Source organism: Comamonas odontotermitis, assembly GCF_014207855.1.
In the GTDB taxonomy this organism is placed as follows: Bacteria; Pseudomonadota; Gammaproteobacteria; order Burkholderiales; family Burkholderiaceae_C; genus Comamonas; species Comamonas odontotermitis_A.
Genome location: NZ_JACHKZ010000008.1, coordinates 1 through 56,299 on the forward strand (window position 1 = coordinate 1; position 56,299 = coordinate 56,299).

53 protein-coding genes and 1 pseudogene (1 of these 54 cut by a window edge) are annotated in these 56,299 nt (G+C 61.5%); 25 read left to right on the forward strand and 29 right to left on the reverse strand.

What is annotated here, in order from left to right:
* The 4 genes and pseudogenes from HNP33_RS08125 to HNP33_RS08140 all read left to right on the forward strand — a co-directional run.
* A pseudogene (locus HNP33_RS08125) lies at positions 1-162 on the forward strand (electron transfer flavoprotein subunit alpha/FixB family protein); the annotation flags it as partial.
* An 82-nt stretch (positions 163-244) separates the two neighbouring features.
* Positions 245-2,038, forward strand: a complete 1,794-nt coding sequence (locus tag HNP33_RS08130; RefSeq protein WP_184707182.1) for an acyl-CoA dehydrogenase — start codon at positions 245-247, stop codon at positions 2,036-2,038.
* 172 nt (positions 2,039-2,210) lie between these two features.
* Entirely contained in the window at positions 2,211-3,212 is a 1,002-nt protein-coding gene (locus tag HNP33_RS08135) for an NAD(P)H-dependent flavin oxidoreductase (protein WP_184707184.1), read from the forward strand.
* Positions 3,213-3,413: 201 nt separating this feature from the next.
* Positions 3,414-3,968 (forward strand): DUF1439 domain-containing protein, encoded by a 555-nt coding sequence (locus HNP33_RS08140; RefSeq protein WP_184707186.1) that lies wholly within the window; start codon positions 3,414-3,416, stop codon positions 3,966-3,968.
* 161 nt (positions 3,969-4,129) lie between these two features.
* Here HNP33_RS08140 and HNP33_RS08145 read toward each other — a convergent pair whose 3' ends face one another.
* Positions 4,130-4,714: a GbsR/MarR family transcriptional regulator gene (locus tag HNP33_RS08145; protein ID WP_184707188.1), complete on the reverse strand. Its 585-nt coding sequence runs from the start codon at positions 4,712-4,714 to the stop codon at positions 4,130-4,132.
* A 287-nt stretch (positions 4,715-5,001) separates the two neighbouring features.
* Between HNP33_RS08145 and HNP33_RS08150 the strand changes: the two genes are divergently transcribed.
* Entirely contained in the window at positions 5,002-6,150 is a 1,149-nt protein-coding gene (locus tag HNP33_RS08150; protein WP_184707190.1) for an acyltransferase family protein, read from the forward strand.
* 104 nt (positions 6,151-6,254) lie between these two features.
* Here the strand turns inward: HNP33_RS08150 and rnk are convergent, their stop codons facing one another.
* Positions 6,255-6,668 (reverse strand): nucleoside diphosphate kinase regulator, encoded by a 414-nt coding sequence (rnk, locus tag HNP33_RS08155; RefSeq protein WP_184707192.1) that lies wholly within the window; start codon positions 6,666-6,668, stop codon positions 6,255-6,257.
* Between the two features lie 237 nt (positions 6,669-6,905).
* Here rnk and HNP33_RS08160 point away from each other — a divergent pair, with 237 nt between their 5' ends.
* Positions 6,906-8,087 (forward strand): PA0069 family radical SAM protein, encoded by a 1,182-nt coding sequence (locus tag HNP33_RS08160; RefSeq protein WP_184707451.1) that lies wholly within the window; start codon positions 6,906-6,908, stop codon positions 8,085-8,087.
* A gap of 50 nt (positions 8,088-8,137) precedes the next feature.
* Here the strand turns inward: HNP33_RS08160 and HNP33_RS08165 are convergent, their stop codons facing one another.
* The 8 genes from HNP33_RS08165 to HNP33_RS08200 all read right to left on the reverse strand — a co-directional run bounded on the left by HNP33_RS08165 (position 8,138) and on the right by HNP33_RS08200 (position 16,199).
* Positions 8,138-9,946 carry a phosphoethanolamine transferase gene (locus tag HNP33_RS08165; protein WP_184707453.1) on the reverse strand — a complete coding sequence of 603 codons (1,809 nt, stop codon included), beginning with the start codon at positions 9,944-9,946 and terminating at the stop codon, positions 8,138-8,140.
* Between the two features lie 278 nt (positions 9,947-10,224).
* Complete coding sequence (locus HNP33_RS08170) at positions 10,225-11,535, reverse strand: citrate synthase (RefSeq protein WP_184707194.1); 1,311 nt, start codon at positions 11,533-11,535, stop codon at positions 10,225-10,227.
* A gap of 18 nt (positions 11,536-11,553) precedes the next feature.
* On the reverse strand, positions 11,554-11,844 hold the full coding sequence (locus tag HNP33_RS08175; protein WP_184707196.1) for a succinate dehydrogenase assembly factor 2: 291 nt from the start codon (positions 11,842-11,844) through the stop codon (positions 11,554-11,556).
* Between the two features lie 18 nt (positions 11,845-11,862).
* Positions 11,863-12,567, reverse strand: coding sequence for a succinate dehydrogenase iron-sulfur subunit (locus HNP33_RS08180; RefSeq protein WP_184707198.1), 705 nt, complete (start codon positions 12,565-12,567; stop codon positions 11,863-11,865).
* A 29-nt stretch (positions 12,568-12,596) separates the two neighbouring features.
* On the reverse strand, positions 12,597-14,402 hold the full coding sequence (sdhA, locus tag HNP33_RS08185) for a succinate dehydrogenase flavoprotein subunit (RefSeq protein ID WP_184707200.1): 1,806 nt from the start codon (positions 14,400-14,402) through the stop codon (positions 12,597-12,599).
* 22 nt (positions 14,403-14,424) lie between these two features.
* On the reverse strand, positions 14,425-14,790 hold the full coding sequence (sdhD, locus tag HNP33_RS08190) for a succinate dehydrogenase, hydrophobic membrane anchor protein (protein ID WP_184707202.1): 366 nt from the start codon (positions 14,788-14,790) through the stop codon (positions 14,425-14,427).
* Between the two features lie 42 nt (positions 14,791-14,832).
* Positions 14,833-15,267: a succinate dehydrogenase, cytochrome b556 subunit gene (gene sdhC, locus HNP33_RS08195; protein ID WP_184707204.1), complete on the reverse strand. Its 435-nt coding sequence runs from the start codon at positions 15,265-15,267 to the stop codon at positions 14,833-14,835.
* A gap of 137 nt (positions 15,268-15,404) precedes the next feature.
* A complete protein-coding gene (locus HNP33_RS08200) occupies positions 15,405-16,199 on the reverse strand; it encodes a GntR family transcriptional regulator (protein WP_184707206.1) in 795 nt (264 codons plus the stop codon).
* A gap of 272 nt (positions 16,200-16,471) precedes the next feature.
* On the opposite strand from HNP33_RS08200, the gene HNP33_RS08205 reads away from it, so the two are divergent.
* From HNP33_RS08205 to acnB, 5 genes are all read left to right on the forward strand, one after another.
* Positions 16,472-17,458, forward strand: coding sequence for a malate dehydrogenase (locus HNP33_RS08205; protein WP_184707208.1), 987 nt, complete (start codon positions 16,472-16,474; stop codon positions 17,456-17,458).
* An 18-nt stretch (positions 17,459-17,476) separates the two neighbouring features.
* Positions 17,477-18,265, forward strand: coding sequence for a trans-aconitate 2-methyltransferase (tam, locus tag HNP33_RS08210; RefSeq protein ID WP_184707210.1), 789 nt, complete (start codon positions 17,477-17,479; stop codon positions 18,263-18,265).
* Positions 18,266-18,273: 8 nt separating this feature from the next.
* Positions 18,274-19,260, forward strand: a complete 987-nt coding sequence (locus HNP33_RS08215; RefSeq protein ID WP_184707212.1) for an HpcH/HpaI aldolase/citrate lyase family protein — start codon at positions 18,274-18,276, stop codon at positions 19,258-19,260.
* A gap of 60 nt (positions 19,261-19,320) precedes the next feature.
* The gene (locus tag HNP33_RS08220) at positions 19,321-19,914 is read left to right on the forward strand and encodes a hypothetical protein (RefSeq protein ID WP_184707213.1); all 594 of its coding nucleotides are present in this window, start codon (positions 19,321-19,323) and stop codon (positions 19,912-19,914) included.
* A gap of 71 nt (positions 19,915-19,985) precedes the next feature.
* The gene (acnB, locus tag HNP33_RS08225; RefSeq protein WP_184707215.1) at positions 19,986-22,571 is read left to right on the forward strand and encodes a bifunctional aconitate hydratase 2/2-methylisocitrate dehydratase; all 2,586 of its coding nucleotides are present in this window, start codon (positions 19,986-19,988) and stop codon (positions 22,569-22,571) included.
* 1,416 nt (positions 22,572-23,987) lie between these two features.
* Here the strand turns inward: acnB and HNP33_RS08235 are convergent.
* Positions 23,988-24,845 (reverse strand): helix-turn-helix domain-containing protein, encoded by an 858-nt coding sequence (locus tag HNP33_RS08235; protein WP_184707219.1) that lies wholly within the window; start codon positions 24,843-24,845, stop codon positions 23,988-23,990.
* 140 nt (positions 24,846-24,985) lie between these two features.
* Between HNP33_RS08235 and HNP33_RS08240 the strand changes: the two genes are divergently transcribed.
* Entirely contained in the window at positions 24,986-25,408 is a 423-nt protein-coding gene (locus HNP33_RS08240) for a hypothetical protein (RefSeq protein ID WP_184707455.1), read from the forward strand.
* Between the two features lie 127 nt (positions 25,409-25,535).
* On the opposite strand, the gene HNP33_RS08245 is transcribed toward HNP33_RS08240, so the two are convergent.
* Positions 25,536-25,832, reverse strand: coding sequence for a hypothetical protein (locus HNP33_RS08245; RefSeq protein WP_184707221.1), 297 nt, complete (start codon positions 25,830-25,832; stop codon positions 25,536-25,538).
* A 150-nt stretch (positions 25,833-25,982) separates the two neighbouring features.
* Positions 25,983-26,894: a LysR family transcriptional regulator gene (locus tag HNP33_RS08250; protein WP_184707223.1), complete on the reverse strand. Its 912-nt coding sequence runs from the start codon at positions 26,892-26,894 to the stop codon at positions 25,983-25,985.
* Between the two features lie 205 nt (positions 26,895-27,099).
* Here HNP33_RS08250 and HNP33_RS08255 point away from each other — a divergent pair, with 205 nt between their 5' ends.
* From HNP33_RS08255 to HNP33_RS08265, 3 genes are all read left to right on the forward strand, one after another.
* The gene (locus HNP33_RS08255) at positions 27,100-28,803 is read left to right on the forward strand and encodes an acyl-CoA dehydrogenase family protein (protein ID WP_184707225.1); all 1,704 of its coding nucleotides are present in this window, start codon (positions 27,100-27,102) and stop codon (positions 28,801-28,803) included.
* 153 nt (positions 28,804-28,956) lie between these two features.
* Positions 28,957-29,946 (forward strand): tripartite tricarboxylate transporter substrate binding protein, encoded by a 990-nt coding sequence (locus HNP33_RS08260; RefSeq protein ID WP_184707227.1) that lies wholly within the window; start codon positions 28,957-28,959, stop codon positions 29,944-29,946.
* 35 nt (positions 29,947-29,981) lie between these two features.
* Complete coding sequence (locus HNP33_RS08265) at positions 29,982-31,130, forward strand: CaiB/BaiF CoA transferase family protein (protein ID WP_184707229.1); 1,149 nt, start codon at positions 29,982-29,984, stop codon at positions 31,128-31,130.
* A 97-nt stretch (positions 31,131-31,227) separates the two neighbouring features.
* On the opposite strand, the gene HNP33_RS08270 is transcribed toward HNP33_RS08265, so the two are convergent.
* Together HNP33_RS08270 and HNP33_RS08275 are read right to left on the reverse strand one after the other, a co-directional pair.
* Positions 31,228-31,941: a DNA/RNA non-specific endonuclease gene (locus HNP33_RS08270; protein WP_184707231.1), complete on the reverse strand. Its 714-nt coding sequence runs from the start codon at positions 31,939-31,941 to the stop codon at positions 31,228-31,230.
* Positions 31,942-32,013: 72 nt separating this feature from the next.
* Entirely contained in the window at positions 32,014-32,919 is a 906-nt protein-coding gene (locus tag HNP33_RS08275; RefSeq protein ID WP_184707233.1) for a LysR family transcriptional regulator, read from the reverse strand.
* A 256-nt stretch (positions 32,920-33,175) separates the two neighbouring features.
* Between HNP33_RS08275 and HNP33_RS08280 the strand changes: the two genes are divergently transcribed.
* The 3 genes from HNP33_RS08280 (at position 33,176) to HNP33_RS08290 (ending at position 34,846) form a co-directional block, all read left to right on the forward strand.
* Positions 33,176-33,937, forward strand: coding sequence for a sulfite exporter TauE/SafE family protein (locus HNP33_RS08280; RefSeq protein WP_184707235.1), 762 nt, complete (start codon positions 33,176-33,178; stop codon positions 33,935-33,937).
* Between the two features lie 168 nt (positions 33,938-34,105).
* Positions 34,106-34,405, forward strand: coding sequence for a hypothetical protein (locus tag HNP33_RS08285; RefSeq protein ID WP_184707238.1), 300 nt, complete (start codon positions 34,106-34,108; stop codon positions 34,403-34,405).
* A 96-nt stretch (positions 34,406-34,501) separates the two neighbouring features.
* Complete coding sequence (locus HNP33_RS08290; protein WP_184707240.1) at positions 34,502-34,846, forward strand: hypothetical protein; 345 nt, start codon at positions 34,502-34,504, stop codon at positions 34,844-34,846.
* Between the two features lie 125 nt (positions 34,847-34,971).
* Here the strand turns inward: HNP33_RS08290 and tolA are convergent, their stop codons facing one another.
* From tolA to HNP33_RS08335, 9 genes are all read right to left on the reverse strand, one after another.
* On the reverse strand, positions 34,972-36,126 hold the full coding sequence (tolA, locus tag HNP33_RS08295; RefSeq protein ID WP_184707241.1) for a cell envelope integrity protein TolA: 1,155 nt from the start codon (positions 36,124-36,126) through the stop codon (positions 34,972-34,974).
* 21 nt (positions 36,127-36,147) lie between these two features.
* Positions 36,148-36,582 (reverse strand): biopolymer transporter ExbD, encoded by a 435-nt coding sequence (locus HNP33_RS08300; protein WP_184707244.1) that lies wholly within the window; start codon positions 36,580-36,582, stop codon positions 36,148-36,150.
* A gap of 21 nt (positions 36,583-36,603) precedes the next feature.
* Positions 36,604-37,302 (reverse strand): protein TolQ, encoded by a 699-nt coding sequence (gene tolQ, locus HNP33_RS08305; RefSeq protein ID WP_184707246.1) that lies wholly within the window; start codon positions 37,300-37,302, stop codon positions 36,604-36,606.
* Positions 37,299-37,727 (reverse strand): tol-pal system-associated acyl-CoA thioesterase, encoded by a 429-nt coding sequence (ybgC, locus tag HNP33_RS08310; protein WP_184707248.1) that lies wholly within the window; start codon positions 37,725-37,727, stop codon positions 37,299-37,301. Before ybgC ends, tolQ begins: the two co-directional genes overlap by 4 nt.
* An 11-nt stretch (positions 37,728-37,738) precedes the next feature.
* Positions 37,739-38,935 carry a pyridoxal phosphate-dependent aminotransferase gene (locus HNP33_RS08315; RefSeq protein WP_184707250.1) on the reverse strand — a complete coding sequence of 399 codons (1,197 nt, stop codon included), beginning with the start codon at positions 38,933-38,935 and terminating at the stop codon, positions 37,739-37,741.
* A 159-nt stretch (positions 38,936-39,094) separates the two neighbouring features.
* On the reverse strand, positions 39,095-39,631 hold the full coding sequence (gene nusB / locus HNP33_RS08320; RefSeq protein ID WP_184707252.1) for a transcription antitermination factor NusB: 537 nt from the start codon (positions 39,629-39,631) through the stop codon (positions 39,095-39,097).
* Positions 39,628-40,089, reverse strand: coding sequence for a 6,7-dimethyl-8-ribityllumazine synthase (gene ribH / locus HNP33_RS08325; RefSeq protein WP_184707254.1), 462 nt, complete (start codon positions 40,087-40,089; stop codon positions 39,628-39,630). The genes nusB and ribH overlap by 4 nt, the downstream gene beginning before the upstream one ends.
* 3 nt (positions 40,090-40,092) lie before the next feature.
* A complete protein-coding gene (gene ribBA, locus HNP33_RS08330) occupies positions 40,093-41,214 on the reverse strand; it encodes a bifunctional 3,4-dihydroxy-2-butanone-4-phosphate synthase/GTP cyclohydrolase II (protein WP_184707256.1) in 1,122 nt (373 codons plus the stop codon).
* Positions 41,215-41,402: 188 nt separating this feature from the next.
* Complete coding sequence (locus HNP33_RS08335) at positions 41,403-41,693, reverse strand: 2Fe-2S iron-sulfur cluster-binding protein (protein WP_184707258.1); 291 nt, start codon at positions 41,691-41,693, stop codon at positions 41,403-41,405.
* Positions 41,694-42,117: 424 nt separating this feature from the next.
* Between HNP33_RS08335 and HNP33_RS08340 the strand changes: the two genes are divergently transcribed.
* The 3 genes from HNP33_RS08340 (at position 42,118) to HNP33_RS08350 (ending at position 47,415) form a co-directional block, all read left to right on the forward strand.
* On the forward strand, positions 42,118-43,035 hold the full coding sequence (locus tag HNP33_RS08340) for an SDR family NAD(P)-dependent oxidoreductase (RefSeq protein WP_184707260.1): 918 nt from the start codon (positions 42,118-42,120) through the stop codon (positions 43,033-43,035).
* Between the two features lie 291 nt (positions 43,036-43,326).
* Positions 43,327-44,856: a glutamate--cysteine ligase gene (gene gshA / locus HNP33_RS08345; RefSeq protein ID WP_184707262.1), complete on the forward strand. Its 1,530-nt coding sequence runs from the start codon at positions 43,327-43,329 to the stop codon at positions 44,854-44,856.
* Between the two features lie 207 nt (positions 44,857-45,063).
* Positions 45,064-47,415 carry an FUSC family protein gene (locus HNP33_RS08350; protein ID WP_184707264.1) on the forward strand — a complete coding sequence of 784 codons (2,352 nt, stop codon included), beginning with the start codon at positions 45,064-45,066 and terminating at the stop codon, positions 47,413-47,415.
* On the opposite strand, the gene HNP33_RS08355 is transcribed toward HNP33_RS08350, so the two are convergent.
* Positions 47,416-47,679: an oxidoreductase-like domain-containing protein gene (locus tag HNP33_RS08355; protein WP_184707266.1), complete on the reverse strand. Its 264-nt coding sequence runs from the start codon at positions 47,677-47,679 to the stop codon at positions 47,416-47,418.
* A complete protein-coding gene (locus HNP33_RS08360) occupies positions 47,676-47,927 on the reverse strand; it encodes a hypothetical protein (RefSeq protein WP_184707268.1) in 252 nt (83 codons plus the stop codon). The genes HNP33_RS08355 and HNP33_RS08360 overlap by 4 nt, the downstream gene beginning before the upstream one ends.
* A 66-nt stretch (positions 47,928-47,993) precedes the next feature.
* On the opposite strand from HNP33_RS08360, the gene ylqF reads away from it, so the two are divergent.
* The 3 genes from ylqF to HNP33_RS08375 all read left to right on the forward strand — a co-directional run bounded on the left by ylqF (position 47,994) and on the right by HNP33_RS08375 (position 51,718).
* Positions 47,994-48,938: a ribosome biogenesis GTPase YlqF gene (gene ylqF / locus HNP33_RS08365; RefSeq protein ID WP_184707270.1), complete on the forward strand. Its 945-nt coding sequence runs from the start codon at positions 47,994-47,996 to the stop codon at positions 48,936-48,938.
* A 460-nt stretch (positions 48,939-49,398) separates the two neighbouring features.
* Complete coding sequence (locus tag HNP33_RS08370; protein ID WP_184707272.1) at positions 49,399-49,644, forward strand: hypothetical protein; 246 nt, start codon at positions 49,399-49,401, stop codon at positions 49,642-49,644.
* Positions 49,645-49,735: 91 nt separating this feature from the next.
* Positions 49,736-51,718, forward strand: a complete 1,983-nt coding sequence (locus HNP33_RS08375; RefSeq protein ID WP_184707274.1) for an AAA family ATPase — start codon at positions 49,736-49,738, stop codon at positions 51,716-51,718.
* A gap of 142 nt (positions 51,719-51,860) precedes the next feature.
* Here the strand turns inward: HNP33_RS08375 and HNP33_RS08380 are convergent, their stop codons facing one another.
* The 3 genes from HNP33_RS08380 to HNP33_RS08390 form a co-directional block, all read right to left on the reverse strand.
* Positions 51,861-52,871 carry a TraB/GumN family protein gene (locus HNP33_RS08380; RefSeq protein ID WP_184707276.1) on the reverse strand — a complete coding sequence of 337 codons (1,011 nt, stop codon included), beginning with the start codon at positions 52,869-52,871 and terminating at the stop codon, positions 51,861-51,863.
* 201 nt (positions 52,872-53,072) lie between these two features.
* On the reverse strand, positions 53,073-54,065 hold the full coding sequence (locus HNP33_RS08385; RefSeq protein ID WP_184707278.1) for a Bug family tripartite tricarboxylate transporter substrate binding protein: 993 nt from the start codon (positions 54,063-54,065) through the stop codon (positions 53,073-53,075).
* A gap of 24 nt (positions 54,066-54,089) precedes the next feature.
* Positions 54,090-55,286, reverse strand: a complete 1,197-nt coding sequence (locus HNP33_RS08390) for a M20 aminoacylase family protein (protein ID WP_184707281.1) — start codon at positions 55,284-55,286, stop codon at positions 54,090-54,092.
* A 295-nt stretch (positions 55,287-55,581) separates the two neighbouring features.
* Between HNP33_RS08390 and HNP33_RS08395 the strand changes: the two genes are divergently transcribed.
* A protein-coding gene (locus tag HNP33_RS08395) for a hypothetical protein (protein ID WP_184707282.1) crosses the window boundary here: on the forward strand, positions 55,582-56,299 show its 5' portion. 911 nt of this gene lie beyond the right edge of the window; only the first 718 of its 1,629 coding nucleotides appear in the window; its start codon is at positions 55,582-55,584; the stop codon falls past the right edge of the window.

Below are 56,299 nucleotides of genomic sequence, written 5' to 3' on the forward strand. Positions count from 1 at the left end.
GCGGGCATCTCGGGTGCGATCCAGCACTTGGCGGGCATGAAGGACTCGAAGGTGATCGTGGCGATCAACAAGGACGAGGAGGCACCGATCTTCAGTGTGGCCGACTATGGCCTGGTGGCCGATCTGTTCGAGGCGGTGCCCGAGATGGTGGGCAAGCTGTAAAAGAGCGCACACAAAAGGCATCCGGCGTGATGCCTTTTTCTTTGAGAGATACACGATTAATTAGATGGTTGGAGACAAGACAATGAGCTACAAGGCGCCCGTAAAAGACATGCTGTTTGCGATCGAGCATCTGGCCAGGATCGACCAGGTGGCGCAGATCCCGGGCTTTGAAGATGCCGGTCTGGATACCGCACAGGCTGTGCTGGAAGAGTGCGCGCGCTTCAATGAAGAAGTGGTGGCGCCGCTCAATGTGCCGGGAGATTTACACCCCTCCACCTGGAAGGACGGCACGGTCACCACAACCGCCGGCTTCAAGGATGCCTTCAGGCAGTATGTGGAAGGCGGCTGGCAGGGCTTGCAGCACCCCGTGGATGCAGGTGGCCAGGGCTTGCCCAAGACGATTGGCGCGGCCTGTGTCGAAATGCTCAACAGCGCCAACATGAGCTTTGCACTGTGCCCGTTGCTGACCGATGGCGCCATCGAGGCACTGCTGACTGCGGGCAGCGATGCGCTCAAGAATATCTACCTCGAAAAGCTGGTCTCCGGCCAGTGGACGGGAACGATGAACCTGACCGAGCCGCAGGCTGGTTCGGACCTGGCCCTGGTGCGCACACGTGCCGACAAACAGGCCGATGGCAGCTACAAGCTCTTTGGCACCAAAATCTTCATCACCTATGGTGAGCACGATATGGCAGAGAACATCGTGCACCTGGTACTGGCCCGTGCGGCTGGTGCGCCAGAGGGTGTCAAGGGTATCAGCCTGTTTGTCTGCCCCAAGTTCCTGGTGAATGGTGACGGCTCTCTCGGCGCACGCAATGATGTGCACTGCGTCAGCATTGAGCACAAGCTGGGCATCAAGGCATCGCCTACCTGTGTGCTGCAGTATGGCGACAACGGCGGTGCAGTGGGTTATCTGGTGGGCGAGGAGAACCGCGGCCTCGAATACATGTTCATCATGATGAACGCCGCACGTTACGCCGTGGGCATGGAAGGCGTGGCCATTGCCGAGCGCGCCTACCAGCATGCAGTGGCCTATGCCAAGGAACGTGTGCAGAGCCGTCCGGTGGATGGCAGCGTGGCGGGCAGCGCCACCATCATTCACCACCCGGATATCCGTCGCATGTTGATGACCATGCGTGCATACACCGAGGCATGTCGCGCGATGGCGCTGACGGGAGCTGCATCGTTTGATGCTGCGCACCAGCACCCCGATGCCGAGGTTCGCAAGGTCAACCAGGCCTTTTATGAGTTTCTGGTGCCGCTGATCAAGGGCTACAGCACCGAGATGAGCCAGGAGGTGACCAGCCTGGGCGTGCAGGTGCATGGCGGCATGGGTTTCATCGAGGAAACCGGAGCAGCCCAGTACTACCGGGATTCCAAAATTCTGACTATCTACGAAGGCACCACGGCCATCCAGGCCAACGATTTGGTGGGCCGCAAGACGGCGCGCGATGGCGGACAGGTGGCCAAGGGCGTTGCCAGCCAGATCGAGGCGACCGAGAAGGCGCTCATTGCCAGCGGTAGCGAGGGTGCAAGATCGCTGGCCATCAATTTGGAAAAAGCCCGCAAGGCATTTTTGGATGTGGTGGATTTTGTTGTCGACACCAGCAAGTCGGCTCCCAACGATGTATTTGCCGGCAGCGTGCCGTATCTCATGCTGGCGGGCAATCTGGTGGCGGGTTGGCAGATGGGCCGCGCCTTGCTGGCAGCGCAGGAGTTGCTCACAACTGGCAGCGGCGACAAGGCTTTCCTCGAAGCCAAGGTGACAACCGCTCGTTTCTATGGCGAGCATATTTTGGTAAAAACTTCGGCATTGCGTGATGAGATTCTGCACGGTGGCGCATCGGTGATGGCCTTGCCGCTCGATAGCTTCTGATGGCAGGGCAGGCGGTCAGTGATCACCGCCTGGATTGCAATGAAGCAAAGGGCTGCTTGCACAAACATGGTGGGCGTGAGCAGCTTTTTTACACCGATTACCCATGACACGCGGCCGTTTGCAAGAACGGCTGCTGGCTGGCCCCAAGGCCTATTGAATCGAAGGAGATCCCATGTCCCAACTTCCTGGCGCATTGAAACACGTGCCGTTTCCGGTGATCGGTTCGCCGCTTTTCATCATCAGCAATCCCAAGTTGGTGATTGCGCAGTGCAAGGCGGGCATTGTGGGTTCCATGCCTGCGCTCAATGCCCGGCCGGCCGAGCAGCTGGAAGACTGGTTGGCCGAAATTACCGAAGAGCTGGCTGCGCACAACCAGGCCCACCCCGACAGCCCCGCAGCGCCGTTTGCCATCAACCAGATCGTGCACCGTACCAACGAGCGGCTGGAGCACGACATGGCGCTGTGCGAGAAGTACAAGGTGCCCATCCTCATCACCTCGCTGGGAGCGCGCGAAGACGTGTTCCAGGCAGCGCACAGCTGGGGCGGCGTGGTGCTGCACGACATCATCAACAATACCTTTGCGCACAAGGCCATCGACAAGGGGGCGGATGGCCTGATTGCCGTTGCAGCAGGTGCGGGTGGGCACGCGGGCATCAAGAGCCCGTTTGCACTGGTGCAGGAAATCCGTGAATGGTTTGATGGCCCGCTGGCGCTGTCGGGCAGCATTGCCAGTGGACGTGCAGTGCTGGCAGCGCAGGCCATGGGTGCGGACTTTGCCTATATCGGTTCGGCCTTCATTGCGACCGATGAAGCACGCGCGGTGGAAGAGTACAAGCAGATGATCGTCAATTCCAATTCGGATGACATCATCTACAGCAACCTGTTCACCGGTGTGCATGGCAACTACCTGAGCCCGTCGATTCGTGCAGCAGGGATGGACCCGGACAATTTGCCGGTCTCCGATCCAAGCTCGATGAGCTTTGGCAAGGAGCGCAAGGCCTGGAAAGACATCTGGGGCAGTGGCCAGGGTATTGGCGCCATCAAACAGGTGGTGCCAGCCGCCGAATTGGTCGCGCGGCTCAAGCGTGAGTACTTTGCTGCCCGGGATGGATTGGTGGAGCGTGCTACCGCTGCCGAGCGTCTGGCTGCAGCGGGTGAGACGGCGGTGGTCTGAACCACCACGCTGGCATGCCTACCCCCAGGGCTGCCAGCTTCCTCTGAGATAGCGGTACACCTGATTACAGAACTTTTGGCTGCTGGCGCGCTCCAATGGCGTGCCGTCTGCTATAAGTTTTATATGTTTCAGCGATGCGGGTTACCCGCCTTTCCAATATCCCGCCGTGCCTGTGTTGGCGCGCTCCTGGCGTGTTCGACCTTGCCAGGCTTTGCTACAGGCACGCAACTGTCCGCACTGTCTGCCCTGCCGCAGGGTGCGCGCAGCATCAGCATTACCCAGTCTCAGCTGCAAAGCGCTGTGGCGGCCAAGTTTCCGCTGGCGCGGTCGTGGCAGGGCATGGTGGTGATTCAGCTGCAAAAGCCCTCCGTGCAGTTGCTGGCCAGCAGCAACAGCCTGCGCACCATGCTGGATATCTGGGTGACTGAAAAGCTGATGAACACCGAGTATCCCGGCCAGATAGCGTTGGATTTTGGCCTGTACTACAACGACGCTGACAGCACCATCCGTATGCAGCATGTCCGCGTAGAGCAGCTTCACATGCAAGGCGTGCCGCCGCAGTACCAGCCCATGTTCCAGACCTATGCGCCGCGCCTGGCGGAGCAGGTGTTGAACGGCCTTGCCGTGTATGAGCTTCCCGCCAGCCAGCGCATGCTGCTCAAAGGCCTGGGCTATACGGTGCACAGCATGGAAGTGCAGGCGGACAAGCTGCGCATCGTTCTTGCGCCCAAGCTGCTAGGCACTGAGCAGTCTTAGAGCCGCGAACACAACCCTTGTACGTCGTTGCCTCGTCGGGGGCGCCTAGTCGGGGCACCCAGCCTTGTCGTACGTCTGTACTGCCTGCGGCTTCGCCTGACGCGGCCCGGCTCCTCGTTTCAACCGCAAATCTGCGATTTGCTGGGTTGTGCTAGTGGCTCTTAGTCGTTGTTTTCTTTTTTGCCTGCGGACTTACCAGTCAGGCGATCCTTGAGGCTCAGTACGCGGGTGACGGCGCTGCCCATGCCCATGAGCTGCATGGCGGTTTCTGGGTTCAGGCGCTGTACATCGTCAAACCAGGTCATCAGGCGGTCGATCAGGTCGTACATCTCCTGCATGCGTTGCTGGGCGTATTTTTCGTCGTCCGAGTGGGTTTCCTGTAGCAGGGCGGAGCGCAGCATCGATTGCGTAGGTTCGATCTCGCGGCGGCGGCGCTCTTCAGCCAGCGTGCGAAATATCTCCCACACATCGCTGGGCGATTCAAAATACTCACGGCGGTCACCAGGCAGGTGGCGCATATGCACCAGGCGCCAGGATTGCAGCTCTTTCAGTCCCATGCTGACATTGGAGCGCGAGAACGACAGGCCTTCGGCGATCTCATCGGCATTGATCGGGCGCGGTGACAGAAAGATCAATGCATAGATCTGCCCCACGGTCCGGTTGATGCCCCAGCGGCTGCCCATTTCACCGAAATGCGAAACAAACTGGCGGGTGAGTTCGGGCAGTGGGGCTTCGGGTGTTTTCATGGCTGGATTATCGGTCTTTTCAGAAAATGCTGAATCCCTCGCGGCAACCTGGTGAAAACCCTTCTATGTAAAGAACGCGAATTTGCACGTTGCAGCGTCAACCAGCCTGCGCGGCAAGGCGTTAGACCTTGAGCAGCGCTGTTTGTGCAGCGCTGCTGCTGTGTTTGACCACTGCCGGTCTCCATTGCTGGAGTGCTTGTCGGGCGTACCCATCCAATCCATGTTTGCGGCGATTGAATGGGGCTGGCCGGTCTTGCCCCTTGCGGTGCGCCGCCGGCCTGACGACCTTGTCTTCTACAACAACGCATAACAATCGCAATCTGTGGCTGGACGTCATCAAAGGAGCGTGCTGCGCGGCCATCGTGTGGCATCACCTGGCCTTCTATGGCCCGATGTCGGACGTTGCTCGCCAGGTCACCCCGGGTGTGATTGATTGGCTGGCCGACTACGCCCGTATCGCCGTGCAGATATTCCTGGTCATGGGCGGCTACCTGGCCGCAGCGAGCCTGGTGCCCCAAGGCGTTGCTCGGTTTGACCAGCCCTTGGAAAAAATTGGTAAACGTGCGCTGCGGCTGCTGGCGCCATATTCCGTTGCCCTGCTGTTTGCCGTGCTGATTGCAGCCGTGGTACGCCCCTGGTTTGCGCATGAATCCGTACCTGGCGAGCCCAGCTGGCACCAGCTGATTGCCAATGCCCTGATGCTGCAGGACATCACGGGCGAAGACGCGCTATCGGCCGGTGTCTGGTATGTGGCCATCGATTTTCAGCTGTTTGCCGCAGTGACCCTGCTGTTTGCTGCCACGCGAGGCTGGTCGTGGCGTTGGATGGGGCTGTCGATTGGGCAGTACCTGGTGATTGGCTTGTCTGCACTATCGCTGTGGGTGCTCAACCGCAACAGCGATCTGGACATGTGGTTTGTTTACTTCATCGGTGCCTATGGCATGGGCATGCTCGCTTATTGGGGCAAGGCGAGTAGCCGGCCCTGGGCATGGACGGCGCTGCTCCTCTTGCTGGGGGTTGTCTCTTTCGAGGTCGAATTCCGCTTGCGCATTGCAGTGGCCTTGGCCAGTGCCGTGGCTTTGCTGTGGCTGATGCGTGTGCCTTCCGATGGCAAGACGGGGTGCTGGCTGGCGAGCCATGTGGCGCCGCTGCGCTGGTTGCAGTCGCTGGGGCAGTTTTCGTATTCGGTGTTTCTCGTGCACTTTTCCATCGTGGTGCTGTGCAATGCCGTGGCTTCGCAGGTGATTGCGACACAACCCTGGCTCAACTGGCTGGGCATGTGTGCGGCCTTCGGGCTGTCACTGCTGGCCGGGCGTGTGCTTTACCACTTTGTCGAGACACGCACGCCGAGCCTCAAAGGCGTGGCGCGTTGGGAGCTGGGCTTTATCGGCGCTGGCCTTGCCGTCAGCCTGTTGAGCACCCGTTTCGCGCTGTAAGCGCTTTTCGACATGAAAACGAAAGCACGCCATGGCGTGCTTTTTTCATGAGGTCGCCATTGGCCTGCAAGTGGCATCACCAGCCAATCGCAATCAACAGATGATCAGCGGTGCAGTTCGCCTGCGCGCTCTGGTTGGTAGACGATACCGGTCACGCGCACGGTCATGATCTTGCCGCCCACCGACGGCCATGACAGTTCGTCTCCTACCGACAGGCCCAGCAGTGCGCTGCCTACGGGCGCGAAGACCGAAACCTTTTCAGTGCTGCCATCCAGATCCTTGGGGTAGACCAGCGTGAGCTGGAATTGTTTGCCCGATTCAGCCATGTCGAAGGTGACCGTCGAGTTCATGGTCACTACATCGGGTGGGATATCCTTGGGCTCGACGATATCGGCACGCGCAATTTCTGCTTCCAGATCGGCTTTTCCGGGGAAAGCCGCAGCAGACATTTGAGTCAGCAATGCCTCCAGGCGATCCACGTCCAGCGACGACAAGATGAGATGGGGCTTGCGAGACATCAAAACTTCCTCTGGATGATGAAAAGTTGAACTGTAGGCGATCCGTAATCTCGCACCATATTGGTGCGAATAGGAGGTGGTCAATCCTTTCTGTTGGCATGCTTGGATTGTCTTTGTATACTGTATAAATATACAGTTTATCAGGGCAGTATCGTGCCAAAAAGTAAGCATTCCTCTCATTTTCCGAGCATCTCCTGCGATGAGGAATGGCTGCGCACGAGCGAAGATGCGGAGCCGGTGCCGGAGGGGGCTCCGCCCGTTCGCATTGCCCTGAAAGGGCGAGGGGCTGTCTCGGCACCCCTGCACCGGTTTGCCAAGGAGCAGCGGGAATGGTTGGATGATGGCTGGAGTGGCTCCATGGCTCAGGGCGCGGGTACTGATGCGCAAGACCAGGAGGTTTCGCACGACGAGGCGATATGGTGGCAACAGGCTGCACAGGCGCCAAGCACCCAGGTACACGAGGAGCGGGCCCGCAGTGCGATCCAGAAGAACGATTCGCCAGACATCTTCTTCGATCATTCGGTCAACCCCTACCGCGGCTGCGAGCATGGCTGCATCTATTGCTATGCACGGCCGTATCACAGCTACCTCAATCTGTCACCGGGACTGGATTTCGAGACGCAGCTGTTTGCCAAAACCAATATTGCAGAGGTGCTGCGGCGTGAGATCGGCCATCCCCGCTACCGGCCAGCATCACTCAACATTGGCTCTGCCACCGACTGCTACCAGCCGATTGAACGGGATTGGCGACTGACGCGGCAGGTGATCGAGGTTCTGCACGAAGCCTGCCACCCGTTCTCGGTGATCACCAAAAGCAGTGGCGTGGAGCGCGATATTGATTTGATAGCAAGGGCTGCAAGCTGCAAGCGTTCTGCGGTCTATATCACCATCACCACCCTGGATGGACGGCTGGCAAGGTTATTGGAGCCTCGCGCTGCTGCGCCGCATCGAAGACTGCAGACCATACGCCGCCTGGCAGAAGCTGGGATTCCTGTGGGCGTCAGTGTTGCACCGCACATCCCCTTTTTGAACGACGACATGGAGCAGGTACTGGAGGCGGCGCGTGAAGCAGGTGCAACTACCGCTTTCTACACAGTGCTGCGCCTGCCCTGGGAGCTGAACGGCGTGTTTCAGCAATGGCTGCAGGCACACTACCCGCAGAGAGCCGCGCGAGTGATGGAGCGTGTGCGCGATCTGCACCAGATCAGCGACGAGGAACGTGCGCGCGGCAAAAGCTACAGCAGTGACTATCTCACCCGCATGAAAGGCCAGGGCCTGTGGGCGCAATTGGTTCGCCAGCGCTTTGCGCGCAGTTGCGAGCAGCTAGGTTACGGGCGGGAGCGGGAGCCACTGGATTGGGCTCCCTTTGCCGCATGGCAGCAAGGCCAGCGCGGGCCGCAGCAAAGCAGCCTGTTTTAGCCCGGGTTGGGTGCGTTCAGCGTTGTCACCCGTGCCGCTCGGGCAGATATTCAGGCAGCGGCGCCGGTATGGGCTGCCATGGCCGCCACACCTGGATGTGATTGGCTGCTGCCAGGGGTAGTGCAGTTGGAAAAAATATCCAGCTTGGGGTCGTGCAGGCTGGTTTGCACATCTGTCAGGCCCAGCACCGAGTGAAAGTAGTTGTCGTGGCTGATTCTGCTGCTGCCCACGGATTGCTGCAGGCAGGCAGTGCTTACGCCCATGCGTTGCTGCATCAGCGGCGACAGCCAGGTGATCCAGGGCACATGCTTTTGCACGTCGGGTGCGACGGAGTAGGGCAGGCCATGCAGATAGAGGTTGTTCTCGCCCAGCGATTCGCCGTGGTCGGCCACATACATCATGGCGGTGGGCTGGCGCTGGCCTTTTTGCTCCAGCCAGCCGATCAGGCCGCCCAGCATCCGGTCGGTCGCGACAATGCTGTTGTCATAGGCATTGACCAGCGATTCACGGTCGCACGACTGCAGCGCGACATTGGTGCACTCAGGGGAAAATTTCTTGTCCTGGGAAAGCGAGCGCTTGAAGTATGCCGGTCCATGGCTGCCCATCTGGTGCAGCACCAGCACTACGCCGCGTGTACGTTGCTCTGCAGGCAGTGCATTGATGCGATTGTCCAGATCATCCAGCAGCGCCATGTCAACGCACTCGCCATCCTTGCAAAGGGCGGCCTGTTCCTGTGCGGTCAGGGCAATGGTTTTGCCTGCATCGGTTTTTTCCGGAGCGGATGGCTCATTGCTGGCGGGCAGGGTTGCGGCACTGTGTACGCGCGCGCATACGCCTTTGCAACCAGACTGGTTGTCTACCCACAGCACTGCCAGGCCAGCGCGTTGCAGCACATCCAGCAGGTTTTCATAGGATTTGCTACTGGTCTGGCCATCTCGCCCCAGGTGCGAGAACATGCATGGCAGCGATACCGCAGTGCTGGTTCCGCAGGACCAGGCATCCTTGGCCACGGCCAGATCATTGCGGGCCGAGAGCTGGGGCGTGGTGGCACGATCATAGCCATAGATGCCAAAGTTGCCCGCGCGGCCGGTTTCTCCCACCACTAGTACATAGATGGGGAATTGCGATTGGCCGATATAGCTGGCGCCCAGCTTGGCATCCTGACCAATGGGGTAAAGCGTGGTGTCGCGGCGATGGAATTGCTGCACGCCAAGGCTGCCCGCGGCATACAGCGTCGAGAGCGGGTTCATCATGTAGCGCAACTGAGTGTGGTTGCGCATGGTGGATGAGATGGGACGAAACCCCGCCAGAACCACCAGCACCATCGCCACCACGGCCACAAGCATGAAGCCCAGCTGGCGCAGCAGTGGGCGCCAACTGGTGTTGGGCTGCAGGTTTTGGCGCAGCAACCACCAGGTAGGTGGTATGGCAATGGCGCCTACGGTGACAAAGAGACTCCAGTGCAGCAGATCGCTTGCCTCGCGTGCATCGGTCTGCAGCACGTTGACCAGCATGGACGCATCGATGGCAATGCCGTAGTTGAGCATGAAGTACGCGGCAAACGCCGTCATCCAGCACAGAAGCACCATCACAGGTTTGGATGCCCGGCCCCAACTGAGCAGGTTCAGGATCGCCCAGCAGGCCATGGCAATGGCCAGGCCGAGGGCCAGCCCCAGTACCCACTGCTGGGTACCCCCTTGCTCAGAGATTGCTGCAACAGCCTTCCACAAGGCAAGGTTTCCGATGCTGGCGAGCCACAAGCTGATGATCAGCGCGACCGTCCATACAGGGCGGGCCTGTACCAGGCCTTGGTTGGAGGGCAATGACAACTCGCCCAGAGTGGGCAGATTGCCAGCCATGGAAGGCGGAACTGCAGCACTTGCGGAGGGGACAATGGATTTACCAGCGAGGGAGAGCAGCCGGGCGAGAAACTTCATCCGCGCATGGTCGCGGGGGCAGCTTAAAGCGGCATTAATGTGTCACAGAGATGAAAGTGGCCCTTGACGTTGGAGCAGACCATTGCCCGGTAAAAGGGCCGCCAGAGGCTTTCCGCGTGGTGTAGGCAAAGAAAAACCCGCCAGAGGCGGGTTGGATCTGCATTGGCGCCTCGCTAAGAAGAGGCACCTGCGGACATGGCTCAGCGCTGTGCGATAGGCTTGACGTCGCGCACCACCGAGCCGGTGTACAGCTGGCGAGGGCGACCGATCTTGTACTCAGGATCAGCCATCTGCTCGTTGAGCTGAGCGATCCAGCCCACGGTGCGGGCCAGTGCAAAGATACCGGTGAACAGCTTGACAGGGATGCCGATGGCGCGCTGCACGATGCCGGAGTAGAAGTCTACATTCGGGTACAGCTTGCGCGACACGAAGTAGTCGTCTTCCAGCGCGATCTTTTCCAATTGCTTGGCCAGCGCGAACAGTGGATCGTTTTCCAGACCCAGTTCTGCCAGGATTTCGTTGCAGGTTTCCTGCATCAGCTTGGCGCGTGGGTCGTAGTTCTTGTAGACGCGATGGCCAAAGCCCATCAGCTTGACGCCGCTGTTCTTGTCCTTCACTTGTTCCATGAACTCGCCCACCTTGGCGATACCGCCATTGGCCTGGATGTGCTCCAGCATGTTCAGGCAGGCTTCGTTGGCGCCACCGTGGGCAGGGCCCCACAGGCAGGCCACGCCAGCGGAAATGGCGGCAAACGGGTTGGTGCCCGACGAACCGCACAGACGCACGGTGGAGGTCGATGCATTCTGCTCGTGGTCTGCATGCAGGATGAAGATGCGGTCCAGCGCGCGTTCCACCACGGGGTTGACCTGGTATTCCTCGCAAGGGTTGCCGAACATCATGCGCATGAAATTGCCTGCGTACGACAGATCGTTCTTGGGATACATGTAAGGCTGGCCAACGCCATACTTGTAAGCCATGGCAACCAGGGTCGGCATCTTGGCGATCAGACGGATCGCAGCGATGTTGCGGTGCTCTGGGTTGTTGATGTCGGTGCTGTCATGGTAGAAGGCCGACATGCCGCCCACCAGGCCGGTCAGCACAGCCATGGGGTGTGCGTCACGGCGGAAGCCGCGCAGGAAGAACTGCATCTGCTCGTTGACCATCGTGTGCTGGGTCACGGTGTTCTCAAAGTCTGCCTTTTGCTTTTCGTTGGGCAGTTCGCCGTACAGCAGCAGATAGCAGGTTTCGAGGTAATTGCAGTTCTTGGCCAGCTGTTCAATGGGGTAGCCACGGTACAGCAGTTCACCCTTGTCGCCATCGATATAGGTAATGGCGGACTGACAGGCAGCCGTCGAGAGGAAACCTGGGTCATAGGTGAACATGCCGGTTTGGGCGTACAGCTTGCGGATGTCGATCACATCCGGGCCGATGCTGCCCTGGTAGACCGGCAGGTCCACGCTTGCTGCGCCATTGCTAAACGATAGCGTGGCTTTGTTGTCTGCTAGTTTCATAACTGGTTCCTTCTCGAGTTAGTCCGCTAGGGATGCGCGGTGTTTTCGGCTGCGCAGCATTCCCAGCACTTCATGAACATCAGGTTTGTCGAGGTCGCTTGTTGGTTCCTTGCGGTTGAGCAGCAAGTCCAACAGATCGTTGTCCGACAGATTCATCAAAGCGGTCAGCCCTTGTGCCTGGCGGACATTCAGGCTTGCTCCATAAGTGTGGAAGAACTGCTCGATGAAGATGTCGTTCTCCACCAGGCCGCGTCGGCTGCGCCAGCGCAGCAGATCACGGGCACGTTCATCCAGCAGTTCGTTTTCCATTTTTGCTCTACCTGGTTCTTAGACGGCGCGACGAACCATCAGTTCCTTGATCTTGCCAATCGCCTTCGTGGGGTTGAGGTGCTTGGGGCACACGTCCACGCAGTTCATGATGGTGTGGCAACGGAACAGACGGTAGGGGTCTTCCAGGTTGTCCAGGCGCTCGCTGGTGTGGTCATCGCGGCTGTCCGCGATGAAGCGGTAGGCCTGCAGCAGACCGGCTGGGCCCACGAACTTGTCGGGGTTCCACCAGAATGATGGGCAGCTGGTCGAGCAGCTGGCGCACAGAATGCATTCATACAGGCCATTGAGCTCTTCGCGCTCTTCGGGCGACTGCAGACGCTCCTTGTCGTTGGCGACAAAGCTGTCAGCCATCAGGTAGGGCTTGATCGAGTGGTACTGCTTGAAGAACTGGGTCATGTCCACGATCAGGTCGCGGATCACGGGCAGGCCAGGCAGCGGCTTGAGCACAATCTCACCCTTGAGGGTGTTCATGTTGGTCAGGCACGCCAGGCCGTTCTTGCCGTTGATGTTCATGGCGTCCGAGCCGCACACGCCTTCACGGCAGGAGCGGCGGAACGAGATGGATGGATCCATCGCCTTGAGCTTGACCAGGGCGTCCAGCAGCATGCGCTCATGACCGTCGAGTTCGACCTCAACCGTCTGCATGTAGGGCTTGGCGTCTTTATCGGGATCGTAACGGTAGATTTTGAAAGTACGCTTCATTTGGGATGTTCTTTCGTGGGCTGCGTGGATTAGAACGTACGAACCTTGGGAGGCACGGATGGCACGGTCAGCGGCTTGAGCTGGACCGGCTTGTAATCCAGGCTGTTGGAATCGCTGTACCACAGGGTGTGCTTGAGCCAGTCGATGTCATTGCGGCCCAGTGGATACTTTGGATCATCGGCAGGGTGCTCGTAGTCGTCCACAGTATGGGCGCCACGGCACTCGGTACGGGCAGCGGCAGAAACCATGGTGGCCTGCGCCACTTCGATCAGGTTGGCCACTTCCAGTGCTTCCATGCGGGCCGTGTTCCAGACCTTGGACTTGTCCTTGAGGGTCACGCCGCCCACGCGAGCGCGGATGTCGGCAATCTTCTTGACGCCTTCGTCCATGCTCTTTTGCGTGCGGAACACACCTGCGTGCTGCTGCATGCAATTGCGGATGTCGTTGGCCACATCCTGCGCATACTCACCGCTGCTCGACTCGTCGAGCTTGTTGAGGCGAGAGAGCGAGAAGTCGGAAGCGTTTTCAGGCATGTCCTTGAATTCGCCATAGCTATTGACGTAGTTGACGATGTGCTTGCCGGCCGACTTGCCGAACACCAGCAGATCCAGCAGCGAGTTGGTGCCCAGGCGATTGGCGCCGTGCACCGACACGCAGGAGCATTCGCCAACAGCGTACAGTCCGTTGACCACATTGTTCTTCTCGCCATCCCACACCACGACCTGGCCATTGATGTTGGTGGGAATGCCGCCCATCTGGTAGTGGATGGTCGGCACCACAGGGATTGGCTCCTTGGTGATGTCCACGTTGGCAAAGTTGTGGCCGATTTCTTCCACCGACGGCAGGCGCTTGTGGATGGTCTCGGCGCCCAGGTGGGTCATGTCCAGCAGGATGTAGTCCTTGTTGGGTCCGCAGCCTCGGCCTTCCTTGATTTCCTGGTCCATCGAGCGCGAAACGAAGTCGCGGGGGGCCAGATCCTTGAGCGTAGGTGCATAGCGTTCCATGAAGCGCTCGCCTTCGCTGTTGCGCAGAATGGCGCCTTCACCGCGGCAGCCTTCGGTCAGCAGCACGCCCGCGCCGGCCACGCCGGTGGGGTGGAACTGCCAGAACTCCATGTCTTGCAGCGGAATGCCAGCGCGTGCCGCCATGCCCAGGCCGTCGCCTGTGTTGATGAACGCATTGGTCGATGCCTGGAAGATGCGGCCGGCACCGCCTGTGGCCAGCAGCACGGCCTTGGCGTGCAGTTCGTACAGATCGCCGGTTTCCAACTCCAGCGCTGTCACACCGATGACATCGCCCGATTCGTCACGAATCAGATCCAGCGCCATCCACTCCACGAAGAAGTTGGTCTTGGACTTGACGTTCTGCTGGTAGAGCGTGTGCAGCATGGCGTGACCGGTGCGGTCGGCTGCAGCGCAGGCGCGTTGCACTGGCTTTTCGCCGTGGTTGGCTGTGTGGCCGCCAAATGGACGTTGGTAGATCGTGCCATCGGGGTTGCGGTCAAAAGGCATGCCGAAGTGTTCAAGTTCGTACACCACCTTTGGTGCCTCACGGCACATGAACTCGATGGCATCCTGGTCGCCCAGCCAGTCGGAGCCCTTGATGGTGTCGTAGAAGTGCCATTCCCAGTTGTCCGGCGACATGTTGCCCAGCGAGGCAGACACGCCGCCTTGCGCTGCAACGGTGTGCGAGCGGGTGGGGAACACCTTGGAGAGTGCAGCAACGGACAGGCCGGCCTTGGACAGTTCCAGGGCAGCGCGCAAGCCAGACCCGCCTGCGCCAACGATGACCACGTCAAACTTGCGTTTGGTGATGTTCTCTTTTGTATAGCTCATTGTTTTCTTTCAATCGCAGGGATCACAGACGCCACAGAACCTGGAGACCCCAGCCGAGGCAGCCAACCAACCACACCAGCACAAACACCTGCAGCACAATGCGCAGGCCCGCAGGCTGGACGTAGTCCATGAAGATTTCACGCATACCCACCCAGGCGTGGTAGGCGAGGGCGACCAGGGTGCCAACGGTGATGAACTTCATCCACTGATGGGCAAAGATGCCAGCCCATTGCTCGTAGCCGATGGGGCCTTTGATCAGCAGTACCTGTACCAGCAGGGCAACGGTGAACAGCGCCATCAGGAGGCCGGTCACGCGCTGGGCCAGCCAGTCGCGCAAGCCGTAGTGGGCACCTGTCACGACACGCTTGGAGCCGTAATTGACGGACATGGGGAGTTCCTTTCTATTCTTGGGTAATGCAGTCGCAGGCAATCAATACAGGCCAAACAGCTTGGCGCCCAGAACCACGGTGAGGATCAGGCTGATCGCAAAGCAGGTGAGGGCGGAAGAGCGTCCAAATTCCTTGGTGACCGACTTGTGCGAAACATCCATCCAGATGTGACGCAGACCGGCGCAGAAGTGGTGAAGGTAGGCCCAGATCAGAGCCAGCACCACCAGCTTGATGAACCAGCCAGCAAAAATGCCGGCGCCCGTGTTGAAGGCGGCGGCAAATCGGGCGTAGGAGTATTCCGAGGAAATGGAGGTGTCGAGCAGCCAGATTACGAATGGCAGCAGCAGGAACATGATCAGACCGCTGGCGCGGTGCAGGATCGACAGCTTGGCGGCCGCAGGCAGGCGGTAGGTCGTGAGGTCCGATAGAGGATTGATATTTCGGAACTCTGGCCGCTGTTTCGTGGTATCTGTCATAGTGAATGTATCTTTCGTGGATGTAACTGCTATGTAATCGGGTTGCTCAAACCGGGAAAATTCTATTGCAATGCAGCGCGAAGGTCTAAGGGTTTCTCATTAAACCCCGTGGTGATCGCTGTAGCTTGACCGGCGCACTAGCTCAGAGTATTGCTGTAGTGGTGGGTGTCCGTGCGATAAAGGCCTCGTCGTAATTCCATGGGAACATCGTTATAGGTGTAGGCCACACGCTCAACACTGAGGAGCGGCGTGGCCTGGTCTATGTGCAGGAGCTGGGCTTGTGCCTCATCCGGCAGCACGGCGCGCAGTTTTTCTTCAGCGCGGACCATGCGCACGCCGTATTCCACCTCAAACATGGCATAGGTGGCGCCAGGATAGTCGCGCATCTGCTCTGCCGACAGGCCTTTGAAGCTGCTGCTGGGCAGCCAGAGGTCTTCCAAAATGGTGGGGGTGGATGCCAGGATCAGCACGCGCCGCACGTGGATCAGACACTCTCCCGTAGGAACCTGCAGCAGCTTGCAGATGTCGCTCAGGCCCTTGATGGTTCGGCACGAGATGATGTTGCGCTGTGTCGGGCCTTCCTCGTTGCGGTCGCCGGTATCGGGCAACAGACGCAGAAAGCGGTATTGCACATTGCGCTCTGCATGGGTGGCCACAAAGGTGCCTTTGCCCTGGCGCCGCAGCAGCAGGTTGTCGGCGGCCAGCTCGTCGATGGCCTTGCGCACGGTTCCCTGGCTGACGCGGTACCGGGCAGCGAGCTCCATTTCGCTGGGGATCATTTCGCCTGGCTTCCAGGCACCGGCCTGCAGGCTTTGCAGGATCAGGCTCTTGATCTGCTGGTAGAGTGGGCTGAAAGCCGGAGCGCCGCCGCCCACGCTGTCGCCCGCAGCCGTGCTGCTGGTGTCGTTTGCGTTGGGGGTGAAGGATGTCATGCGCTTGTCTCTTGAGAGGCTTAACCTCTCGTGCGCCGCGGGTGGGGCGGCGTCAGTCAGTTCTTCGGATCTCGGATGCATATATTGTAGCAACCGAAGCTGCAATCATATCTTATATAAGACATAAGACAAATTGACTGAGTGATCCGTTCAAGAGTACACTTGCACGTTGTTTACAGGCCTGTAACTGGGATGCTGCCAGCCGTAAAGCGACATGTTTTACCGGTAATGGCCTGGATGGACACCTCTCATCTATTTTCTGGAGTTTTCCCATGAGCAAGAAGCCCGTACGTGTCGCTGTTACCGGCGCCGCTGGTCAAATCGGTTACGCCCTGCTGTTCCGCATCGCTTCCGGCGAAATGCTGGGCAAGGACCAGCCTGTCATCCTGCAATTGCTGGAAATCCCGGACGAAAAGGCCCAGAACGCGCTCAAGGGCGTGATCATGGAGCTGGAAGACTGTGCATTCCCGCTGCTGGCTGGTATCGAAGCCCACAGCGATCCCATGCAGGCTTTCAAGGATACCGACTACGCGCTGCTCGTGGGCGCACGCCCTCGCGGCCCAGGCATGGAGCGTGCCGACCTGCTGGCTGCCAACGCACAGATCTTCACGGCCCAGGGCAAGGCATTGAACGCTGTTGCTTCGCGCAACGTGAAGGTGCTCGTCGTGGGCAACCCTGCCAACACCAACGCCTACATTGCCATGAAGTCGGCGCCTGACCTGCCAGCAAAGAACTTCACCGCCATGCTGCGTCTGGACCACAACCGTGCTGCATCGCAACTGGCGGCCAAGGGTGGTTTCAAGGTGGGCGATATCCGCAAGCTGACCGTCTGGGGCAACCACTCGCCCACAATGTACGCCGACTACCGCTTCGCCACCGTCGACGGCAAATCGGTGAAGGAAGCCATCAACGACCAAGAGTGGAACAAGGACGTGTTCCTGCCTACCGTAGGCAAGCGTGGTGCCGCCATCATCGCTGCTCGTGGCCTGTCGTCGGCAGCCTCTGCCGCCAATGCCGCTATCGATCACATGCGCGACTGGGCTCTGGGCTCCAAGGGCGAGTGGGTCACCATGGGTGTGCCTTCCAACGGTGAATATGGCATCCCTGCCGGCATCGTTTTCGGCTTCCCTGTGACCACCGAAAACGGTGAGTACAAGATCGTGACCGGCCTGGAAATCGATGCCTTCTCGCAAGAATGCATCAACAAGACCCTGGCCGAGCTGCAAGGCGAGCAGGACGGCGTCAAGCACCTGCTGTAATCCGGTGAGGCAATAGACATGGTTCAGTGGAATGCCCAACTCTACAGCCGCTTTGAGGACGAGCGTACGCGCCCGGCCGCCGAGCTGCTGGCGCGCGTGCCCCTGGCTGATGATGCGGCGTATGTCGTAGACATTGGCTGCGGCCCGGGCAATTCCACCGAACTTTTGGCCCGGCGCTTTGTGCATGCACAGGTGCTGGGTGTCGATAATTCGCAGGAGATGCTTACGGCTGCGCGTGCGCGCCTTGCGAATGCCCGTTTCGATCTGGCAGATATCGCCAGTTGGCAGCCTCAAACGATCAATGGCCGTTTGCCCGACCTGATCTTTGCCAATGCAGCACTGCAATGGGTGCCGGATCATGGACAGCTTTTCCCGCGCCTGCTCAATATGCTTGCGCCTGGCGGCGTGCTGGCCATCCAGATGCCGGACAACCGCGAAGAGCCTACGCACCGCCTGATGCGTGCGGTGGCTGCTGAGCAACCATGGGCAGACAGCATCGGTGATCCGCATGCGGTTCGCACCGATCTGCTCGGATTGAATGACTACTACGATTTGTTGGCCCGTGACGCACAGGTGGATGTGTGGCGCACGGCGTACCAGCACCCAATGGACAGTGCCGAGGCCATTGTCCAATGGGTCCGTGGCACCGGACTGCGTCCGTTCCTGGAGCCTTTGAATCCCGAGCTGCAAGCCAGCTTTCTGAGTGAATACACCAGCCGTATCGACGCGGCCTACGACAAGCGCAGCGATGGCAAGCGCCTGCTGGCTTTCCCTCGCTTGTTTTTGGTGGCTCGCCGCCCCAACTAATGTCTGACATGAGCGTTTCTGCCATCCATCCCGCACAGGTTCTGCTTGGCGCCCAGGGCGGGGCCCTGAGCCTGCCGGTATGCGACCACTACAGTGGCGTGGAAGAACGCATGCGCAAGAGCCTGGCCTTGCAGGCAGAGATGATGGCCGAGTTTGGCCGCTGCGTGTTCGATGTGACGCTGGACTGCGAAGATGGTGCTGCTGTCGGGCAGGAGGCAGCGCATGCCCGGCTGGTGGTATCCCTGGTCAACGGTGCAGTACCGGGTGCACGGGTGGCAGCGCGCGTGCATGCGGTGGATCATCCGTCATTCGCGGATGACATCGCCATGATCGCAGGCGAAGCGGGGCACAGGCTCTGCCACATCATGCTGCCCAAGGTGGAATCCGTGGACGACGTGGTGCAGGCAGAAAAGCTGCTCCAGCGTGCAACCGGTGCGGATGTGCCGCTGCATGTTCTGATCGAATCGCCGCAGGCCGTGCACCGCGCTTTTGAGATTGCGGCGCACCCGCGCGTGCAAAGCATCAGCTTTGGGTTGATGGATTTCGTCTCGGCCCACGGTGGCGCGATTCCTTCCAGCGCCATGGGCGTGCAAGGGCAGTTTGCGCATCCGTTGGTCGTGCGGGCCAAGCTTGAAATTGCCGCTGCCTGTCATGCCTATGGCAAGGTGCCGTCGCATTGTGTGGTAACAGAGTTTAAAAATCCTGACGCGATGCAGCAGGCTGCGCATCGAGCGGCCAGTGAGTTTGGCTATACCCGCATGTGGAGCATTCACCCGGCGCAGATCCGCCCCATCCTGCAGGCATTTGCCCCGGCTGAGGCGGAAGTGACACTGGCAGCGCGCATTGTGCGGGCTGCGGCAGATGCGCAATGGGCCCCGATCAGTGTGGATGGCGTGTTGCACGACCGCGCCAGTTATCGTTACTTTTGGCAAGTTTTGGAGCGTGCTGCGCAAACGGGTTGCCCGTTGCCGGGTACAGTGCGGGAGTGGCTGTAGCCAAGTTCGGCCGGCCTATTCTCAATCTGTTTCTTGCGTTGTATTGCGGGAGTTGTAGTTATGAAAAATCGCGTGATTTCGTTGTTGGTGCTGGCCCCTGCGCTGGCCTTGGTTCAAGTGGGCGCGCACGCCGCTGAAAAGAAGCCTGCCAAACCTGCAGCCACCACTGCCAAGAAGGCCGCAGCCCCTGCCAAGAAGACAACTGCCAAAAAATCCACCGCCAAGAAGGGCGCTGCCGTGGCCGCTGGCGCAGGTGCCGTGGCGGTTGGCTCTGCCGCCGCCATCCCCACACAGCAGACGCTCACGCCTGCCGAGCTGGCCATTGCCGAGCAGGTCTACCAGGGCCGCATCAGCTGCGAGTTGGGCGCGTCGGTCAGCATTGCCAAGGACTCGGTCAACCCAGGCTACTTCTTTGTGGAAGGCAAGGGCTTCAAGTACCACATGTCGCCCGTTTCCACCTCCACCGGCACGGTGCGCCTGGAAGATGCCAAGGCGGGCGCCATGTGGTTGCAAGTGGCCAACAAATCCATGCTCATCAACCGCAAGCTCGGCCAGCGCATGGCTGATGAGTGCATGAGCCCAGAACAGAACCAAGTGGCCGAAGCCATCAAGAAAAACCCCCCCGCCGCCTTGTTTGAAGGCAACGGCCGCTGATCCTTGTCAGCGGCGCGGATGCAGCAGGCACGGCGCGCGCCCCACCATTGAAACAGAGAACCGGAGTAAGTATGTTGAAAGCCTACCGCGACCATGTGGCTGAACGCGCCGCACTGGGCATTCCCCCGCTGCCATTGGATGCCAAGCAGGTTGCCGAGCTGATCGAGCTGATCAAGAACCCTCCCGCCGGTGAAGACGCTTTCCTGCTGGATTTGCTCACCCACCGTGTGCCGCCAGGCGTGGACGATGCTGCCAAGGTCAAGGCGTCTTTCCTGGCTGCCGTTGCGCATGGCGACATCAAGGTCGCTCTGATCTCCAAGGCCAAGGCGACCGAGCTGCTGGGAACCATGGTGGGCGGCTACAACGTGCAGCCGCTGATCGAATTGCTGGACGACGCTGAAGTTGCCGCCGTGGCTGCCGATGCGCTCAAGAAGACCTTGTTGATGTTTGATTACTTCAACGACGTCGCCACCAAGGCCAAGGCTGGCAATGCCAAGGCCAAGGAAGTGATGCAGAGCTGGGCCGATGCCGAATGGTTCACCTCGCGCCCCAAGGTCGAAGAAAAGATCACGGTCACCGTGTTCAAGGTGCCTGGCGAAACCAACACCGACGATTTGTCGCCTGCACCCGATGCCTGGAGCCGTCCCGACATTCCGCTGCACTACCTGGCGATGCTGAAGAACACCCGTCCCGATGCGGCCTTCAAGCCCGAGGAAGATGGCAAGCGCGGCCCGATGCAGTTCATTGACGACCTGAAGAAGAAGGGCCACCTCGTCGCCTATGTGGGCGATGTGGTTGGCACCGGCTCTTCGCGCAAGTCGGCCACCAACTCCATCATCTGGGCAACTGGCATGGACATCCCCTTTGTGCCCAACAAGCGCTTTGGTGGTGTGACGCTGGGCGGCAAGATTGCCCCGATCTTCTTCAACACGCAGGAAGACTCGGGCTCGCTGCCGATTGAAGTCGATGTCTCGAAGATGGAAATGGGTGATGTGCTCGACATCTTCCCGTACGAAGGCAAGGTCGAAAAGAATGGCGCAAAAATCGCTGACTTCGCCCTCAAGAGCGACGTGTTGCTCGACGAAGTGCAAGCCGGTGGCCGTATCAACCTGATCATCGGCCGCTCGCTGACGGCCAAGGCCCGCGAAACCCTGGGCCTGCCTGCCTCTACCGCCTTCCGCCTGCCGCAAGCCCCTGCTGCATCCAATGCAGGCTTCACGCTGGCGCAGAAGATGGTGGGCCGTGCCTGCGGTCTGCCAGAAGGCCAGGGCATTCGCCCCGGTACCTACTGCGAGCCTCGCATGACCACCGTGGGTTCGCAAGACACCACCGGCCCGATGACCCGCGATGAGCTCAAGGACCTGGCTTGCCTGGGCTTCTCGGCTGACATGGTGATGCAGTCCTTCTGCCACACGGCGGCCTATCCCAAGCCCGTGGACGTGAAAACCCACCGCGAGCTGCCTGCCTTCATCTCCAACCGTGGCGGCGTGGCCCTGCGCCCTGGCGACGGCGTGATCCACAGCTGGCTCAACCGCCTGCTGCTGCCCGATACCGTGGGTACCGGCGGCGACTCGCACACGCGCTTCCCCATTGGCATCTCGTTCCCCGCAGGCTCGGGCCTGGTGGCCTTCGGTGCCGCCACCGGCGTGATGCCTCTGGACATGCCTGAATCCGTGCTGGTGCGCTTCAAGGGCGAAATGCAGCCCGGCGTGACGCTGCGCGATCTGGTGCATGCGATTCCTCTGTACGCCATCAAGGCTGGTTTACTGACCGTGGCCAAGGCAGGCAAGAAGAACATCTTCTCGGGTAAGGTTCTCGAAATCGAAGGTCTGCCCAACCTGAAGGTGGAGCAGGCATTCGAGCTGTCCGACGCTTCGGCAGAGCGCTCGGCCGCTGGCTGCACGATCAAGCTCAACCCCGAGCCGATCAAGGAGTACCTGACCTCGAACATCGTTCTGATGAAGAACATGATCGCCGATGGCTACGCCGACGCCAAGACGCTGCAGCGCCGCATCGAGAAGGTGGAAGCCTGGCTTGCCAAGCCTGACCTGCTCGAAGCCGACAAGGACGCCGAGTACGCCGCCGTGATTGAGATCGATCTGGCCGATATCAAGGAGCCTATCGTCTGCTGCCCCAACGACCCGGACGACGCCAAGTTCCTGTCCGAAGTGGCGGGCACCAAGATCGATGAAGCCTTCATCGGTTCGTGCATGACCAACATCGGCCACTTCCGCGCTGCGGCCAAGCTGCTGGGCGGCCAGCGTGACATCCCCGTCAAGCTGTGGGTGGCGCCGCCAACCAAGATGGACCAGAGCGAGCTGATCAAGGAAGGCCATTACGCCGCCTTTGGTACCGCTGGTGCACGTACCGAAATGCCCGGCTGCTCGCTGTGCATGGGCAACCAGGCCCAGGTGCGTGAAGGTGCGACGGTGATCTCCACCTCTACCCGCAACTTCCCCAACCGTCTGGGCAAGAACACCAATGTGTTCCTGGGCTCGGCCGAGCTGGCTGCGATTGCATCGCGCATTGGCAAGCTGCCTACCAAGGAAGAGTACCTGCAGGAAATGGGCGTGATCGATGCCGACAAGGCTTCGGTGTACCGCTACATGAACTTCAACGAAATCTCCGAGTACGCAGAAGTCGCAGAGAAGGTCTGATGCCCTGCGGCCCAAGGGCTGCTGCAGCACTGAGCTGCAATAATTGCCAGGGCTCATAGAAAACCCCGCCAGATGATGTCTGGCGGGGTTTTTCATTGCGAGGGCAGGAGCTCTGTATTGGGCCTGCGCAGCTTGCGCAATCAGGAGTCGTGCGCTCCATCCGCAGCCGGCATGGCGGCCCACGTAGGTTCTCGGTGTGAGTTATTTTTGGAAAGTAAGAATAGTTTCTGTACGCATCCTCTTTGAGAGGGAGCCTGCTGCAGTAATTGGCAAGTACCGACTTGTTGCAGGTAACGCCCTTTCTCTCTCACTTACCAACTCAAAGCCTGCCAATTGGCCTGCGCGAGCTACTCCTGCAAACGCAAGTTGGTGAGCCTGAGTAGCCACTTCCTCAAGGGCTCTAGCGCCTTAAAGTACAAAAGACTCAATGAGAAGGATTCAACACTCGCTGAGAAGCAACGGCCGAGCTCTCGTAGGTGAATTGTCCCGGGCTCCGAGGGGGCTGTTTGGTTTAGGTCAGGCCACTAGCACGGTGGCCTGGCTAGCGAGTTACGTACCTGGCAAAGAGGCCGAGCTCGCTCAGATAGCAGCTTGCGACCCAGAGCAGACCTAACGCCCAGCAGAAAGCGGTCTATCTCCTTGCACAGAAAAGCGTGCTGCTCCTTGCTAAAGGACTGTTTGGCTGATCAAGTACACCACACAAGCAAACTGCTGAGACTTTGCTCTTAGCGCTCCCGAAGTATTCCCCTAGTTCTTGCCCAATCAACTACCTTTTGGGAGCTAGCGACCTTGTACTTGAAGTCGCCAGCTTTACTTTGCCACCTTAGGGTCTTTCCATTCACCTCAAATGTAAGTTGGTGCCGCCGGGGACCTAGGAACAGACCTCCCCCTAACACCAGAAGGAGAGCCAAAGCGCCAACTGGAACCCTTGTTCCTGGGGCGACCTCCGAGGTAAGAATAAAAAGAACTAGCGTCACAAAGATAGCACCAATGAGCATCGGCCAAATGGCGAGCCTTTTTTTGTAGCGCACTGAAGTGAGCGACGAAGTAGGAAATTGCAGTAGCTCATAGGGAGTCATTGCCAATTCCTTTCGTTTCACGAACAGAATTCTTTCGCTCGACACGCTAGCGACCTGGTTCACATTCTTGGAGTATTCATCAGGATAGACCAATGTTGCGACGTGCTCAGCCTCGTCGTTGATAGATGCGTTGTTAGCACTCATGTTCTGTAAATTTAACTTTGATTCAGGATTTCTGTCTGCTTATGGCCGATGGACTTCATCCTAACCTCGAATGCTCAAGCTTCGCACGCGACCAGGCCGGCCAGCTTCCCCTACGGGCCGAACGGCCAGAATGCACGCGTAGACAGTGTGAGGGTCGATTCTCAATTTGCATGCAGTGAGAAAATTTGCAAGATCAATGAGAACCTACAGCCCGCATGTTCGCCAAAGCCGTTTTGGTTGCGGCATCTGCGGGAAAGAAGGACTCAACCGCCAGCTCCTGCAAGGTGACATCCACTGGAGTGCCGAAGATGGTGATGGTGCTGATGAAGCTCAGCTTTCCCAAAGAGGTGTGCAGCTCGAAGGGGACGGCAATGTGGCTGCCAGGGGCAGTACCGTGCGAGGCGTCTTCGTCGCCCTGGCAGGGGTAGGTGGCGATCTCGTCATGCAGGGCCTGCAACTGGTGGTCGGCCGTTGCTGCAATCTGTTGCTGCAGGCGGTGTAGAAGGTGGGCGCGCCACTGCGCGGCATTGGCCAAGCGCGGGCCCAGCCCTTCGGGGTGGAGGCTCAGGCGCAGAACGTTCACCGGAGGCGCCAGCAGGTGCGGCGCAACGCCTTCGAGCAGCAGCGGCACGATGGCATTGGCGGCTACCAGATTCCAGTGCCGATCCACCGCGAGCGCGGGGTTGGGCTCATGGCCTTGGAGCACCAGTTCCACAGCCTGGCGCGCGGCTGCCAGATCGGGGTGGTTTAAGGGGCGAGCCTGGTACATGGGGGCAAAGCCTGCAGCCACCAGCAGCGCATTGCGCTCACGCAGCGGCACCGACAGGCGTTCGGCCAGGCGCAGCACCATCTCGCGGCTGGGCTGTGCGCGCCCGGTTTCCACATAGCTCAGGTGCCGGGTCGAAATATCGGCTTCGAGCGCCAGGCCTTGCTGGCTCAACCGGCGGTGCTGGCGCCAGTGGCGCAGGTGCTCGCCAAATGGGGCACGGGCACCTGGTGGCGCAGCGGGTGCACGAGATGCATGAGAGGAGGGCGCGGTACTGGTGTTCATGTCTGCATCGTAGTGGCAACCGCGAAGAGCGCGCCATGACCTGCGAGGTTATCGACGCAGTGCGTGTGGATGGGAATCATGGAGCCCAGCAGCCGGTACAGGACTGGCCGCAGACCTTCTTCATTCAACAGGAGTCTTTCATGTCCGTCTTTGCTTCTTCCCGGTTCTTGCCCCGTGTGATGTGGGCCGATGCAGCATCCTGTGCGGGTACAGGGATTGTCCAACTGGCTTTTACGCAACCGTTGGCCGGTGTGACGGGCCTGCCGTCATCCTTGCTGGCCGGGACAGGCCTCTTTTTGCTGGCCTATGCCTTGGCCGCGGGTTGGATGGCACGCCGCCAGCCTGCGCCGCGCACACTGATCGGCCTGGTTGCCCTGAGCAACCTGGGCTGGGCACTGGCTTGCGCGGTGCTGGTCTGGGGATCCAGCCTGGTATTGAGCGGCTGGGGTGTTGCGTGGGTGGCGGTGCAAGCGGTTGTGGTGCTGGTTCTGGCCGATCTGCAGTGGATGGGCTTGCGCGCCACGCGGCAGGTAGCACTGCATGGGCAGCAGGCTGCCGCCTGAGCAGCACTGCAAGCCGCCGCGCACTCGTCTGGCAAACCATTGCAGGGCCGTGGAAGAAAGGGCCTACCAAGGAGGAAAGCGCGGCACCCTGCTGCGCTCACCGTCCAGCCATCAATGCATCAACGCACTAATGCAGCTTGACTTCAAAAAACGCTTCTTCTACCGCGATGTCACGAAAGCCTGCAAACCGGGCGCGTTCAAAGGCCTTGAGCCAGCTGCGAGCCAACTGCTCCTGGCCAGGGCTGATCTCATCAGCGCCTTCTGCAGCGCTGCTCCACGCTTCCCATGCCTCCACCAGCGCTTGTTCCGAAGGGAACTGGCGCTGCAGCTCTTTGACAAAACGCGCTTCCGCCTTGCTGCGCAGCGCCGGTTCAATGCCCTGGCAATCCTGCAGATGGGCTTCGATCAGGGTGACAGTTTCCATGGATGAATATCTGTATATAAAAACAGTGCTGAGTATCTTATGAAACTGTTTATTTGTACAGGTATTCACGCCATTTTTTGCTGCGCATTCGCTGGGGTAGGGCGTTTGCAAGGTATTCAGTCCGCCAGGCGATGATCACATCGCTCGTGCCTATGGCTGCGGTACAGCGCCTTTGCCAATGGCGCTGACGGCAGCGCGCAAGTTGTGCAGCAGGTCCTGCACCAGGGCGTTGTCTGGCTGGCTGCGCCAGATTGCCAGCAGCTCGGACAAGGGGTGCTGGCCCTGCAGCGGCCTGAATACGAGCCGTGGCATGCCTACGCGCTGCAAGGCGGCAGGGACGATGGCGGTTCCCTGATTGTGGGATACCAGCGAGAGTACGGACAGCCAGTGCCGCACTTCGTGGCGAATCTCCGGGGCAAAGCCATGGGCCATGCACATCTGGTAGATGCGCTGGTGGTAGACCGGCGAGACGGCGCTGGAAAAAAGAATCAGGCGCTCGTCCTTCAGGCGCGCCAGATCGATTTCCGGCGCTCCTGCCAATGCATGGCCCTCGGGCAGGCAGGCGACGAAGGCTTCCTCCATCAGCAACTGGTTGACAATGCCTTCGGGCAGCAGAATGCTGTGTACCAGCCCCAGATCAAGCCGGCCTTGCTGCAGGCCTTGCACCTGCTCGGCACTGTTGAGTTCGAGCATGTCCACGCGCACCTGCGGGTGCTGCGCCTGAAAGGCTGCAAGTGCCTGTGGCACGCCACGGTACAAGGCCGATCCGACAAAACCCAGCCGCAGGTGGCCGCGCACGCCGTGGCCCACATCACGCGTCTCCTGCACCGCTTGCTGGGACAGCGTGAGCAGTTGCCGGGCGCGGGGCAGCAGGTGCTCGCCCGCAGGCGTCAGGCGCACGCCTTTGCTGGTGCGCTCGAACAGCTGGGCGCCAATTTCCTCTTCCAGCTGCTTGATGGCCACCGACAGCGGCGGCTGCGATATGGACAGGCGCCTGGCCGCGCGGCTGAAATGCAGTTCTTCGGCCAGGGTGGCAAAGTAGTTGAGAAGGCGCAGTTCCATGCTGTCTCCTTGAATCTAGGCTCCTCCGTCCACGATTTGCTCCATGGCACGGGGAACATATTCATATTTAATATGTATTGATCAAGATTTTAATAATATTTGACGCGAATCGTTGTGGGTGCTGAAATTCACCGATCAAACACTGGCTGCACCGCGGGCTCCAAGGTGGAACTGTGGCGACAGACCAGCTTTTCAGGAGACGTGCATGTCCGCCCATGACAAGCCCCAGCATACTGCCGTTGCCAAGACGGTGCTGTCCAATGAACACCCGGTGCCCGACCGCCACGGCGCCAATTTCTACGAGACCGATCCCGAGCTGCAGGCATTGCTGAAGCTGTATCTGCCTGCCGATCTGCTCGCGCATCTGCAGCCGCATTTTGCGCGCATGGGAGAGCTGGCGGGAGGCCGGATCGACGAGCTGGCTGGCATTGCCGACAAAAACCCGCCCACACTCGAATACCGCACCCGCTCGGGCGAAGACAGGCAGCGCATCATCAAGCACCCGGCCTATGAAGAGCTGGAGCGCATTGCCTACGGCCAGTTCGGCCTGCAGGCCATCTCGCACCGCGACGACATGCTGGGCTGGAAGGGCAAGATGCCGCCCATCGTCAAGTATGCGCTGACGTATCTGTTCGTGCAGTCCGAGTTCGGGCTGTGCTGTCCGCTGTCGATGACCGACTCGCTCACCCGCACCCTCAAGAAGTTCGGTGACCAGGCGCTGGTGGACAAATACCTGCCCCAGCTTCTGTCGCTGGATTGGGACACGCAGGCCCAGGGCGCCATGTTCATGACCGAGCAGGCGGCGGGCTCCGATATCTCGAACACCCAGACCATTGCCAAGGCGGCTGCCGATGGCAGCTGGCGCCTGAGCGGCGACAAGTGGTTCTGCTCCAACCCCGATGCCGCATTTGCCATGGTGCTGGCGCATGTCGATGGCGCGCCTGCCGGCATGAAAGGCATTTCGCTCTTCTTGCTGCCACGCACGCTGGACGATGGCAGCACCAACCATTACCGCATCATCCGCCTCAAGGACAAGATGGGCACCAAATCCATGGCCAGTGGCGAGATCCGAATGGATGGCGCCGTGGCCTATCTGGTGGGCGAGCAGGGCCGGGGCTTTGTGCAGATGGCCGACATGGTGAACAACTCGCGCCTCTCGAACGGGGTGCGATCGGCAGGCATGATGCGCCGCGCCGTGGCCGAGGCCGAGTTTGTCGCGCGCGAACGCATCGCCTTCGGCAAGCGCCTGCAGGATATGCCGCTGATGCAGCGCCAGCTCGACAAGCTGCGCGTGCCCGCCGAGCAGGCCCGCACCATGGTATTCCAGACTGCGCGTACTCTGATGCGTTCGGACGCGGGCGAAGAAAACGCCTACGCGCTGCTGCGTATCCTCACGCCGATGATCAAGTTCCGCGCCTGCCGCGACGCGCGCAAGGTGACGGGTGACGCGATGGAAGTGCGCGGCGGCTGCGGCTACATCGAAGAGTGGAGCGACCCGCGTCTCGTGCGCGATTCGCACCTGGGCTCGATCTGGGAAGGCACCAGCAACATCGTTGCGCTCGACGTGATCCGCGCCATCAAGCGGGAAGGCTCGCTGCCGGTATTGCAGGCCTATCTGAAGGATTTGCTGGACCACAGCCAGGCCAGTGCAGGCTACCGCAAGGCGTTGGAGGACGCATTGAGCCGCGCAAGTACTCTGGCCGAGCGCGCTGCGCAGGAGGGTGGTGATGCGCTGGCCCGCCAGGCAGCCACAGGCCTGTACAACTGCACCACCGCCATTGCCATGGCGTGGGAGGCAGGCGAGACCGGATCGGCCGAGCGGCTGCGCCTGTCGCAACTGGTGCTGCTGCACCGCGTGCTGCCCCGCGATCCGCTGGAGAGCGGCGCCGTGCCTGCCGACTGGCTGTGAGCCCATGATTGGCTGGCAGCAGTATTTTCAAGAAAAGAGCTGCTGGTGCCTATGAAATATGCGCCATAAGCTATTTTTTTTATAGTGAAGTGGCCTGTTGCGCGATGCACAACCGTGCTGCAGGCAGCACAACAACAAGATACAAGGAGACAGATGATGAAAAAACGCAGCATGTTGCTGGCCCTCGTGGCCGCAGGTGTGGCCCAGTGGCTGGGCGCTTCGGCCGCCAGCGCCGCAGAGAAGTTTCCCGATCGCCCGATCATGTTCACCGTGCCCTTCCCGCCCGGCGGGCCCACGGATGCCATGGCGCGCATTCTGGCCACCGCAATGACCCAGGAGCTCGGCCAAAGCGTGATCGTGGATAACAAGGCGGGCGCCGGCGGCAACATTGGCGCCGAATACGTGGCGCGTGCCAAGCCTGACGGCTACACCATCATGTTTGGCACCTCCGGCCCACTGGCCATCAACCAGAGCCTGTACAAGGCCATCAAGTACGATCCGCGCACCAGTTTTGCGCCCATCATCTATGTGGGCTACCTGCCCAACATCCTGGTGGTCAAGCCCGATCTGCCCGTCAAAAACGTGCAGGAGCTGATTGCCCTGGACAAGGCTCAGCCCGGCAAGCTCAACTTCGCCTCGTCGGGCAACGGGGCTTCGTCGCACCTGGCAGGTGTCATGTTCAATGGCATTGCCGGTACCCATCTGCAGCACATTCCCTACAAGGGCACGGGCCCTGCGCTCAATGACCTGCTGGCCGGTCAGGTGGACATGACCTTCACCGACATCCTCACCGCCATGCCGTACATCAAGACCGGCAAGGTGAAGGCGCTGGGCGTGGCCACTGCCAAAAAATCCAGCGCCATGCCGGAGATTCCGACTGTGGCCGAGCAGGGCCTCAAGGGCTATGACGTGAGCGTGTTTTTTGGGGTGGTAGCGCCCAAGGGCACGCCGCAGGATCGCATTCAGATATTGAACCAGGCGTTTTCCAAGGCGCTGGATTCCGATGCGGTGAAGAAGGCGTTTGCCGCCCAGGGGCTGGAGGCATCGCCTGACCGCTCGCCGGCCTACCTGGCGAGCTTCATCAAGACCGAAGTGGACAAGTGGAAAACCGTTGTGCAGCAGTCGGGTGTGACGCTGGATTGAACGCACAATCAGAGCCCAACCATCAGCATTCGAGCATGAGCAATATTCCGCAATCCATTCCCAATACCGGCGCGCTCAAGGGCGTGCGCGTGCTGGATCTCTCGCGCATCCTGGGCGGCCCGCTGTGCGGCCAGATCCTGGGCGACCATGGCGCCGATGTGCTCAAGGTCGAGCCGCCACAGGGCGACGACACCCGCACCTGGGGCCCTCCGTTCCGCGACGGCGTGGCCTCGTACTACTTTGGCCTCAACCGCAACAAGCGCATCCAGTTCATGGACCTGGCAAGTCCCGAGGGGCAGCAGGAGATCAAGGAACTGATGGCGCAGGCCGATGTGGTGGTGGAGAACTTCAAGGTCGGCACGATGGAGAAATGGGGCATCGGCTACGAGCAGATGCAGCACGTGTTTCCGCACCTGGTGTGGTGCCGCGTCACCGGCTTTGGCGCCGACGGCCCGCTGGGCAGCCTGCCCGGCTACGACGCCGCCATCCAGGCCATGGCAGGCTTGATGAGCATCAATGGCGAAGCCGACCGCGACCCGCTGCGTGTGGGTCTACCGGTCGTCGACATGGTGACGGGCCTGAACGCCGTCATCGGCGTGCTGCTGGCGCTGCACGAGCGCGCAGCCAGCGGCCGGGGGCAGCTGGTGGATGCCTCGCTGTACGACGCCGGTATTTCGCTGCTGCACCCGCATGCAGCCAACTGGTTCATGAACGGCAAGATTCCCGGCCGCTCCGGCAATGCGCATCCCAACATCTATCCATACGATGTGGTGAGTACTGGCACTTCGCCCATCTTTTTGGCTGTAGGCAACGACCGTCAGTTCCGCCTGATGTGCAAGCACCTCGGCCAGGAAGGGCTGGCGGATGACCCCCGTTACGCCACGGCGGGCCAGCGCTCGGTGCACCGCGCCGAGCTCAAGCCGCTGCTGGAGACGGCTTTTGCCGCGCTGGACGGTGTCAAGCTCGCGGAGGATCTGATGGACATCGGCGTGCCCGCTGCCCCAGTGCTGAATGTGGAGCAGGCCCTGCAGGCGCCGCATACCCTGCACCGCGAACTGGTCGTCAAAATGGGTGAATACACCGGCCTGGGCGCGCCGGTCAAGCTCAGCCGCACACCTGCGTCCTACCGTTTTGCGCCGTTGACGGAGGGCAAGGCGTTTCTGGATGCCGCCAACGATGCCTAGGCGGTGATTACCACGCACCGCATGACGCAAAAGAGGCCGCAAGGCCTCTTTTTCATGATCGTTCCCTGGCAGGCTACGCCATTCAGGGTCACGCCACTCAGTTCAGCAGCCGGATGCCGGTGCGCTGAACAAACTCCTCATAGCTGATGGGTTTGCCGGCACGGGTGGATTTCTGGTTGGCCTGCAGGTGCACCCAGCGCTCGCCGGTGGCCGGGTCGTACACCATCTTGAACACGGCGTCAGGCACCCAGACCCCGCTGTTGCCAATCGTGCGGGGCTGGCGGCTGTTGAACACCGGGCCGGTGATCACGTACACATCGCCTCGGGCGCGGCGGATGTAGCGGCGGGTGTCCTGCTCGATCTGCGACCAGGGCTTGCCGTTCTGCGTCGGGTCCTGCGGCACCATATTGGCCAGCGAATAGCTCTGTGCCTTGCCAAAGGTAGTGCTCATGTCGCCCGCGGCTGCCATGTGGCCCCGGCTGAAACCCGAGCGGCGGTAGTCGGAGAGCAGGGCGCGTTCGGATTCGGGAAGGCGGGCTTCCTCATAGAACTTGTCGTTGCGCTTCAAGTCCTTGGCCTTGTTCAGCATTCGGGCGTTCAGGCGCTGGGCGGTGTAGAGCGGCGTCTTGGTCTGGCCCGAGTGCAGCACTGCAAACTCTTCAAAACACAGCGCACGCTGTTGGCCATAGCCCTGAATGACCGGGGGCTTGCCAGAGAAAAATTGCGGGCAATCATCAAAACCTGCTGCAAAAGCCGTAGCGGCACCGGAAAGCAGGGCGGGCGCAAGAAGAAAAGAGGGGCGGAAAAACATAAGCGCGCAAGTGTTGCACAACTTGGCGCGCTTGCGGCCAAAAAACCTCGCGCGCTGCGGGCATTGACGCGGCTATCCGCTCGCGGGCAGCTCCGCCAGAAAAGCCCAGAGCTGCTGCGCGTGCGCAGGCAATTGCTCGGGGTTGCGGCAGGCGAGCATCAGGTGGCGCGCGGCCCATTGGGCAGCCACAGGAAGAATGCGCAGTGGCGCGTGTGGCCAGCGCTCAACGCAACGCTGCGCTGCAGCCTGCGGCACCAGTGCTGCGCCCAGGCCCATGGCGGCCCAGTCGCACAGGGCGTCGAGATGCGGCGCCCTGGCGCGGTAGCGCAGGCCAACGCCTGCCTGCAGCGCCTGCGTGGCAATCAGCTGCTGCAAGGCATGCTGCGGCAGCAGGCCCAGCAGCGGCAGATCCTTGAGGTGGGGCAGCTGAATATCTGCTGGCAGGCCTTCCAGCAGTGGTGCAGGGCCCATCAGCACCAGCGGATCGGCGCGCCAGGTCTGTGTATGCAGCGCGCCGGAAGGTGCCGCGTTGGAGAGCACACCCAGGTCTGCTTCTCCGTCCAGCAGTGCGCGCGCAATGGCGTCGCTGGTGCATTCGCGCAGCTCCAGTCGCAGCAGTGGGTTGGCCTGCATGAAGGCGCCCAGCGGCGCAATCAGGTGTTCGCTGATGGCCGAGGTGTTGGCCAGCAGCTCGATGCGTGTACCCAGCCCCTGGCCAAAAGCCTGCATGTCGCCTGCCATCTGCTCCACCTGCAGCAGCATACGGCGCGCGTGGGGCAGCAGCACGGCCCCGGCATCGGTGGGCAATACGCCGCGCTTGCTGCGCGAAAGCAGGGCCGTGCCCAGCACGGCTTCCATGCCGCGGATGCGCTCGCTGGCCGAAGCCAGGGTGATGTGGCTGCGCTCAGCGCCTTGGGTGATGGTGCCTGATTCCACCGTGTGCACAAAAAGGCGCAGGTCCTGCAGGTCAAAGCGCATGGCGGCCAAGGCTTGAAAGGGAGGTCGGACGCATCCGCCAATGGTAGCGAGGTGTCGGCGGTTTAAATATGGATTTTCCATAGTGACTATCAAAAATATCCAGTTTGTATTCAGTAAATATTCGATTCAGAATTTTTTCTATGGAAAAAACTGAAACGAGTGGGCGCCTGCATGGCGTACTTCCGTGTTCTCTGGTCGCAGGTGCGGGCTGTGTTGTCAAGGCTGCTGGAAACGCACCGGCTTGTGGAGGTGGCGCATGACGGATTCGGGCTGGTGGCTGGGCGTCGCTGCTGTCTTTGTGCTGGCCGGTATGGTCAAAGGGGTGGTGGGCCTGGGCTTGCCCACCGTGTCGATGGCGCTGCTGGCGCTGTGGCTGAGCCCGGCAACGGCTGCGGCCTGGCTGGTGCTGCCGTCGATGGTGACGAATATGTGGCAAATGCGCCCCTGGCCACAGCTGCGCGTATTGGCGCGGCAGCTGTGGCCCATGCAATTAGGTGTGGTGGTGGGTACGTTGGGCGCTGCCTGGCAGTTTGGTGCACTGCAACTGGCCAGCAGCCAACGCTGGCTGGGCGCGGCGCTGGTGTTGTATGCGCTGTGGGGGTTGTGGGGCAGGCCCCTGGTGATACCAGCAGGCGCTGGCGGCAGGCAGCAGTCATTGGCGCATGGCGTGCTGGGGGCACTGGTAGGCGCAGCTACAGGTGTGGTGACGGCATTGACGGGCGTGTTCGTCATCCCGGCCGTGCCGTATCTGCAGAGCCTGGGGTTGGGCAAGGATACCCTGATCCAGGCCATGGGCCTGAGCTTTTCGGTATCGACCATCGCACTGGCTATCAGCCTGCAGCAGCATGGCGGCGTGGCAATGGCGCAATGGGCCTGGTCTGCCCTGTGGTTGCTGCCCGCACTGGCAGGCATGTGGTGTGGCGAGCGGCTGCGCGGGCGGCTGTCGCCACAGGTCTTCAAGCGCTGCCTGTTTGCCAGCCTGTTGTTGCTGGGGACCTATATGGCGTTGCGCCGATAACAAAAACAGCGGAAGAATTCAGGCCACCAGCAGGTGGTGAGGAGGCATGTCATTGAAGCAGGTTCAGTACTTTTTCGAGGTAGTTGGATACACTCATTTCGTCACCCCAGTTCATTCACCCTTATGCATTTGCTACACCGCCTTCGAGCTCCAAAACAAGCTGCAGCTTTGCTGGCAACCCTGGTGGGAGGAACCATTCCGTGGGTGCGATTGGCCATGCGCGGGCATGTCGAGTTCTGCGATGGTGAGTGCAATCCACGCGATTGGCTGGACTATGCCGACATCATGGGGGGCCTGCTCTCACTTTGCATCCCCGCCGCCGTCCTGACATGGTTGACCTTTCAGTTCTTTCGACGCCATGAAAGGAACTGGACGCTTTTGTCGGTCTGGTTGTTCACCTTGATAGGCGCCATTGCCAGTGGTGTGTATCTTGCGTGGCTGGAGGATGCGTACTTTGCCCAGTTCTAGGAGTTCATGGCGCAGCACGCTTTGTCAAGCACCGTTTCTCGCCTCAGCAGGCGCGCGCCTCAGATCTGCATATGCACGGGGTACAAAGAGCTGGGCATGTCCCTTGCGTTGTTCTGTCTGGCAGTTGCTGCATTGTGGCTGGGCTCACGCCCTCCAGAGCCTCCTCCTGCGGAAAAAGCCACGCTCAGCATTCGTTGGACCGACACCGAGTTTCGTGACGAGCTCACTGGCATGTTTCCCTGCGATGTCATTGGGATGGAGGTCGTCACCAAAGGTTATGCGCTGGGCGAACCGGTGGAGGTGAAGGTTTCAGGAGGACTGGAGGAGGACCCTCCCGAAATCTTTTTTCCCTTGGTGGACCATCAAGGCATCGCGCGAATGCTTTTCCAGGTCCCCGAATGCAGGGAAGGAGCGAGCGAGACCGACGAGTCGGGAAATTGATCTCGTCAAAGAGCGCTTTAGAAAGCGGAAAAACCGTAGGCGAATGGGCAGCGCTTGTATGGCAGTCCTGTTCGATGCAGCCCGAGGACAGGGCGTCTGCCACGCCCGCTCCGCGGGCAGGGCGCTCAGTCCTTGGGCTCGAAGCCGATGGTGAGGTGGCTCGGCACTCTGCCGTCCACATCCTTGGGCAGCGTTTCAGTCTTGTGCATGGCGCGCACCACGGCGTCGTCCCAGGCCTTGTTGCCGCTGGATTTGACCACGCGCACGCCAACGATGGTGCCATCGGGGGCGGCGCGCACTTCGAGCTCGGCCCGCGGATTGCCCTGGATTTCGTCCGGGAAGGCGATGTTGGGGCGCACCTTGGCCACCACACGGGCGCCATAGCCAGCAGATGGGCCGCCTGCGCCCTTGGCAGTACCAGTTGGCGAGCCGCCCTTGGAGGCCCCGGATGCACCATCGGCTCCCGCCAGACCCTGCATGCGTGCTAGGTTGGCGGCGCGCTGGGCTTCGGCAGCCTTGGCATCGGCTGCTGCCTTGGCTTTGGCCTTGGCGTCGGCTTCCGCCTTGGCCTTTGCATCGGCTGCCGCTTTTGCCTTTTCTGCCTTCGCTTTTTCTGCCTTTTCGCGCTCGGCCTGTTCCTTCTGGGCTTTGTCCTTGGCGTCCTTTTCCTTTTGCAGGCGATCTTTCTTCTCCTGCTCCTGGCGGTCTTTCTTGTCCTGCTCGGCCTGCTTCCTGCGCTCGGCTTCCTTGCGCTCGCTCTCGGCCTTCTGGGCTTTTTCTTTGGCCTCTTTCTTCTCCTGCTCGATGCGGTCCTTCTTGTCCTGCTCGGCTTGCTTCTTGCGCTCGGCTTCCTTGCGTTCGGCCAGTTCGCGCTCTTTCTGTTCCTTTTGCTCGCGCAGCTTCTTCTCCTGCTCCTTTTTCTTGCGCAGGGCAATCTCGGCCTCGTGGTCGTCGTCATCATCCTGCGCGGCAACAGGCTTGGGCGGCGGCGTCACCACGGGTTTGGGCGAGGGAGCAGGTGGAGGCGGGGGAGGTGGCGGCGGCTCTGGCACGGGCTGCGGGGCCGGAGGGGGCGTGACCGGGGCAGGCGCGGCCTGCTCATTGGTGGGGGCCCACAGCTCGGCCTCGACAGCGGGCTGGTCACTGTCTCGCGGGTTGCGCACTGTCCACAACAGTGCAATCACCACCAGCAAGTGCGCAGCCGCTGCCAGGGACCAGGATTTGGTCCGCGATGGCGGCTTGGGTGGTGCGAACTGGTCGCGTTCTTGGCGAGGGGACATGGAGGCTTTTCGTCTTTTTGCTTACTTGCTGGCGCCGCCAGCGACCTGCAGGGCAATGCGCTGGACATTGGCGCGCTGCAGGGCGCCCATGGCGTCCATGACTTTCTGGTAGCTCAGGTCCTTGTCGGCTACCAGCAGTACGGCGCTGTCATCGGGCTGTTCGGTCTGCCAGGCCTTGGCGGCGTCGCCCAGCTCTTTCACCGTGAGTGCCTTGGTGGCCTTGCCGGTCTTGAGCTGGATGGTGCCGTCCTTGTCGAGCAGCACATGGGCGATGTTCTTGGTGGGCGGGCGTACGCTCTTGCCCGCCTTGGGCACATTGATGGCACCGGGCGTGAGCATGGGTGCCGTCACCATGAAGATGATGAGCAGCACCAGCATCACGTCGATGAACGGAACCATGTTGATTTCGTTCACGGTGCGGCGGTTGCGTTTTCCGCGAGAGGCTACGGCCGGCATGGCAGTTTCCTTTGAATCTTGTTAGTGCGCAGCGTGCAGCGGCTGGGCACCCAGGTTGCGCTGCAGGATGTTGGAAAACTCTTCGATGAAGGTTTCCTGCTGGCTGGCGATGCGGTCGATGCCGCTGGAGAAGCGGTTGTAGGCAGTGACGGCCGGGATGGCGGCGAACAGGCCCATGGCGGTGGCCACCAGCGCTTCGGCAATGCCGGGGGCTACGGTGGCCAGCGTGATCTGCTCCATGTTGGCAAAGCCGGTGAAGGCGTGCATCACGCCCCACACGGTGCCGAAAAGGCCGACGTAGGGCGAGACCGAGCCGATGGTGCCCAGCAGCGACAGACCCGATTCGATCTCGTCCATCTCGCGCTGGAAGCTGGCGCGCATGGCGCGGCGGGTGCCGTCCAGCAGGGTGTCGGGGTTGGTGATGTGGCGCTCGCGCAGCTTCTGGTATTCGCGCATGCCGCTGGCAAAAATGCGTTCCATGGGGCCGCAGGTTTTGACGTTGTGGATGGCGTTCTGGTAGAGCTCGTTCAGGCTCGATCCGGACCAGAAGTCGGTCTCGAAGGCTTCGTTCTTGCCCTTGATCGATTTGAGCATGCCCACCTTGCGCAAGATGGTGGCCCAGCAGGCGACCGAGGCGCCGACCAGGATCAGCATCACGAGTTGCACTACCCAGCTGGCGTGCAAGACCAGGCTGGCAATGGACATTTCTTGGGGGTTCATGAGATGGTTTGGATCAGGGTTGTAGGAATTCTTGCGGGCCGCATGCTGGCAGCATCGACCCAGCCGATACGGATTGTGCCTTCACACAGCAGCACAGGTGTATCTGTTGGTTGCTTCGGTTTTAAGAGCACCTGCTGCAGGATGGCCATGGACGCACGGCCTGCGGATTGGAGTTGCGCAGTAACGACGAGTTCATCGTCGAGCCGCGCAGGTTGTAAATATTTGATATTTGCTTCGCTCACGACGAACATGCCGCCCACCTCGTCACGCAGGCGCTGCTGCTCGATGCCCAGTGAGCGCAGCCATTCGGTGCGGCCGCGCTCCATGAACTTGAGGTAGTTGGCATAGAACACGATGCCGCCGGCATCGGTGTCTTCCCAGTAGATCCGGATGGAGTGCGTGAAGGTCGAGGAGCTGGAGGTCATTGCAGAGCGCCTTAGGCCAGCAGCTTGTGCAGGCGGGCGATGGCTTCCTGCAGCTGTTCCATCGAGTTGGCGGTGGAAAAGCGCACAAAGCGGCCTGTGTCCACCGTGCCGAAATCGCGCCCCGGCGTGATGGCCAGGTGGGCGCGCTCCATCACGGCATAGGCAAAGTCCCAGCTGCAGTCCTTGCCGGGGCCGATGCCCAGTTTCTGCGCCGCCTGCGTGCAGTCGGCCCAGGCGTAGAACGCGCCATCGGGCGCCACGGGCACGGGCAGGCCGAGCGCTTCGAGCGCGGGAATGAAGTAGTCGCGGCGCGCCTTGAATTCGGCGCGGCGGCGTTCATACTCGGCAATGCTCTCGGGCGCAAAGCAGGCAAGGGCCGCATGCTGGCTGATGGTGCTGGCGCAGATGAAGAGGTTCTGCGCCATGCGCTCGATAGCGGGCACGAGCGCCTCGGGCACCACGGCCCAGCCCAGGCGCCAGCCGGTCATGTTGAAGTATTTGCTGAAGCTGTTGATCGAGATGATGTCTTCGCCCAGGGCGAGCGCCGTCTGGCCATAGGCTTCGTCATACGACAGGCCCAGGTAGATTTCGTCGATGATGGTAAAACCATCCCGCGCCTTGACCACGTCGTGAATTTTGCGCAGCTCGGCGGGTGCAATGGAGCTGCCGGTGGGGTTGCTGGGCGATGCCAGCAATACGCCACGTGTCCGGTCGCCCCAGGCTGCGCTCACCTTGTCGGCGCTCAGCTGAAAACGCTCAGCAGCCGTGGTGGGCAGCAGCACGGCATTGCCTTCCGCTGCGCTCACAAAGTGGCGGTTGCAAGGGTAGCTCGGATCGGGCATCAAAATCTCGTCGCCCGCATTGATGAGCGCCAGGCACACCAGTTGCAGCGCGGCCGATGCGCCTGCGGTGATCACGATGCGGCGGGCCGGAACATCGACGCCAAACCGCTGCGCGTACCAGGCCGACAGCGCCTCGCGCAGTGGCGCAATGCCCAGCGCAGGCGTGTACTGCGTCAGGCCGCTTTCGATGGCCTGGCTGGCGGCTTTCTGCACCAGGGGTGGCGCGGTGAAATCGGGCTCTCCGATGTTCAGAAAGATCATGGGATCAGCCGTGCCCGCCACCTTGGCCGCCAGTGCCTGGGCGGCCTTGGCCACTTCCATCACATAAAACGGTTCAATGCGGTCGGCACGGTTGGCAATCTTCATGGTCTCTGCAATCAAGGGTGAAACAGGTGCTGGCGCTTGCTGTTGATACGCAATGCGCTATCAAAAGTATAACTGCACGGCGAATAAGCGCAAAAGACAGAACCGATGCCGGCAGCCAGTGCGGGCATCGGTCGTCAGGGGATCAGGTTGTTTGCACGCTCAGGCCGCGGTGTTTCGGTCGGCAGCCACTTCTGCGGCGCGCAGGGTGGGCGCCAGGGCATTGAGCACGGCGTTGACATACTTGTAGCCGTCGGTGCCGCCAAATTCCTTGGCCAGCTCGATGCTTTCGTTGATGACCACGCGCCAGGGCACATCCAGGCAGTGCTGGAACTCGTACACACCGATCCACATGCAGGCATGCTCGATGGGCGAGATCTCGGCCATCGGGCGGTCGAGATGGGGCACGATCTGGGTGTTGAGGGCCTCGGCGTTCTCGATGCAGCCGTGCAGCAGGGCGTCATAGTGCGCTGCGTCGGCCTTGTGAAAGCCTGCGAGGTCGCGCGTGAAGCTGTCGATGCTGCTGGCGCTGTTGCCGCTGACCAGGTGCTGGTAGAGCGCCTGCAGTGCAAATTCACGCGAGCGGCTGCGGGTGGATTTGGAGGCGGCCTTGCGCGCGCCGGTCGAGGTCAGGCCCTTGCGGGATTGGCGCGGCGGGCGCTTGCCGGCGGGGGATTCGCTCTGGTCGTGGTCGTTCATAGTGTTTCCAGCAGGTTGGCCATTTCGACGGCGACGATGGCGGCATCGCGCCCTTTTTCCGTCTGGCGTGCGATGGCCTGTTCTTCGTTTTCGGTGGTGATGATGGCGTTGGCGATCGGAATCTGGAAATCCAGCGCAACGCGCGTGACGCCTGCTCCCGATTCGTTGGCTACCAGCTCAAAGTGGTAGGTTTCGCCGCGAATGATGCAGCCCAGGGCGATCAGGGCGTCGAAATCTTCCGATTCGGCCATGGCCTGCAGGGCGACAGGCACTTCGAGCGCGCCGGGCACGAGGACGTGGCGGATGTTGTCTGCCTGCACGCCCATGGCTGCCAGCTCCTGGAGGCAGGCATCGGCCAGGCTGGTGGTGATGCTTTCATTGAAACGCGCCTGCACGATGCCGATGGACAGCTTGCTGCCGTCGAGGTTGATGGCCTTGCCTTTTTCTGCTCCAAACATGGCTTATTCCTTGCTGATGTATCCGGTGATTTCGAGTCCGTAGCCTGCCATGCTGGGCAGGCGGCGGGGGGCGCCCATCAGGCGCATTTTCTGTACGCCGCAGTCGCGCAGGATCTGCGCGCCGATGCCGTAGGTGCGCAGGTCCATGCGGCCACGCTCGGGCGCCTGGGCGGCGCGGGCTTTGCCGTCGAACTGCTGCACCAGCTGGCTGGCGCTTTCATTGCAGTTGAGCAGCACGGCCACGCCGCTGTCCTGCCCGCCCAGGTAGGCGAGGCTGGCGTCCAGCGTCCAGCTGTGCATGGAGCGGTTGGTTTCCAGCAGATCCATCACCGACAGGGGCTCATGCACGCGCACGGGCACGTCGGCATCGGCCTTCACTTCGCCCTTGACGAGGGCGATATGCACGGCATGGCTGGCGCGGTCTTCGTAGAGGTGGGCGATGAATTCGCCATGCGCGGTCTGCAGGCTGCGGCTGCTGATGCGCTCGACCAGGCTTTCGTTGCGGCTGCGGTATTCGATCAGGTCAGCAATGGTGCCGATCTTGATGCCGTGTTCGGCGCAGAACAGCTGCAGATCGGGCAGGCGGGCCATGGTGCCGTCGTCCTTCATCACCTCGCAGATGACAGCAGAAGGCGAGCAGCCAGCCATGCGGGCCAGATCGCAGCCCGCTTCGGTATGGCCTGCACGCATGAGCACGCCGCCATCGACGGCCTGCAGCGGAAAGATGTGGCCGGGCTGCACCAGATCGCTGGCCTTGGCATGGGGCGCTACGGCGGCCTGCACGGTGCGGGCGCGGTCTGCGGCCGAGATGCCGGTGGTGACGCCCTCGGCAGCTTCGATGGAGACGGTAAAGGCGGTGGAGAGCGGGGCGCCGTTGCGCGCCGTCATCTGGCGCAGCTCCAGGCGCTCGCAGCGCTCGCGGGTCAGGGTCAGGCAGATCAGGCCTCGGCCCCACTTGGCCATGAAGTTGATGGCCTCGGGCGTGACATGGTCCGAAGCCAGCACCAGATCGCCTTCGTTCTCGCGGTCTTCTTCATCGACCAGGATGACCATGCGCCCAGCGCGCATTTCGGCAACGATTTCCTCCACCGGAGAGATCGGTGCAGGGGACAAGGGGCTGCTCATGGATTGCCTTTAAAGAACATAGGTGGCGGGTTGCCGTTACGTTGCCTGGCAGGCGCTGGTGGCACCGGGCAGGCAGTACAAACCCCAATTTTAGACCAGGCACATGGCGCTCGCGGGGGGAGGCGTCCATATTTGAGAGCGAGAGAGGGCTACGCACTGCGCAGGGCCCGCCTGCTCGGCGTGGATGATCAATATTCGCCGCGCAGCAGTACCACATTGCCATCGGGGTAGGCGACGCAAGGCAGGATGCAGCCTGCCTCCTTGTCTTCGGGGCTCAGGCCCGGCCATTCAATTTCGTAGTGCACGCTGCCTGATTTGAGGCGGCCCACGCAGGTGCGGCAGGTGCCGTTGCGGCAGCTGCTGGGCCAGTCGACGCCGCCTTCTTCCAGCGATTGCAGCAGCGGCGTGTCGGCCCAGGCGTCCACCTGGATGTCTTCGTTATCGATTTGGGCGTTGTAAAGCTCGGGAGTGATCGGCATGGGGAATCAATGCACGGGCGGTAGCCGGGTGCTGGTAACAAATCAAATGAAAAAAGCATAGCGCTTTGCGCTTGCCTGGTATAAGCAAATGGCCAAAACGATAGTTGGGCCATGTTTTGCTGAAATTGCGGGCAATGTAACACGTGTGTAATAAAAACATGGGCTTAGCGGTTGAAATGGCCGGGATCAGGCACTTATCCACATGGTTGTTCAGTAAATTTCGGGATAACCCTAGGGATCCTCTGCAAAATTCCCTGCCGTGGTCTGCAGAGGAGCCTTGGGGGCGGATCCTGTCGCCCAAGCGGCGCAAAGGGTGTTCCAGCTGGCTTACAGTGCCTCTGCATCACGGCTTTCGCGCATGGGCGGAAGCGGTCAAACAATACAGGGGTGCCTGGGCGCGCCCCACAGCCAAAAAGGTGCAGCTATGGGATTGGATTTCAGCGAACGGGTGGCGATTGTGACGGGTGCGGGCGGAGGATTGGGCCGCGAGCACGCACTGGCCCTGGCGCGGCGCGGCGCCAAGGTGGTGGTCAATGATCCCGGTGGCTCGGTCGATGGCCGCGGCAACTCGTCGGCCGCCGAAAAAGTGGTGCAGGAGATTGAGGCGGCAGGTGGCATTGCCATGGCCAACCATGCATCGGTCACGGACTTTGCAGCCGTCGAAGCCATGGTGGCCCAGGTGATGGAGCGCTGGGGCCAGATCGACGTGCTGGTGAACAACGCCGGCATCCTGCGCGACAGGAGCTTTGCCAAGATGGAGCTGGACGATTTCCGCCAGGTGCTCGATGTGCATCTGATGGGCAGCGTGCACTGCTGCAAGGCGGTATGGCCGCACATGCAGGCGGCCGGGTATGGGCGCATCGTGCTCACCACCTCGTCATCGGGCCTGTTTGGCAACTTTGGGCAAAGCAATTACGGCGCGGCCAAGATGGCCCTGGTCGGTCTGATGCAGACTCTGGCGCTCGAAGGTGCCAAGTACCACATCCATGTCAATGCACTGGCGCCCACGGCGGCCACCCGCATGACCGAGGGCCTGATGGCGCCCGAGGTGCTGCGCGCCTTGCGCCCTGAGCTGGTGTGCCCCGCCATGCTGGTGCTGGCGCACGAAAGCGCGCCTACCCGCACCATCCTGTGCGCAGGTGCCGGTAGTTTCGAGGCCTCGCACATCACCATGACGCGCGGTATTCACATCAGCACCGACTGCGTGCCGCTGACGGAGATGGATACGCGCCTGGCTGAGCAATTGCCCCAGCTGCTCGACCGCCAAGGCGACTCCGTGCCCGACAACGGCTTTGTGCAGGCCGACATGGAAATGCGCAAGGCCCTGCAAAAGCTGCACTGAGCAGTTTTCTTCACTGGCCTGCAGGTGGTGCTGCGTAAACAATAGCATGTGGTGCATGTCAGTATTCGGTTTCAATGGATTTTTTTTTTGTAGAGCAGGCTCAGTAGGCGCTGTCTGCTCTCTTTTTTGATAAAAAAGGCGGCGGGCTGAGGCCGTCTACACTGCCCGCTGCAGTTGCGTTGTGCGGGGCTGGCAAAATCCCGGGGCGGGCGCGGGCTGACTGCGCATGGCGCAACCAAGGCGGGCACAACCTGATAATGTGCTGCCTCAGCTTTGCACACAACAATGCAGATGAACCATATCCAACAACGAATCGACGCGGTCGGCCGCGAGCGCCTGCTGCACATCGGCAGAGGCATTGAAAAAGAAGGCCTGCGCGTGACCGAGGACGGTGCGCTGGCCATGACGCCGCACCCCGCCGCATTGGGGTCGGCCTTGACGCACCCCAGCATCACGACCGACTTCAGCGAATCGCAGATCGAGATCATCACCGGCGTGCACCAAAGCGTGCAGGGGTGCCTGGACGACCTCTCGCAGGTGCACCAGTATGTGTACCAGGTGCTGCAGGCCAATGACGAGCGCCTGTGGATTTCGAGCATGCCTTGCTCGCTGCCGCCGGACGAAACCATTCCACTGGGCAGCTACGGCTCGTCCAACATCGGCCGCAGCAAAAGCGTGTACCGCATGGGGCTGGGCCACCGCTATGGTCGCCGCATGCAGACCATCTCGGGCATCCACTACAACTGGTCCATGCCCGGCATCAGCAGCGAAGAGTACTTTGCGCTGATCCGCAACTTCCGCCGCCAGGCCTTTGTGCTGCTGTACCTGTTTGGCGCTTCGCCAGTGCTCTGTCCGTGCTTTGTGGAAGGCCGCCAGCACCAACTGCAGCCCCTGGGCGACGGCAGCGGTGCGCTCTACCTGCCACACGCCACATCGCTGCGCATGGGGCGCCTGGGCTACCAGAGCGATGCGCAGGCGTCCATCAGCGTCAGCTACAACCACCTCAAGGGCTACGCCGATTCGCTGTATGGAGCGCTCACCCAGCCATATCCGGCCTACGAGAAGATCGGCATTCAGAACCTGGGCGGCGAATACAACCAGCTGGGCACCAGCCTGCTGCAGATCGAAAACGAGTTCTACGGCACCATCCGCCCCAAGCGCACCGTGCAGCGCGGCGAGCGCCCCCTGCATGCCCTGCGGGAGCGCGGGGTCGAATATGTCGAAGTGCGCTTGATGGACATCAATCCATTTGAGAGCATGGGCATCTCGGCGCAGACCATGCGCCTGCTGGACGTCTTCCTGCTGCACTGCCTGCTGTCAGACAGCCCGCCCGATTCGCCTGCCGAAATCGCCGAGATGAAGCACAACCAGCACCTGACTGCCGAGCGCGGCCGCGAGAGCGGCCTGCATCTGCAGCGCAACGGCCAGCCCGTGGTGCTGACCGAGTGGGCTGCAGAGGTGCTGCAGGCCTGCGCGCCCATTGCGGCGGCGCTGGATGCTGCCCACGGCGTGCAGGATTATTCGCAGGCGCTTGCTGCTGCGCACCAGTTGCTGGCGAATCCCGAGCAGACGCCTTCGGCCCAGGTGCTGGCAGCGGTGGCCGGACAGTTCCAGGGCCAGTTCAAGGCCTTTGGCGCCGCACAATCGCAAGCCGCCCGTGCCGCCACGCTGGCCCAGCCCTGGAGCGAGGCACTGACCGCCCGCTACCAGGCTCTGGCCGCTGATTCCGTGGGCGCCCAGAAATCGCTGGAAGCGGCCGACACCGTGCCGTTTGAAGAATGGCGCCAGTGCTATATGTCGCCCGAGCACCTGGTTGTCTGAGCGTCTGAGACGGACTGCCGACCATGAAGCCCTGCCAAGCCCGCCTGCGCGGGCTTTTTTGTTGTTGCCAGGCTGCAAGGCGTGCGGGTCGATTGCAAGAAGTTGCAAGTTGCAGCCGCTTCTCTTTTGATAGCTGATGGCGCCCGTCATCGCGGCGCTATCATTTGTCTGACAACAAAAACTCCATCCATCCCGTATCGTTCAGCCATGGCGCATTTCTCTCCCGACCGCAGCTGGCGCACCTTCAAGCGCAGCCTGCTCAACCACTATGTGCTCAATGGGCTGGAGGTGGCGCTGGGCCTGTTCCTGGTCACCACGCTGGTGCATCTGGTCTGGGGCGTACAGCATGCGGCGGCGGCCTCGGTAGGGGTGATCGTCACCATCGTGGTGGACATGCCAGCGCCCAAGCGTGGCAAGTTCTGGCGCATGCTGCCGGCGCCACTGCTGGGGGCGCCGCTGTTCTGGCTGGTGCAGCTTTTGCACCAGCACCCGCTGCTGCTGGGTTTTCTGGCCGTGTTCTCCACCTTCTTCGGCTTTTTGTGGATGGCCTGGGGCAAGCGGGGCGGGCCGGTGGCCATTGCCGTGGTGCTGGCGATGGTGCTGGCCATGTCGATCACGCCGCAGCCTGGCCATGTGCTGGAGGTGGCGACGCAATCGACCCTGTTCTTCGTCATTGGTGCTGCCGTCTACCTGGTGTATGCCGTGGCGGCCAACGCCATACTCAACCTGCGCTACCGTGTGCAGTTCATCGCCGATACGGTACTGTCTCTGGCCGCGCTGATGCTGGAGCAGGCGCGCATGGTGCTGCCCGACGCTGCGCGCCACGTGGGGCTGGACGACGAGACGGTAGACGGCGAGGCCTATGGCGACAACCTGGCTGACCGCAATTTCGGCAGCTTCTCGCGCCAGAGCCCGCAGGCGGCGCACATGGGAAACCTGCTGGCGCGGCACGCCGCGTTTGCCGACCAGCTGCAGGCGGCGCGCGATATCGTGCTGGAGAGCCCGCGCACCCCGCGCCGCCAGCGCCTGGCGGGCATGCTGATGCAGATGCTCGACATCCGCGACCATCTGCTCGCTTGCGAGCTCGATCTGGAACACCTGCGCAAGGTGCCCGAGCAGGCGCCCATGCTGTTGGCCCAGCAGGCCATGCTGCGCGCGCTGGCGCTGGAATTGGTGCATCTGGCAGACAGCCTGCTGTGGGCGCGCAAGCCGCAGCCCATGGTCAACCTGAACACTTTGCTGCGGCCCATGAAGGCGGCCTGCACACCCCGCCAGCGCCTGGAAGAAGCGCTGCCCGACCAGTACGACCCCGCAGCCCTGCCGCCGCAGGCGCTCTCGCAGGAGCTGAGCGAGCGCATCGTGCGCATCCATGGCGAGGTGAACCGTCTGATCCAGCTGGGGCGCGACGAGGCTGAGCCCGATCTGGCAGTGGTGCGTGCCAGCTGGCAAATGTTCGTCAGCCCCACAGCCTGGTCGTGGTCGCCCTTCAAGGGGCTGATGAGCTGGGATGCACCGCCGCTGCGCCACGCCATTCGCGCTGCGCTGGCGATTGCACTGGGCTATGTGGTGGTACAGCTTTTGCCCTGGAAGGCGCATGCCTACTGGGTGCTGCTGACCATCGTGGTGGTGCTGCGCGGCAGTTTGGCGCAGACGCTGGAGCGGCGCACCATCCGCGTGCTGGGCACCTTGCTGGGCTGCGTGGCGGCGCTGGCCATTCTGTCGGCCCACCTGCCGCCGCTCGCGCTGATTCTGTGCCTCACGCTCGCGCAGGGCATATCGCACGGCTTTGCCCTGCGCCGCTACCTGTTCACCGCCATGGGGGCTACCGTGCTGGGTCTTGTGCAGGCGCACATGCTCAATGCCGAAGGCAGCACGAGCTTTCATATGTTCGAGCGCGTGGTCGACACCATCATCGGCACCGGCATCGCCTGGGCCTTTGCCTATGTGCTGCCTTCGTGGGAGCGCTCGCAAGTGCCTGCGCTGGTGCAGCGGGTGCTCAAGGCACAGGCGGCGCATGTGCGCACATCGCTCTCGGTAGAGCAGCTGCAGGCCGTGGACAACGTCCCCGAGCTGGCCTGGCGCCTTGCGCGGCGCGAAGCCTATGACAGCCTCTCGGCGCTGGTGCAGGCCGTGGACCGCTCGCTCAAGGAGCCGCGCGCCGTGCAGCCGCCGCTGCAGGCGCTGGAGCAATTGCAGGCGCACTGTTACCAGCTGCTGGGGCAGATGACATCGGTCAAGATCATGCTGATGATGCGCCGGGGGCAGACGCCATCGTCGTTCGCCGTGCAGCAAATGCAGGAGACAGTGGCCGACGTTGATGCGCATCTTCTGGCCCCGCTGGCTGCGCAGTCGTCTGCAGACGCCGCTTTGCCCAAGCCCCCAGCGCCAGAGCCCGTGCCTGACCCCGAGGACCGCGACCTGCTGCCCTGGCTGATGCGGCGCCTTGCGGCATCGCGCATTCTGGCGCGGCAGTTGCAGGCCGATGCGGCGCAGATACACCAGGCATTGGCGCGGCAGGAGCCAGAAGTGCCGGTGGCGGAGGCAGCCCAGGCGCGGTGATCAGTTGCCGGGCTGGGTGCCGGACGGGGCTTCTTGCGCCTCGGCCAGGGCCTGCAGCGCGCATTCCTGCCAATACATGGCGGCGGCAAAAAAACCTTCCCACACGCAGCCATTGCAGCCACGGCCGCAGCAGGTGGTAGGGGCGTCGGGCGGTGCGCGCAGACTGATGTGGCGCGTTGTCGCCGCCGACTGCAGGGAGTCAAAACAGGCCCGTGCGGCGCGCAGGCTGGCGAGCGGCTGCAAGGCGGGCAGGGCGGCAGTCATTCCGAAGGGCGCGGCGGCATGGCCTTGCGGCGCAAGCCAAAGCGGACCACAAAGGCCGCCCCCAATACCAGGGAAAACCAACCCACCGCAGCGGCCTTGGCGAAAACTCCCTGCACAATAGCGCCTTGGCTGACAGAGGGCGATACAACAATCACCAGCCCGATCATGACCAGAATAATGCCTTTGATGAGCAGATCCTGATCGGATTTTCGCTGCGCATCCCACTGGCGTTGAGATAAAGAAGACATGGCTGCATTATCCGGCACCCGCGCTGCCTACGCGCCGGGCCGTGGCAACCTGCAGAAAGCAAGATTATGAGTATCCAATGGTTCCCGGGGCATATGCACCTGACGCGCAAGCTGATTGCCGAGCGCATCAAAGACATCGATGTGGTGATCGAGGTGCTCGACGCGCGCATGCCGGGATCGAGCGCCAACCCCGCGCTCACCGAGCTGACCGGCCACAAGCCCACGCTCAAGATCATCAACAAGCAGGACATGGCCGATGCCGCGCGCACTGCGCTGTGGGTGGACTGGTACGACGCGCAACACGAAACCAAGGCCCTGCCGCTCGATGCCAGCGAGCCCGCGCCTGCCAAGCGTCTGGTGGAAGCATGCCGCAAGCTGGCCCCCGGGCGCGGGGGCATGGCCAAGCCGCTGCGCGTGCTGATCTGCGGCGTGCCCAACGTGGGCAAATCCACATTGATCAACAGCATGAGCGGCAAAGGCCAGGCCAAGGCGGGCGACGAGGCGGGCGTCACCAAGGACGAGCAGCGCATCGTGCTGGACGACGACTTTTACCTGTGGGACACACCCGGCATGCTGTGGCCCAAGATCATCGTGCCGCAGACTGGCTACAACCTGGCTGCCTGCGGCTCGGTCGGCCGCAATGCGTATGACGATGAACTGGTGGCCCTGGAATTGCTGCTGTACCTGCAAATGCATTACGCCCGCCATCTGGACGAGCGCTACAAGCTTGGCCTGGACGACGAAGAGATTGCAGCGCTGCACGACGACGAACTGCTCACCCTGATCGGCAAGAAGCGCGGCGCGGTGATGAGCGGGGGCCGGGTGAACATGCAAAAGGCGGCAGAGCTGCTGATTACCGACTTTCGCACGCAGATGCTGGGCCGCATCACCCTGGAGGTGCCTGCCGAGTTTGAGCAGTGGCGGGCGGCCGGAGAAGCCGCAGAAGCCGAGCACCAAGCCAAGAAGGCCGAGCACGCCAAGCACCGCAAGGCGGGCCGTAAACGCTATTGAAATATGAGCGCCAGCTTATGCATCTGCAGGGCAGAGTTTGCATCGTTTGCGCTTTGCCTGCAAATGGCATCCAAAGCCAGCACAAAGTCGTGCAAAGCCTGCTGTTGATGGGTTGCGTTTTTGCAACGCATTTTGTATAATGCTTGATTCCCGCCAGTCTTGGCACTACATTCAGCGCTCATCTTCTTATCGCTGCAGCAACGAATGACCTTCTGCAGCGCACCGCAAGGAGTTTTTGCTATGTCCTGTTTTATGTTAAACCATTTCGACTGAACACGGTTCTTGCCCCGGCTGAACTGTGGTCACACCGTTCAGCCTCGGCCCAGATCGCTGCCTGCTTCCTTTGCAGGCAGGATCGACAAAAGCCCTGGCTTCCCCGCCGGGGCTTTTTGTTTGGGCTCGCGCCTCTTCTGGTCTCCTGCTGTGCAGGTGCCTGGCGCGGCCCATGAGGAACCGCACAATGAGTGCAAAAACCGTTTCCCGTGCCTATGGAGAAGGCCGGGTCAAGGCCTTGCGCCGCATGAAGCAGCCAATGGCGTTGCTGATCGTGGCCGATGCCGCTCCTTTCAACCCTGTAGCCAAAGCCATGGCCCAGCGGCGTCTGTCCGGCGCCGCCGGCAAGCACATCCGAAGCCAGGGCGCGCAGCGCCGGGCCGACCGCATGGCGTTGCAGCAGGTGATACGCAGGGGCAGTCATGACGACTGATTCCATTTTCAAACCATCCGATTGCTTTGTCCTCTTGGGTACGCGAATGGTTGAACAATGGAGTACCCCTGCCAATGATGAGAACAAGAACATGAATGATCTGAGAACCCCGAGTGAGCTGCTCCTGCGCGAGCAGATGCATGAACGTCAACAAAACCTGCAGGCCATTGCGGCGCAGCTGAAAACCGAATTGATCGGTATTGATGACGTGATCGACCGTGTCATTGGCGCCGTGCGCGCCTGGTACGTGATGCCGCAGCTCATTACCCGCCCCGTGATCGTGTGCCTGTGGGGCCTCACAGGCACAGGCAAAACCCAGCTGACCAGGCGCCTGGCGCAGCTTCTGGGTTTTTACGATCGCTTTGTCGAAGTGCAGATGGATGGCTTCAGCCAGAACAGCGGCAACTATGGCGCATCAACGATTTCCGGCACGCTTGAGAGTGCCGGTCTGGTCGAAGGTGTGCCCGGTATTCTGGTGCTCGACGAGTTCCAGCGCTACCGCACGGTGAGCAGCCGGGGCGAGGACAGCAAGGTCGAGCGTTACCAGGACGTGTGGGCGCTGCTGTCCGACGGCAAGCTGCCGCCTGCACTGTCGGAGCTGCACAACATGGAGCGCAAGCTGGCCGATGCGCACTATGAGGCAGAGCGTGAAGACGGTGATGACGAAGAGGAGCGGCGCAAGAAGCAGAAGCTGCGCTACAAGATCGACGCCTGGGACGCGCAGGCGCTCAAGCGCAGCCTCAAGCTGGCCGAGCCGCTGATCGAGATCATGCAGTGGAACAATGACTACATCCACCAGCTGCTGGTCAAGTTCCGCGAATCGCAGCAATCCTGGGAGACCGACTACAGCAAGCTCCTGGTGTTTGTCTGCGGCAACCTCGACGAGATGTACACCGAGACTGCCAGCCGTGTGGAAGACTGCGACACCGATGCCGACATCTTCCACCGGCTCACGAGCCGGCTGTCGCTGATCGATGTGAAGCGCGCGCTGGCCGAGCGCTTCAAACCTGAGCAGATCGCGCGGCTGGGCAACCACCATGTGATCTACCCATCGTTCAGCCGCGCCACCTACGAGCAGCTGATTGCCGCTACGGTGCGCAACTACGTGCAGGGCATTGCCGACAACTGTGGCCTGCATTTTGTGATCGGCAGCGATGTGCTGGCGCAGATCTACCAGAACGCGGTGTTCCCCACCCAGGGCACGCGTCCGCTGTTCTCGTCGGTGCACACGATCCTGTCGAGCTCGCTGGTCGATGCAGCGCTCTGGGCGCTGGAGCGGGGCGCGCAGGCAGGCCAGTCGCTGCAGGTGCACATGGCGCCTGATGCGGCGGAGCTGGTAGTGCAGATGCAGCTGCATGCAATTGCTGGCGGCCAGGTGCACAGTCAGCGTTTTGCCGTGCCGTTGGATCTGAACCGGATCAAGCAGCGCACCAGCGCGGATTTTCGTGCACTGCTGGCAGTGCATGAAGCGGGCCATGGCCTTGTGTATGCGCTGCTGTTTGGCCGTGCGCCGCAGGAGCTCAAGATCAACATCGCCACGTTCGAAGGCGGCTATAACAGCTTTACCGAGCTGCAGGCCACCTCGCGGCGCAACAAGCTCGACATGGTGTGTGTGGGCCTGGCAGGCCGTGCTGCCGAGCGCCATGTGTTTGGCGAAGCCGCTTGCACCACTGGTGCCGAGCAGGACATTCGCCAGGCAACGGCTGATGCCGCCCGCTACCTGCGCCACCTGGGCTTTGGCGACCGCCTCTCGCGCACCGATGTGGCGGACGAATCCGGTGAGAACATGAACACCGAGGTGGAGCCCACCAACACCGCCATCGAAGCGCTGCTGCAGGCGCAGATGCTGCGTGCCCAGCAATTGCTGGTGCAGCACAATGCCTTGCTGGTGTCGATGACGGAGGTGCTGATGCGCGAGGGCCTGATCACCCCGGCCGCAATGGTGGCGCTGTGCGCAGCCCAGGGCCAGCCTGTGGCGCTGACAGTGGCCAAAGGGGGCGACGCGCCAGAGCCCAAGCTGGTGCTGGAGCCCTATGCCAGCATGCTGGCAGTACATACCCAGGGCGCTGCGTAAGCACATCTTGGTGCCAAGCGCGGCACAGACCGCGCGGCAGGCCTCGGGCCACCAGTCTTTTTGTTACTTTCAAGCCACCCGCGAACCGCGGGTGGTTTTTTTCATGGTGCCTTCGTGCTGCTGCATGCAGAGGCACGTGGCTTCATTGCGCGCTGTCGGCGCCTTTGCCGGTCAGCTGGCGCACGGTGAATCCTTCTTTTTGCAGCAGCTGCAGCAGGTTGTTGTCTCCCACCATGTGCAGCAGGCCGACTGCGATGAAGAGCTTGGGATTCTGGGCGACCAGGGGGGAGATGCGTTCTGCCATGCGCTGGTTGCGGTCGTCGAGCATGGCGGTCTTCATGCCCAGGTCGTCCATGCAGTTGCAGGTGCGCATCAGTGTTTCCAGGGCCGCCAGATCGCCGCTTTGCCAGTGGCGTACCAGCTCGCCGGTCATCTCGCGGCTCTTGCCGCTGCGGATGTCGTCCAGCACCTTGGTGATGTCATCGGGCGTGGCAAGGTTGGCCAGTGGATCCTTGCCGCCCAGGCCCATGGCGTCGAGCTGCTCCTGCGCAGTTTCGAGCGGCAGGATGGGCCGGGCCACGACCTGCGCCATGGCTGCCAGGTTCAGGTCGATGCCAAAGGCCATGTTGTAGCCATCGCGTGACACATCGGCCACTGCGAGGGCCAGTATCTTGGGGATGGTGGCCATGCCTTGCCAGCTGTTGCGCTCTATGCACAGCGCCTGGGCCATGGCATCCATGCGCGTGCGCAACTGCGGGTTGTTGCGCATCACCAGTTGCTGCGCATCGCTGTCGCGTGCCATGGCCTGCATCAAGGTCTGCAGGGTTTGTGGGTCGAGCGGATTGAGTTCCAGCGCAATGGCGGGGGCGGTGCGCAGGGCCTGCGCGGTACGCGGGCCGGGGTAGATCCACGGCAGCTTGCCCAGGTGAATGGTGCCAAACAGGTATGCGGTGTGCTCGCCTTTGCGCAGCTCCCACAGCACGCCCTGGTCGGGATGCGGGCGCTGTGCTTCGGCCTGGTAATCGGCAGGGCTTGGCAATGTGGGCGGGGGGCACTGCAGGGGCGCTGCGGCCGCGTTGGTGCGAGGGGCCGATTGTGGGGCGCGGGCCTGCGCGCCGGGCGTGGCCAGCAGAGCGCCGCCTGCCAGCGCCAAGGCCGCAAGGCCCGCCTTGACGCCAGGTGTCTGAAATGAAGTTGCTATATTTTTGATAGCTAATAGCGCTTTACAGTATTGCGCAAGAGGCTGTTTTCCCTGCAAATCTCTCTCCCGGTAGTGGTTGAGCGCATTGTTGCCGCAAACCAAAAAAAAGCGAATGCCGGGCATTCGCTGTGTTGCGCCAAGGCTGCGGTGCGATTACTGCGCCTGAATATGGGCTTCCCGCACCACCTTGCCGTTGGCTTCCCACTCCTTGCGGATCAGGGCCTGGAACTGGTCTGCGCTCATGGACAGCGGAATATTGTCGAGTGAGCGCAGTTTGTCCTGCACCTCGGAGTGGGCCAGTTGGGCGTTGATGGTCTGGTTCAGGCGCTGCACCACGGCAGCTGGCGTGCCTGCCGGTGCGTAAAAGCCGAACAGTGAGGTGAGGTTGGCGCTTTGGTAGCCCAGCTCGCCGAGCGTGGGCACCTGCGCAAATGCCGCCGCGCGCTCGGGGCCGGTGACCGCCAGCACGCGCAGCTTGCCTTCGGCGATGAGCGCGTTGATGGGCGCGTAGGGGTTGGCCACCAGCAGATCGAACTGGCCGCCTGCCGCGTCGGTGATCAGCTGGCTGCCGCCCTTGTAGGGCACGTGCACGAGGTTGGCGCCGCTCTGGCGGGCGAACTGCTCGATCATGATGTGGCCCAGCGTGCCGTAGCCGGAGCTGGCAATGGTCACCCCCTTGGTGTTGGCCTTGGCAGCAGCCAGCACGTCGGCCACGCTGTTGCCCTTGAAGGCCTTGGTGGCCAGCAGGTACACCGGCGCATACATGGTGGAGGCCACGGCGCTGAACTGTTTCATCGGGTCGTAGGCCACCTTCATCACATGCGGCAGCAGGGTGAGGGTGCTGATGCCGGAAAAAGCCAGCGTGTGGCCATCGGGGGCCGAGCGCGCAAGCGCGTCCATGCCCATGCTGCCGCCTGCGCCGGGCTTGTTGTCCACGATGATGGAGGTCTGCAGCAGGGGTGCCAGCAGGTCGGCAAACTGGCGCGCCACTACGTCATTCACGCCACCGGCCGGGAAGGGCACGATGATGCGGATGGGCTGGCCGCCGGGCCAGGGTTTGTCTGCAAAGCTGTTGCCGCAGGCAAGGCCGGCAGCCAGGGCCGCGCCGGTTTTCAGCCATTGGCGGCGGGAGAGCGAGGAGTTCATGTGCATCCAGTGAGGAAGAAGGGCTCAGCGCAGGGCCTGGGTGTCAAACCAGCGGCGCGCCAGGCGGTCCCAGAAACGGGCGCCCAGATCGAGGTTGTTGTCGTTGAAGTCGTAGCCGGGGTTGTGCAGGCCGACGCCGGGCTGGCCATCGGCGCCATTGCCGATCCAGCCGTAGGCGCCGGGAACGGCTTCGAGCATGAAGCCGAAGTCTTCGGCGGTCATCGCGGGCAGCACATCGGTGTGCGCATGGGTGTCTCCCACCATCTCGCGCATCACCTCGCCCATGAAGACCGCTTCCTTCCGGTGGTTGGTGGTGTTGGGGTAGCCGGGTTTGATGATGACTTCGGCGCTGGCAAAGTGTGCTTCTGCCATGTGGCCGCTGATGCGGTGCAGGCCGTCGATCAGGAATTGTTGCGAGGCATTGGTGAGGTTGCGGCAGGTGCCGTAGATGCGCGCTTCGTCGGGGATGATGTTTTCCACCGTGCCTGATTCGATCTTGCCGATGGTGAGCACCGAGCTGTCCAGCGGATCGGTGCCGCGCGAGATGAGGGTCTGCAGCTGGCCGACGATGGCGCAGGCCACCGGAATGGGATCGATGGTGGTGTGGGGCAGGGCGGCATGGCCGCCACGGCCACGCACGATGATCTCGAACCGCAGCGCCGCTGCCATGATGGGGCCGACGCGCACGCCCATCTCACCCTGCGGCAGTGCGGGCCAGTTGTGCAGCGCAAACACGGCCTGGCAGGGAAACCGGGCAAAGAGCCCATCATTCATCATGGCGCGCGCCCCGGCACCACCTTCTTCGGCGGGCTGGAAGATCAGATGCACGGTGCCATCGAAATCGCGCTGGCGCGAGAGCAGCTCGGCCGCGCCCAGCAGCATGGTGGTGTGGCCGTCATGGCCGCAGGCATGCATGCGGCCTTCGTACTGGCTGATGTGGCCGAACTGGTTGGTTTCCTGCACGGGCAGGGCGTCCATGTCGGCGCGGATGCCGATGGCTGGCCCCGGGTTGGCGGCATCGCGCCCCTTGCCGTGAATGCTGGCAACAATGCCGGTGGTGCCCAGGCCTCGCGCCATGGGTATGCCCAGCGCCGTGAGGTAGGCGGCAATCTTGTCGGCCGTGCGGCTTTCTTCGTACTTCAGCTCCGGATGCATGTGCAGGTCGCGGCGGAATGCGGTGAGCTGGTTGATGTTGGGTGCGTTGTCTTTGTCGAGGTACATGGCTCAATCTCCCGGATCGATGAAGGCAGCCGGGCCGGTGGGGTTGCACCGATTATGCGACTGCCAAAACTACTTCTGTTTATATGGTTAGGCACGCTATTGTCACCCGCAGGACGCACCCGGCATCGGTGCGGACGATGGTGAACGGCATCGGCATTCCATTGGGTGCCAATGCAGCAGGCAGCACCCGATTCTGAAATTTTGATCGAATTTCTTTATTGAAGTATTTGTTATTCTGATAAAACCTTGTAGTGGTTTTGGAACCGATTCATTGAATGCTGTGCGGGAGATTTGCATGAAGGGCAGTTTGATCAGAAGCATTGGTCTGAGCGTGTGGATGCTCGCCGCCTCGTGCGCGTATGCGCAAAACAGCTATGCCCCGCAAAACGGCACGTGGGTGGTGTCGAGCGAGCTGGACGGCAAACCGGGCCGCGGCCTGGCGCTGGATGTGCAGTTTGGCTCGATGGTGCTGCAGCTGTACGGTTACAACGCAGACGGCTCGCCTACTTTCTACATGGCCAGCGGCAATTTTCAGATGGCGGTGGGTACGCCCTTTGTGGCGCCTCTCAAGCGATACGCCGGAGGCCGGTACTTTGGCAGCGAGGCACGTGATGCCCAGGAGCTGGACACGGCTGGCGATGTCAAAGTGGTTTTCGACAGCGCCACGACGGCGACCTTGACATTGCCTGGCGAGCAGCCGGTGCGCATCGAGCGCCTTTACTTTGACAATCCGGTGATCCGGTCGGGGCAGCGCGCCACTTTCTTTCTGGGCCATTCCTGGCAGTCGGATGCCTCGGCGCTTGTGGCCAGCCTGGAAATGACCGGCGATGGCGCTGCCAGCTTTCGGTACCCGCGCTATGACCCGGATGCCAACAAGTTCCTGAGCATTCAGTGGCCTTGCAAGGCAGAGCAGGCGCGACAGCCCATGGTCTGCGAACGCTTGAGGGAAGACGGCGAGGTGCTGGACCGCGTGGTGCTCAAGCGCTATCTCCATGAGCTTGTCGGCGTGCTGG

Bases quoted from the DNA above. Each gene is read 5' to 3' on its own strand.
- acnB (WP_184707215.1), top strand. From the start codon at position 19,986: ATGTTGAAAGCCTACCGCGACCATGTGGCTGAACGCGCCGCACTGGGC.
- HNP33_RS08370 (WP_184707272.1), top strand. From the start codon at position 49,399: ATGAGTGCAAAAACCGTTTCCCGTGCCTATGGAGAAGGCCGGGTCAAG.
- sdhD (WP_184707202.1), bottom strand. From the start codon at position 14,790: ATGTCCGTCAATTACGGCTCCAAGCGTGTCGTGACAGGTGCCCACTAC.
- rnk (WP_184707192.1), bottom strand. From the start codon at position 6,668: ATGTCTCGCAAGCCCCATCTCATCTTGTCGTCGCTGGACGTGGATCGC.
- tolQ (WP_184707246.1), bottom strand. From the start codon at position 37,302: ATGAACCCCCAAGAAATGTCCATTGCCAGCCTGGTCTTGCACGCCAGC.
- HNP33_RS08215 (WP_184707212.1), top strand. From the start codon at position 18,274: ATGAGCGTTTCTGCCATCCATCCCGCACAGGTTCTGCTTGGCGCCCAG.
- HNP33_RS08275 (WP_184707233.1), bottom strand. From the start codon at position 32,919: ATGCGCTTTGACCTGCAGGACCTGCGCCTTTTTGTGCACACGGTGGAA.
- tolA (WP_184707241.1), bottom strand. From the start codon at position 36,126: ATGTCCCCTCGCCAAGAACGCGACCAGTTCGCACCACCCAAGCCGCCA.
- HNP33_RS08175 (WP_184707196.1), bottom strand. From the start codon at position 11,844: ATGGAAAACGAACTGCTGGATGAACGTGCCCGTGATCTGCTGCGCTGG.
- HNP33_RS08290 (WP_184707240.1), top strand. From the start codon at position 34,502: ATGTCCCTTGCGTTGTTCTGTCTGGCAGTTGCTGCATTGTGGCTGGGC.
- ylqF (WP_184707270.1), top strand. From the start codon at position 47,994: ATGAGTATCCAATGGTTCCCGGGGCATATGCACCTGACGCGCAAGCTG.
- ribH (WP_184707254.1), bottom strand. From the start codon at position 40,089: ATGTTTGGAGCAGAAAAAGGCAAGGCCATCAACCTCGACGGCAGCAAG.
- HNP33_RS08360 (WP_184707268.1), bottom strand. From the start codon at position 47,927: ATGTCTTCTTTATCTCAACGCCAGTGGGATGCGCAGCGAAAATCCGAT.
- HNP33_RS08385 (WP_184707278.1), bottom strand. From the start codon at position 54,065: ATGAACTCCTCGCTCTCCCGCCGCCAATGGCTGAAAACCGGCGCGGCC.
- nusB (WP_184707252.1), bottom strand. From the start codon at position 39,631: ATGAACGACCACGACCAGAGCGAATCCCCCGCCGGCAAGCGCCCGCCG.
- HNP33_RS08130 (WP_184707182.1), top strand. From the start codon at position 245: ATGAGCTACAAGGCGCCCGTAAAAGACATGCTGTTTGCGATCGAGCAT.
- HNP33_RS08250 (WP_184707223.1), bottom strand. From the start codon at position 26,894: ATGGAACTGCGCCTTCTCAACTACTTTGCCACCCTGGCCGAAGAACTG.
- HNP33_RS08315 (WP_184707250.1), bottom strand. From the start codon at position 38,935: ATGAAGATTGCCAACCGTGCCGACCGCATTGAACCGTTTTATGTGATG.
- HNP33_RS08165 (WP_184707453.1), bottom strand. From the start codon at position 9,946: ATGGCTGGCAATCTGCCCACTCTGGGCGAGTTGTCATTGCCCTCCAAC.
- HNP33_RS08375 (WP_184707274.1), top strand. From the start codon at position 49,736: ATGAATGATCTGAGAACCCCGAGTGAGCTGCTCCTGCGCGAGCAGATG.
- HNP33_RS08235 (WP_184707219.1), bottom strand. From the start codon at position 24,845: ATGAACACCAGTACCGCGCCCTCCTCTCATGCATCTCGTGCACCCGCT.
- HNP33_RS08340 (WP_184707260.1), top strand. From the start codon at position 42,118: ATGGGATTGGATTTCAGCGAACGGGTGGCGATTGTGACGGGTGCGGGC.
- HNP33_RS08200 (WP_184707206.1), bottom strand. From the start codon at position 16,199: ATGACATCCTTCACCCCCAACGCAAACGACACCAGCAGCACGGCTGCG.
- HNP33_RS08350 (WP_184707264.1), top strand. From the start codon at position 45,064: ATGGCGCATTTCTCTCCCGACCGCAGCTGGCGCACCTTCAAGCGCAGC.
- HNP33_RS08280 (WP_184707235.1), top strand. From the start codon at position 33,176: ATGACGGATTCGGGCTGGTGGCTGGGCGTCGCTGCTGTCTTTGTGCTG.
- HNP33_RS08335 (WP_184707258.1), bottom strand. From the start codon at position 41,693: ATGCCGATCACTCCCGAGCTTTACAACGCCCAAATCGATAACGAAGAC.
- HNP33_RS08145 (WP_184707188.1), bottom strand. From the start codon at position 4,714: ATGAAAACACCCGAAGCCCCACTGCCCGAACTCACCCGCCAGTTTGTT.
- HNP33_RS08390 (WP_184707281.1), bottom strand. From the start codon at position 55,286: ATGTACCTCGACAAAGACAACGCACCCAACATCAACCAGCTCACCGCA.
- HNP33_RS08135 (WP_184707184.1), top strand. From the start codon at position 2,211: ATGTCCCAACTTCCTGGCGCATTGAAACACGTGCCGTTTCCGGTGATC.
- sdhC (WP_184707204.1), bottom strand. From the start codon at position 15,267: ATGACAGATACCACGAAACAGCGGCCAGAGTTCCGAAATATCAATCCT.
- tam (WP_184707210.1), top strand. From the start codon at position 17,477: ATGGTTCAGTGGAATGCCCAACTCTACAGCCGCTTTGAGGACGAGCGT.
- HNP33_RS08270 (WP_184707231.1), bottom strand. From the start codon at position 31,941: ATGTTTTTCCGCCCCTCTTTTCTTCTTGCGCCCGCCCTGCTTTCCGGT.
- HNP33_RS08205 (WP_184707208.1), top strand. From the start codon at position 16,472: ATGAGCAAGAAGCCCGTACGTGTCGCTGTTACCGGCGCCGCTGGTCAA.
- gshA (WP_184707262.1), top strand. From the start codon at position 43,327: ATGAACCATATCCAACAACGAATCGACGCGGTCGGCCGCGAGCGCCTG.
- HNP33_RS08220 (WP_184707213.1), top strand. From the start codon at position 19,321: ATGAAAAATCGCGTGATTTCGTTGTTGGTGCTGGCCCCTGCGCTGGCC.
- HNP33_RS08255 (WP_184707225.1), top strand. From the start codon at position 27,100: ATGTCCGCCCATGACAAGCCCCAGCATACTGCCGTTGCCAAGACGGTG.
- ybgC (WP_184707248.1), bottom strand. From the start codon at position 37,727: ATGACCTCCAGCTCCTCGACCTTCACGCACTCCATCCGGATCTACTGG.
- HNP33_RS08170 (WP_184707194.1), bottom strand. From the start codon at position 11,535: ATGAAACTAGCAGACAACAAAGCCACGCTATCGTTTAGCAATGGCGCA.
- sdhA (WP_184707200.1), bottom strand. From the start codon at position 14,402: ATGAGCTATACAAAAGAGAACATCACCAAACGCAAGTTTGACGTGGTC.
- HNP33_RS08355 (WP_184707266.1), bottom strand. From the start codon at position 47,679: ATGACTGCCGCCCTGCCCGCCTTGCAGCCGCTCGCCAGCCTGCGCGCC.
- HNP33_RS08240 (WP_184707455.1), top strand. From the start codon at position 24,986: ATGTCCGTCTTTGCTTCTTCCCGGTTCTTGCCCCGTGTGATGTGGGCC.
- HNP33_RS08245 (WP_184707221.1), bottom strand. From the start codon at position 25,832: ATGGAAACTGTCACCCTGATCGAAGCCCATCTGCAGGATTGCCAGGGC.
- HNP33_RS08265 (WP_184707229.1), top strand. From the start codon at position 29,982: ATGAGCAATATTCCGCAATCCATTCCCAATACCGGCGCGCTCAAGGGC.
- HNP33_RS08180 (WP_184707198.1), bottom strand. From the start codon at position 12,567: ATGAAGCGTACTTTCAAAATCTACCGTTACGATCCCGATAAAGACGCC.
- HNP33_RS08260 (WP_184707227.1), top strand. From the start codon at position 28,957: ATGATGAAAAAACGCAGCATGTTGCTGGCCCTCGTGGCCGCAGGTGTG.
- HNP33_RS08300 (WP_184707244.1), bottom strand. From the start codon at position 36,582: ATGCCGGCCGTAGCCTCTCGCGGAAAACGCAACCGCCGCACCGTGAAC.
- ribBA (WP_184707256.1), bottom strand. From the start codon at position 41,214: ATGAGCAGCCCCTTGTCCCCTGCACCGATCTCTCCGGTGGAGGAAATC.